Here is a 47,449-nt window from a genome sequence, read left to right on the forward strand (position 1 = left end):
AATAACACTTGTCAAAACCAGTCTTTTCAGATATAATGGTATGGTTAGTACAAGAAAGGGTGGAGGTGAAACCATTGGCAAACATTAAGTCAGCTATCAAACGCGCTGAATTGAACGTTAAACAAAACGCTAAAAACTCAGCACAAAAATCAGCTATGCGTACTGCAATCAAAGCATTTGAAGCTAACCCATCTGAAGAGCTTTACCGCGCTGCTAGCTCAGCAATCGATAAGGCAGAAACTAAAGGTTTGATTCACAAAAACAAAGCAAGCCGCGACAAAGCACGTCTTGCAGCAAAACTTGCGTAATAAAATCGAAGTCGTCAAGACTTCTTTTTTTATTTTAAAAATAGGACTGGCGCTGCCAATCCTATCTCGGTATCTTGATTTCAAAAATAGTTCCTGTTGGCTGGTTATCACGAATTGAAATTTCCCCCTTCAAGGAATCACTAATCTGTTTAGCCAAGGACAAGCCGAGTCCAAAACCACCTTTTTGTCGCGTTCTAGCCTTATCTACCCGATAAAAACGATCGAAGACCTTGGTCTTATCATCCTGACTAATTCCTATTCCATTGTCCGCAACTGTAAAGTACGCAAATTTATCCTTTACTCTTGCCTGAATGCTAATTTGTCCATTGTCTCCTGTATATTTCAAGGCATTATCAAAAATAATAGTCAGGAGTTGTTTTAGCAGGGCCTTATCTGTCCGAATAGGCTGCTTAATATGATTCGTAACAAGTAAATCCTTGCCACTCTCTTCAGCGATAATGTTAAAATTGTCAAAGATTTCCTCGAGATATTGTGGATCCAAATCATCCATCACAATCTGGAAACCATCATCTCGCCGAGCCAGACTCAGCAAATTACTGGTTAAAATCCGCATGTTCCGCACTTCATCAAGACTGGAGGCAATGCTTTCACTGGATTCAATGATGGTCGCATTGGGATGACGGAAGAGCCCCTCTAGGCGATTCTGTAGGACAGTCAATGGTGTCCTGAGCTCATGACTAGCATTCTCCACAAAATCCTTCTGCTTTTGATAGCTCAGCAAAATTGGCCGCATACTGAGTTGAGCTAAATAAAGACTGGCAAACAGCGAAATAAACCAGAAGGAGACCATGACAATCGCCACTGTTCGCTCATAGGTCTGAATAGACATTTTAATCTGACTGACATTGACACAGATAGTCGCGTATTTCAAGTCTAGCGTCGAATATTTTTCCGTTACCTCACTCGGCAACTCCAGGGTGGTATAACGGAAATCATCGTCACCAAATGGCCCTTCGACGCTGACTTCCTTTACATTTTTCAAACTTTCCTTATCAAAAGCCAATTCAGACAAACCACTGAAGACATCAGAATTGACTAGCTCACCCGCAGAATTATACAAGAGTACGTGGAAATTGGTTCCCAAACGAATGGGCTCACCGGGACCACCATCAGTATCATCTGGGAGAGTATTTGCACTCGCATTACCTTGATTGCTCTCGTGCTGAAGAATAATTTCCGAATCTGGATTCAGCATCCTAGCTGCCGCAAAATTCAAAACCAAGTCAGGATGTTGCTTGATTTTGTCAAACTGGATATCTGTACTACGATACATGGTAGACCGCATCAGTTGAAAAATAATGGCCGTCATGGATATGAAAATCAGCGTAAATACGGCAAAATAGCGGATAAAGTAGGAAAAATTGTCCGACTTGGTGAGCTTGCTCATCTTATTGATCATTTTTCAAAATATACCCTACACTTCTCAAGGTCTGTAAGCGGTCTGCGAAAACCGTTCCCTTTAATTTCTTTCGGACTTTTGAAACATAGACCTCTACTACTGAGATGGTCGTATCGCTGTCAAAGCCCCAAATACGGTCAAAAATTTGAGTTTTAGGAAGAATAACGTTCTGGTTTTGCAAGAAATAAACCAGTAAATCAAATTCTTTTCCTAGTAACTCAATTTCACTGCCGTCCACATAGGTCATATTGGTAGACAAATCAACAGTCACATTGCCAAATTCTAGCTGATTATCATTGAATTTACCAGCTCGCTTCAAAAGCGCCTGAATACGCATCTTCAACTCCTCTAGATAAAATGGCTTGGTCAGGTAATCATCCGCCCCCAATTCAAAACCGTGGCCCTTATCATCCAAGCTTTCTTTAGCCGTCGTAATCAGGACCGGAGTAGAAATTCCTTTTTCGCGGATTTCTTTTAAGACCTGAAATCCATCCTTCTCTGGCAACATCAGATCCAAGAGAATCAGATCATAGACACCTGATTCCGCCTCATAGAGGCCCTCATCGCCATCAAAAACCTGCATAACATCAGCAAAATCATCTAGAAAGTCGAACACCGAATTAGATAGGCTTACATCGTCTTCAACAAGCAATATTTTAATCATATCTGTCTCCTTTTTTACTCATTATAACATCTTCACATTCATATTTCTATTTAGAAAAAGCCAAACTAGCAGCAATTCCTACTATTAAATGCAGCAGGTGCACGAATAGATGTTAGAACCTGTAGTCACAAGTGCGATACATTTCGATAAGGAATAGTTTCTTGCTAATCAAGGCCGCTTGAGATGGAATACTGACTGTATTTCGAGAAAAACTAGAACCTATAGTCGCAAAGATGAGAATTTAACCTGTGACTGTAGGTTCTACCAATGAGTGGCAGAAAAATTCCTTAGCTCAGGTTCTGAGCTGTGAAGGCAGGTTCTTATACTCCTAGCTTGACCTCTCTAGTATAAGCGATATAACTTAAAAGAAACTAAAACACAAAAAGACTTCCAAAAGGAAGCCTCCTGATAATTACTTACCAAGTTTTGCTTTTGCAGCGTCTGCAAGAGCTGTGAAACCTGCTGCATCGTTTACTGCGATATCTGCAAGCATTTTACGGTTCACTTCGATTTCAGCCAATTTCAAACCGTGCATCAATTGTGAGTATGATAAACCGTTCATACGAGCTGCCGCGTTGATACGAGTGATCCACAATTTACGGAAATCACGTTTTTTCTGACGGCGGTCACGGTATGCATAGTAGTAAGAGTTCATTACTTGTTCTTTCGCAGTGCGGAACAAGAGGTGCTTAGCACCGTAGTAACCTTTAGCTAATTTTAAAATACGTTTACGGCGTTTACGAGAAACAACGCCACCTTTAACACGTGCCATTTAATTTTCCTCCAAATAATTCAAATAGTAATTGTGCAATACTGATGCGAGATTAGCGCATTTGTGTAAGCATTGACTTGATACGCTTAAAGTCACCAGCATGTACCATACCTGCTTTACGAAGGTGACGACGTTGTTTTTTAGTTTTACCGTGGAAACGGTGTGAAGTATAAGCGCGGAAGCGTTTCAATCCACCAGAACCTGTACGTTTAAAACGTTTAGCTGATGCGCGGTGAGTTTTTTGTTTTGGCATTTTAATTCTCCTTTTAGCGTAAAAAGCTTATTTTTTATCTGAAGCTGGGGCCAACTGCATAAACATTTGACGACCGTCCATCTTAGCGCGTTGTTCGATAATGGCAATATCTTGGGTTGCTTCGGCGAACTCAGCTAATACTTTCGCGCCAACTTCTTTGTGGGTAATCATACGACCCTTGAAACGGATCGAAACCTTGACCTTATTTCCTTTTTCAAGGAATTTACGGGCATTACGAAGTTTCGTCTCGAAATCCCCTTTGTCAATAACTGGACTTAGACGCACTTCTTTGACAGTGACAACACTTTGTTTCTTGCGTTGTTCTTTCTGTTTTTTCTGATATTCAAATTTGAACTTACCGTAGTCCATAATTTTTGCAACGGGTGGTTTTGCTTGTGGTTGAATCAAGACTAAATCCACGTTTGCACTATCAGCAATGGCCTGAGCCTCATTGAGCGGTTTGATTCCCAACTGTTCACCCTCAAGACCGATAAGACGAACTTCACGCACTCGAATTTCATCATTGATGAACAAATCTTGCTTTGCTATGGCTTTTCACCTCATTTTATTTTTTTCGAGAAAAACGAAACGGACTTGCTACACAAGTCCGCACTACACCATTATTCTTTCCGAAGAAATCTTAATCCGTAGGGCCAGACAACGTTAGTCGCAAGGCGAGAAGCTCTCACTTCTGCTTTTCTCAATACGACCATTCTATCATGTCCTACACTACTTGTCAAGGATTTCTTTCGCTTTTTCTGAAATAAATTGCACAACACCTTCAATAGAAACACCAGTTGTATCAAAGGTAATGGCATCTTCTGCTGCTTTGAGTGGTGAAACTGCTCGTGTACTATCTTTCAAGTCACGGGCCGCAATCTCCTCTTTCAAGGTTTCCAAATCCGTCTCAATGCCACGCGCCTTATTTTCCTTAAAACGGCGAAGGGCCCGCTCTTCAACAGAGGCAATCAGGAAAATTTTCAACTCTGCCTGAGGCAAAACAACTGTGCCAATATCACGACCATCCATGACAATGCCACCTGCCTGGGCAATTTCTTGCTGGAGTTCGACCAGTCTTTCACGAATAGGAGCCAATGCTGCCACCCAAGAAACATTGTTGGTCACGTCGTTATCACGAATGGCAAGACTGACATCCCGTTGACCGAGGAACACCAGTTGCTGGCCATCTTCCGAACGGCCGAATGAAATCGGATACTGAGCCAAGAGAGCTAAAATATCGTCAACCATATCAGCTGTCAGTTTATTTTCCAGAGCTAACAGTGTAACAGCACGATACATAGCTCCAGTGTCCAAATAGGTATAGCCAAAATTTTTCGCAATAATTTTTGCCACAGTCGACTTTCCGCTCGAAGCAGGTCCGTCGATGGCGATTTGAATTGAATTCATAAATCCTCTTATCTAATACGTACTACATCTCCTGGGTTGGCCCACCAAGTACCACCAGGTCCCACCATTTTTTCTGGATTCAAGCGTTCCAACTCAGCCATAGAAATCCCTGCTCGGTTGGCAATACTTGCAAGACCTTCGCCAGGTTGGACAGTTGTGGTTGTACCATCTCCACGATCTACCAAATCGGCTGCGGAGCTTGCCTCTGTTGATGATTCCTCAGTGGCTGCTTCTGTAGTCTCAGTCGTTTCAGTTGCGTTTGAATCTTGCTCAGATGAACTCGAAGCTGCAACCTGGGCATTTTCAGCATTATAAAAACCTTCTGTCGAGTCAGTATTACTGCCACCTGTAGACAGGTAAATAGCCAAAATGATAATGGCCAAAAGGAAGAAAACAAAGATTGAAGCTAAAATAGTAAACAAGCGACTACTCGCCATCATACCTACTTTTCGATTTCTACGACTTACTGACACTTGCTCATCCTCAACTTCTTCCAATTCTTCTTCAAAAAGTTCATCATTCCATGGTTCTTGTGACATTGATAGCTTCTCCTTGTATTTTTTTCCTATTATGTTTACAATTATTCTATGAATATTAGACTGATTCCTGAAAAATGTATCGCCTGTGGTCTATGTCAGACCTACTCGCCCTTGTTTGACTATGATGATGACGGTATCGTTATTTTTAGCCATACTGAGGCTTTAGAAACAAGCATTCCAGCTGATAATCAGGCTCTCCTGGCTGCAAAATCATGCCCCACCAAGGCTATTCTTGCGGAGTGATTTCGCTTCATCTGAATAGTAGACTTCAAAATAATCCTGCTTGACCAAATGGTCGACAAGCTCTATTTCGCCTTGAAATTTGGGATGAAGGGCTAAGGCATTGATGAAGTATTTCTTAGGCCACTTCCTCATGCAGAATGTTAGCTCCTCGGCTTCATTTCTCCTACAGATACTGATAGATAAATAATTGACCTTGACCTTGCTGATGGAAGCAATGTCAATTTTTTTATTCTTAAATAGATTTGCTGATGCGATATATAGATTTTCATCTTCAATGAGAAAGTACCGATGACTGCCTAAAATCGCTAAGACAATCGTCGCAAACAGCAAGAGAAAAATAATAAATACCTGGCGACTTCTCTCCAAAATGAGGGATAGCCCTAGAAAGAGAGGAACCAAGGACAGGGACCAATAGATCATCGAGGTCGCAAAATCCGGTTGCCAATGGTATCTTAATTTTCCAAATAGTCGGATCATTTTATACCTCCTTTTTCTATTTTAGCACAAAAAATAGGATTTTCCTATGGAAAATCCTTAAATTGTGTGAAATTATTACAAAGAGATTGCGATTGTGTTACAGAACGGATGACGTTGTCTAGAGAAACACACCTGGCCAGCTCAGATTAACTGTGACTCGTCGCCAAGTTCAAAATATCGGCAACGGACAGACCTGTTCCTTGAGACATCTGGTCAACTGGGACTCCCATAGATAAAAGGTTTTGTTCAATCTCCATATTACGGATGATAACCCCCTGTTCGATTCCTTGCTCAATCCCCTCCTGCAAAGCCTTTTCACGCACGGCCTCCTCATGGCGGGTGATACCTGAATGAATTTCCCAAAAATGGTTGGATGCGTTGCGGCTCCACTGGTCTATCATGTCTACTTCCTCCTTGGTCATGGTAATCTCAAGACAGCTGTTGAGTAAGTTTTTGAACCAAACTCAAGTCCAAACCAACGAAGTCAGCTATCTGCATAGGACTACGACCTTGCTGTAACATACGACCGATCATACTCAATTGCCCTTGTTCGATTCCTTGTTCAATTCCTTGTTCAATTCCTTGCTCAATACCAAGTTCAATCCCCTCTTTCAAGGCTTTCTCACGAACAGCCTCTTCATGGCGGGTAATACCGGAATGAATTTCCCAAAAATGGTTAGATGCATTGCGATTCCATTGGTCTATCATGTCTATTTCCTCCTTGGTCATTGCATTTCTGTCGAGCAACTGCTCGGCCTTATCAATAATAGGTGTCGGTCGTTGGCTAAAGCCTCGGTTGGAGAAAAACTCCAGCCAGAGTCGTTGTTTGTCGTCCAGCATGCTGTCACGGAACTTTTTCAGCTCGATAATCACCATTTCAAACGGTTTCTTGTACTGTCCAGTTTCACCGAAGGGCTGTTCCAGTACTTCATGCAGAATGTTAGCTCCTCGGCTTCATCTCTCCTACAGATACTGATAGATAAATAATTGACCTTGACCTTGCTGATGGAAGCAATGTCAATTTTTTTATTCTTAAATAGATTTGCTGATGCGATATATAGATTTTCATCTTCAATGAGAAAGTACCGATGACTGCCTAGAATCGCTAAGACAATCGTCGCAAACAGCAAGAGAAAAATGATAAATACCTGGCGGCTTCTCTCCAAAATAAGGGATAGCCCTAGAAAGAGAGGAACAAAGGACAGGGACCAATAGATCATCGAAGTCGCAAAATCCGGTTGCCAATGGTATCTTAATTTTCCAAATAGTCGGATCATTTTATACCTCCTTTTTCTATTTTAGCACAAAAATGAGGATTTTCCTATGGAAAATCCTTAAATTGTGTGAAATTATTACAAAGAGATTGCGATTGTGTTACAGAACGGATGACGTTATTAATAGAAACACACCTGGCCAGCTCAGATTGACTAGGCTTTTTATCCAAGTGATTTCTCACTAATTCCATAAGTTAATTCTCCTAAATAATGTCATATCCCTAATTCTCTACCAACTTAATTTTAAAATTCAGCAATCCTTATTCAATCGTAAAAAATTGTTTATATTTTTCCAAATAAAACTTTCCAGAAATTAAATCATATTCGACCATTTTTAAATCATCCGCGATAATTTGTTGCTCATCTGTCAAGTTTTTTTTATCTACACTAGCATGTTCCAAAACATCCGTCAGCAAAGCATAATAAGGCGAAACCTTCGAGTTTGTATGTGCCAACACAGCCGCCGGAAAATCACTCGAATTGATGAGAGGTAAATTTAATTTCTTGTTTCCATGATTCGACCAAATAAAATAGTCTGTCAAATATTGACTATCTGGCTTGTCTGCAAAAATTGATTTGGGATAAAAGCTTGGAAGGTGATCTCCGTAAAATACAACTGTTATCTTCTTGTCCAAGCTTGATAATTTTTTCAGAAATTCCTCTGTGTCCTCATCAGTTTTCTTAAGAAGTCTTGCAAAATTTGAAAGTGAATTATTTTCACCTTCTGTAAATCCTTCGCCTGTTCCAGTAATATTTGCGGGTTCAGACATTGCCCAAGGCATATGATTTTGAAATGTAATAACTGAGAAAAACTGATTCTTATCGACATCAAGCTTATCTAAAACATTTTGATAAGTGGATTCATCGCTCGGAAATTGACCATATTTTTCATTTTTTGTAGGAGCAGTGGCATCCTCATCATCTGCTATCATTTCTGTGAAATTCATTTTATTATATACAGCTGCACGAGAATAAAGTTTTATATTTCCAAGATGTATCATCATCCTATCTTGTTCAGAAAATAAATCACTTATAGAAGGAACAATGGCCATATTTGGTATTACTTCAACATTATATATAGAAACAGAAGGCGATAAGTTATACATCGGTAAACCTGTCAAGGCCTGACTTTCCATATTTGCAGTTCCACCGCCAAAATTATTGGATTTCATCAATCCACTAGTTGTTTTTTCCGATATACTGTTAATGTTGTTTAAAACATTCTCCGACAGAGTCACTTCTTCTATTCGCGAGGGATCTCCAAAACTTTCGCTTAAAATGAATATAAGGGTTTCATCTGAAATATCTTGAGTTCGTGTTTTGTTAATTTCTAACGCGCGATTTTGATACTTTTCAACGATTTTCTCTATAGTCTCGCGACTATATCCTTCTGGTTCCAATATAATTGGCTTTGTTATTTGTTTCATCCAAACATACATTAACGAGTTATATCTTGCATTTCTTGCATGGCCTTCAAAAGCTATGTTCATTCCACTAGTGAGTCGAGTCAAAACTGGTACATTTTTTATTACGACTCCTCGTTCACGCTGATAAAAAAAAGTAAATATACTTCCTAACATAGCAAGCGTTGATACAGTTAGTAACAGTCTTTTCCAAAAATTGTCAAAGATTTTTCCTTTTAAATATCTCTTTCGTAAATAGAGGTAACCAGCTACGGAGACTATTAGAAGTCCCATTGCTGCTATGAATACTTTAACATCCAAGAAACTAAATACTAAATCTAACTGGCTAAGCATAGAAAAATCTGTCACAAGAAGTGGCTCACTTCTCGAAATAAATTTTAAACTATTTGCAATTGAAAGAGCAACTCCTGAAAACAAGATGAAAGAGGTCGCTAACCAATATCGATTCGTTATGAAATAAAGTACAAGAAAGAACAGAGCCAGTAAAACGATTTGAAACAAAGTTGCTCCTGGGAAAATATATTTTCCCAAAAATGGCTCTTTAATGCGAATACCAAATTGTATCGTGAAATTAAATAATAATGCAAATACAAAACTACTAGTAATTGCTAGTGAAACTGTAGAATTATTCTCCCTAATCCCCTCAACTGACTTCCAAAAAGTATAAACTAACACAGATGTTGTAATGATAATCAGTGGCAATTTATAAGAAAGATTGATGAGAAAATTTGGAAAATCTACGATATCTGTCAAAAATAAAAATTGTTTTAAATTATCCAAAAGTTTACTATCTCGGATAACAATTAAAGAAACTAGAAGAGCCAGTATCAGCGATGTTTCTCCTTTTAATTGAAACAATGAATTGATATTCTCTTTAATTGCTAGTCTTTTGAAGATGATACGAATAATACCCGCAGCTATTATCAGAACAACAACATATATTAAACCGGATAATTCCATCAGTCTATTTTCTTGAAAAGCGAAAATATAAAAATTTTCATTGTTGATATTCTGTGTAGATAATAAACTATAGGACACGCATAAATAAAGCAGATAAGAAACAACTAATTTTAGTATAAAGTTCTTATCTATGTAGGAGTGTATCAATGTCGAAATAACAATTGTAGATAAGAACACCCCTATTTGCAGAATTTGTTTATATTGAACAATCTGGTATTCAACCAAACTACTATCAATTAAATAATTACTAGTAAAATAGAAACTTACTGCTACGGTAGCCAGAATATATAGTAACCATTTTACCAAATTCTCCAATTTCAAATCTTGAAAATATTTTTTCAACATGATAATACATCACCCCTTTCTTACCTTAAAAAGATTATAGTTTTTAAATCAAAAATCCATATGTACGTATTAAAAAAATAGTCGAATAACTTAAAAATAAAAAGATACCAACTATTGTAATGAACTTAAATATAGAATGCTTCAATACAGGCTTACTAGGCACTAGCGTCAATAAGGCAAACGGACCTGATGAAATAAAGTATCTACCTTGCAGTCCCAGCACCTCTTTAAATCCTAAAGGAGTCCAAATTTGATATAGGGCAAAGAAATTTAAAAAGACAAACAGAGCCAAAAAAGCAAATGACACGATTCTAAAATAAGGTTTTATCCTACTATATTCTTGACTATTTTCATCTGGCACAAATAGTGAAAATAATACTAGAGCATAGTACATTAGCACGGCCATATAACTGATATTTCTATTCAGCAAACCAAATTTACCAGAATAAGAATGCAACAAATGGACTGTTTGATTCTTGATAGTATTACTGATAACTTCTACAAAATACCAGGGATTTTCCTTCACAAACTCCAATTGTTGATTCGGTTGTCCCCAGTCCATATACATCCTATCTTGAGATGGAAACAATTTCCCCCAAACAATGTAGCATCCAACAGAGACGATGAAGACAGCTGTTCCATAAGCTATCTTCTTTTGAACACTAAATTTTTTATTTGAAATCAAGAAGTACATTAGACCAAATAGGATTAATGTCGGCTTCATTTGGACCATTGCGATAAGTAGCAAGAAAGAAAAATATAGTTTATCCATTCTTAGTTGCTCTTCAAATATCAAAGATGAGAGTACTGCTGTAAATAAAAAAGTTACTGCATTAGTAAAACCATCACCACTAGTTGAAGTTGCTAACTCTAATGACATTGGATTTAAGGCTAATAAAACCATTGCCCACTGTCCAAATTTGACTACTTTGATTGCAAAGTACATCAACAGAACATAGGCGAAAAAATTAAATAATTTAGCCAAATAATAGGTTGGCAGCACTGACAACCCCACTAATTTTCCTAAAAAAGTCGCTATGGTTTGTGGTATATATTGAAAGAAAGAATAGTTCAATTGCCCGCCCAATGGAGTAAACGTTGATGAATAATCATCATAGTTTTCTATTTTCAATTGGCTATAATCATAAGTAAGATTTGTATCAAAATCAACTCCTAATGCGTTGGTATTCATATCCTTTATTGATTTTGGTAAATCAAAGCCATAATTTCCCCAAGTTTCAAAATCATTGGTTGGGTCATCTTCAAAATAAGGAACTATTTTTCCTTCACTAAACGCATAGGCTTTAGCGTAATGTCCTAGCTCATCTGGGGCAGTCATAGGTGGAAAAATAAAAAGTATCATTGTCCCAAACACTAGTGACAACAACAAAAAAGTGCGCTCAGGATTAAACCAGCTTAAAATTTTATTTTTGTTTATCATAATAATGGTAAACTCCCAATTCATATTGCATCCTATGCTGACGAACAATTGTATCCAGGATAAAACCAGCAACAAATGCTAAGAATCCTAAAATCATAAAGCCAGTTGCTAATACTGCAGATGGTAACTTAGAAATCAGGCCTGTTCGAGTAAATTCTACAATCACAGGGACACCTACTAATAAAGAGAAAGAAACCAATATTGCACTCACAATAGAAAAGAAAAGTAAAGGCTTATAATCTTTAAATAGATTAAAAATCATTCGTAAGACTTTGAAGCCATCAGAAAATGTATTCAACTTAGATTCCGAACCTTCCGGACGATCCTGGTATGTAATTGGCACTTCTACTAATTTAAAACGTTTATCCAGTGCATGTATGGATAATTCTGTTTCAATTTCAAATCCTGGAGAGAGGACTGGGAAGTTTTTAACAAATAACTTATTAAATCCCCTATATCCAGTCATAATGTCTTCATAGTTCCCCTTATAAATTAAATTTATAAGATTTTTAACAAGGTTGTTACCAAATCCATGAAAACCACGTTTATTTTCTTTTGCATAGGTACCATTTGATAATCTATCCCCAATTGTCATATCCGCTTGACCAGATCTAAGTGGCTCCAATAATTTTTCAACTTCAAATGCAGGATAGGTATCATCAGCATCAACCATAATATAGTAGTCCGCATCTATTTCACGAAACATTGAGCGAACAACATTTCCTTTACCTTGACGTGGTTCAAAACGAACGATGGCTCCTGCTTGCTTAGCCAATTCACTCGTCCTGTCCTTTGAATTATTATCATAAACATAAATATCAGCAGTTGGTAACGCACGTTTAAAATCAGTTACTACCTTTTCAATAGTAACCTCCTCATTATATGCTGGTAATAATACTGCCAGTTTTTCACTCATACTTTTAATCCCCTTTTTCCAACGAATAGTTCTTGATATCCGTCCCTAATTCGATTTTATTTGCCAGTCGAATCCCTCTCCATTTTTCAATATGAAAGAGTGGGTTGATGGCTAGCCAATATAGCTTTCTCTTCCAATTATAATCCCTATCACTTACTATTCTTAGACTATCTTTAATACTGGCTTTTAAACTGTTTTTCACTAGGGACAAGATAGACACTTTAGTAGTAATGCCACTATTTATACGAACATTATAGGTTTCGTCAAAGATGCGCTTTCTGTATTCTGATAGTCGAACATCGTTAGAGTGTTCAACCACAGCTCGACCATTGTAGGCCTTGAAATAACCTGCATCAAGGACATCTTTGCCATACTCGTAATCTTCCGAATAGGCAACATCCCGATAACCGATTGTTTCAACCAAAAATTTTCTTGGAGCAGCAGAACAAACATCGCTATAGAAGGATTCTTTTGTGTACTGACCCTGATGTGCTGGGTCCTTCCGTTGCCATATGGTGATTGCATCTTCTGCACCTTGTTCACCAAAGACTGCATTGATATCATACTTCATGGCAGGGAAACAATAATGCCGCGGTTTTTGTCTCCCAAGCACCGCAACAATCTTGTCAGTAATTTCAAATGGTGCAACCATTTCTGAGAGCCAATGTTCATTGTGAGGCACAGCATCTTGACTGAGATAAACCATGTACTCTCCCTGGGCCATTTCAGCAGCCATTTGGCGAGTGCCGCCGTGAGAATAATCTTCTTTTTTTAGATGAATAAGCCGTAAATTTCCGTATTGTTCCGCAAATCGCTCTATAATCGCTACCGAATTATCTGAGGAACCTGAGTCAGTCATCAACACATCCCACTCAAAATTCGTTTGTTGTCTATATAAAGCTGATAGGGTTTCTTCCAGGTGATCATTTTCACCATTATAAACAGGAATAAATACTGTAGCTTTTAACCCATTAGTCATTTAGTACCTCTCGACGGATAATCGCTTCTACTTTTTTATAACTTTCATCCCATGACAAGCCAGTATATTTCTCACTCATTTCGTTAGCATGTTCATCAATATTACTTCTCTCAACCGCTTGACATAATTTTTCTGCCAAAGCAACTGGATAAGCTTCCGTATAGAGGATATCCTCAATATCTCCCAGAACCATGCGATTATTATCGCCATCATTCATAACGGGCACACATCCCGCAACCAGAAGTTCCAATGGCAAGAGGGAGACGTTGGTCAAGGACAATACCAAGCAGGCTACACTTTCGTGATAAATTTCTGCTAATTGATTTTTATTTAAAATGCCACGATCTATGAATTCAAATGGAATATCATAATTTGACATATCTTGACCAAAAAACTCAATGTCATACTCTGGATGACGCTCTTTAAAAATCTTCAGTGCCATAACACCAAGCTCAAATCCACGACGCTCGGTATGAGCACGCGCATAAAAGGCAATCTTCTTTTTCTTGGAAATTGGTACTTTTGGTTTATAGATATCGATATCTGCACCGAAGTCAAAATAGTCCGCCTGCATTCCATACTGACCAACCTTTTCGACCAACCATTTACCTGCTGTCACTCCGTAAAAACCGAATTTATAGGTTGCTTCTGCCAGCATATACCGTGAACCAACACCAAAGAATATGGGTTCAAAGTCTTGTACAAAATAAAATTTATGAAGATTTTCAGATTGGAGATTAAATACTGCGTAAGCGGTCTCCCAACTAGTCGCGAAAACCACATCTTGATTAGAGAAATCAGCTAAATCTTCCACATCTACATCAATTCCATACGAACGCGAAAAAATATCCTTGGCTTCTTTGGAGGATTGTGGAATCGTATTATTGTGGTAAATGTAGAAAGTGATGTGATGCCCTTGACTTTGTAAATACTTTACAAATCGAGCAATCGTCGTATGACCTCCACCACCGGGACCAACTGGTGGCGATACCCATGCAATATTTAAAGTATCTTTTGATAATTTAGCAGGTTTCTGGTAGGGATTATTCAAATAATCCGCCTTCGCTAAATCCTCAAATTGTGGCATTTGAGGTAGTTGGTTCATGTTGATTTTATTAGACTGATTCGTGACGGCAGTAGGCTGACCTATTCCTACTAGTCGCTGTTTAACTTTTCTGGCCGTTGCTCGCCACCCCTCTTGCTTATAACTTCTTACTATTTTATCTAACATTTTAGTTCTCGCTCATCCTTTTAAGTATTGCTTGATTAGTGCCGAGAATTTTCGCAAAGGTTTTGTGATTCTCCAACTTGTGGAAGTGAGAAGCTCTTCAACATAATTATTTGTCGATGCAATCTCTAATACTAATTTTTCGTTTTCTACCACTAATTGCTGTTTCTTCAACTCTAGCTGCTCATTTACTATTTCAAGCTCTTTTCGTCTATCATCTATTGCAAAAATTTGAGACTCCAAGTTCGATTTAATCCCACTCATTTTTACAATATAATTTTGAATTGGGCTATTTGCAATTGAGTCTCTATAAAATTGGACACTATGATTTAGATCAACCAGTGCAAAATTTTCATGCGAACCAATTCGCATATCTTCTGGCCAATCTTTTGTATAAAAACCATACTGTTGTTTCAAATGCGCATCATAAAAGCGTGAAACAGGTATTTCAGTGCTTTCAAATGGCATATGTATCACATCCAAGAATTCTTTTCTAGAAAATGATTCTGCGCTAGGATTGGCTACATTTATTACAATCTCTGATTCATCAAAAGGATAACGTACTATTACCTCTTTTAATTTTTCCACCAAAGAGAGATTTTCTTCAATAGAATCTCCAAACAAACGTTTTTTGAACAATTCATCTCGAATAGTATTGATTTCAGCAATGAAGTCTTCATTGGTATTTGGACTTCCAACCATTGGAAAAATATCAACAAATACTCCTGTAAAGGCCTCTGGTCGATTCAAAAGATTGTGAGATGTAAACATGGTTCTCTTGTCAAAAACCTTTACTCCAACAATATCCGAATAAGGCGCATTGATTCCATCAAAAACACCTATATTTTCAAAGGTATCATTTGATAGAATCTTAACTAACTGGTTTAGATCTTCAAGTGGCATGACTAAATCAATATCATCATCCCATGGAATTATCCCATTCCATAATACTGCCCCTATTTTTGTACCGCCAGCGGCAAAAAATCTCAGGTTATTCGCTTCACAAATGTATTTCACTTGCTCATAAACCTGGAGCATACTTTCTTGAATCTTGTTCATATATCAATCCCATGTCCCCTTTAGCTTCAGTAATCCATTATCATGTTTTTCACCACGAATAGCGAAATGGATAATATCTTCTTTTTCAATAAATGCGTATGGGGTGAATTCCTTACGTTCTTCATCATATTTAAATAACGATGCTGTTACTTCAAAATCTCTGTTGTTAAATGACGTCAGGTCTAACTCATAATTGAAAGTATGGACTCCTTCTGTACTAGAAGTAATTTTCCATTTTTTATCACTGTCATAGATGCCATCATTTATAACAGAAGCTGTTTTATCTGTATGTTCATCAATTAATGAAATTCCAAAACTAACAGGGATACTCTCAGGTTGGTAATAAGATAATTCCAACATTAACTTATCGTTGCTGGAAATAACTTGCTTACTTTTTAATTTTAACTTTATCCACGGCTTGTTATGATCTTCTGGCGCAGAATTTTTCTTGGTTTGCAAACTTTCCAAGTTACTCATAGTATAGTAGTTGGCAACTTCATCAGGAGTCGAATTTAACACGATTTTCCCATTCTCAAGCATAATTGCCTTATTACAGAATTTCTTCGCAGAGTCCATTGAGTGAGTTACTAGAATAACTGTTTTCTTTTCTTCTTTTAGCTTTCTGAAATAGTCAAAGCACTTTCTCTGAAACGCTTCATCTCCCACTGCTAATACTTCATCTAGAACCAATATATCACCTTGTGCTTTAATAGCAATAGAAAACGCTAGGCGAACTTGCATACCGCTCGAATAATTCTTTAATTTCTGATCCATGAATTCTTCAAGTTCAGCAAACTCTACGATGTCATCGTACATTTCGTCAATCTTTGGACGGGAAAATCCTAGAAGTGCGCCATTTAAATAAATATTTTCGCGACCAGTAAGTTCAGGGTTAAAACCAACGCCAAGCTCAATAAAAGGAATCAAGGTTCCATTGACACTCACATTGCCCTTTTCAGGTGTATAAATTTGTGAAATAATTTTGAGCAGGGTTGACTTTCCAGATCCATTCCGACCAACAATACCAAAGAAATCTCCTTTTTCTACTTCAAAAGAAATATCTTTTAAGACATGTTGCTCCTTATAACCCTTTATCCCTCTAAAATAATTGACCAAGGTTGTTCTTAAACTTTGAGTCGCTTCTGTAGGTAATTTAAAGCTCTTGCTGACTGATTCGACTTTCAGCGCAATCTCTTTGTTAGACATTATAATATCTCCGCAAATTTCTTAGAATTCTTTTTAAAAATGCTATAACCAATGATAAACACAATCACTGATAACACATATGGAATAGCTACCATCCATTTATCCTCATAAATATCCCAAGAAATTGTTGCCCCATCATAAACAATATGGTGGCGCAAATCTTGGATAATCTGGGCAACTGGATTCATCATCATCAACTTGGCTACACCAATATGTCCACGCTGAAGAATGTAGGTTATCGAATAAATAATCGGAGTAGAATACATTCCAGCTTGTAACACAACTTCCCAAATTGGTCCCATGTCTCGGTATTTGACAAACAAACTCGAAAGAATAAAGGCAATTCCTGAAGTCAAAATAACCAACTCTAGGAAGGATGGAATGAGAATGAGAACACCCGCATCCAATTGCACGCCATTGATTAACGCAAAAATCAGAACAACGGCCAAATTGATACCGTAATTTATCGCAGCACCAATAATGGATGAGATGACAATAATTTCTTTAGGAAAATTTATTTTTCTCAACAAATCCCCACGCGCTGCAATGGACAACATCCCCATATTAGTGGCTTCTGTAAAGAAATTCCAAGTTACCATACCGAGCAACAAGCTTACCGCATAGTGTGGCGTTCCGTCATCAAATTTCAAAAATCTAACAAAAACCAGATACATGATAGTAAACATTAAAAAGGGCTTCAATATCGACCACAAATGCCCAATCAAAGAACCTTGGTATCTTAATTTAAAGTCTGTCTTGACCATTTCCCGCAGGAGAATTTGGTTTTCTTTGTTGAATAAATTCATTTTATTTCCTTATAAGCAAATTTAGTTAGGATGAGGCTGGTAAATACCAGTGTGTGAAAAGCTTTGTTTTTCCTCAATCCATATGTTTTTAATATTCGGTAGCGTTCTGGCATAGACTTATCCATTATAGTCACAAAGGCCTCGACCAGATTTCTATCGGTTGGCGCCAAAGGCAGAGCCAGCAGATGACTTGCTTGCTTTTGACTATTGCGAATCAAGTCCCAGTAAACGGAGAAAAGTACATGGGGCCGAATCCATTTTTTGAATCGCTTGGACAAGGTTCTAGCTCCCAAGACATTTTCAGCATGCTGGCGGTACAATTCCGTCGGCTGGTCAACGTAGACCAATTGCCCAAATGCTGTGGCCAGCAAGGCCAGATACCAGTCGTGCATGAGAATATCGTCTGTCACCGTCCACAGTTCAGCCAGAGCGTGGTTAATCATGCTAGTTCCGCCTGTCACTGTATTTTCAGTCAATTCTTGAACCAGCTCGATATTGGCATGATGAGACTGGCTGCGAATCATACTTTCATTCATGACCTGCAAGTCTTGGTTAACCACCTTTAAGTCTGTGTAAACCATGAGTGGCTGGTCTGCTGGATAGGCTTGAGCCGTCTCCAAAGTCACCTGTAGTTTATCTGGTAACCAGACATCATCCTGATCACTGAAAAAATACACATCAGCCCTCTGGTATTGCACCAAGGCGTGAAAACTTTTGATGACACCTAGATTTTCGGTGCTGTCGGGATTGATTAAGTGAATCCGGCTATCCTGCTGGGCAAAATCAGCGATGATTTCACGTGTCCTGTCCCTAGAGCCATCGTCTCGTATCAAGAGCACCCAGTCCGTAAAGGTCTGCGCCTGAATAGAACGGATTTGCTCTGCTAAAAACTCCTGACCATTGTAGGTCGACATGAGTATGTTAACGTTCATGTAAAAATAATTCCTCATATTGTTGGACAATCTTCTCCCAAGTATAGTCCATTCGCATGTGTTCTTTGGCAATCTGCCCTAGCTCCACTGCTTCTTCTTGTCCATCAATTTGGTTGATTAGTTGGGTCAGATTTCCACTTTCCTTGGTCCAATAGCGAGCGCCATTTTGTGCGACTTTGCGATTGAAATCCACACCTAAAACAAGATTTTCATTAGTTTGAGCTAGCGCCTCTAAAAGACTTGGATTGGTTCCACCCACTTCATGCCCATGAATATAAGCGCGACATTCCTGCCTCAGATACTTGAGTAAATCCTGATCATAGACCGTCCCGATGAACTTGATTCGCGCATCTCTCTCAAAGCCCGTTTCTTCCTTTAGCTTTTGGAAATAGGCAGAGCCTTCATGATTGGCTACGATAACCAAATCACGCTGAGTGCTCGACTTCATGAACTCCTTGATAGCTGTCGCGTAATTATTTTCAGGAACAAAACGCCCAATAATCAAATAATAATCCTTTTCGCGGATGGACCAGTTTGCAAAAGCCTGCCGTACTTGCTCTGATTGGCTAGTCAGACTGGTCTGACTCAAATCAGTCCCGTAAGCGATAAATATGGTCTTAGTACCCGGATAGGCTGATTGAATATAGTCCTTAATCCCCTCATTATCTGCAATGATGAGATTGGCCTGCTTAGCCATCGCTTTCTCAGCATGTTTCAGATAAGCTTGCACAGGCTTAGGCCATTTGGAACGTTTCCATTCTAAACCGTCAGGATTGACAAATAAAACACCGCCAACATCTTTAATTTTCTTGGCAAATGGAGCTATGAAACCACCTATGGTATTTCCCAAAATGTAAAAAATCGGAGACTGCATCTGCTGGTCCTTGACCAGGCGCAAAGCGTAGGAAATGGCCATCATGTCATAGGCGATAACGCGGGCCGGACCTAATTTAGGAGGATTGATGGTAAAGCAATCCGCCCCCAAATAAGCCGAATGCTCCTGATGACTGGTGTCTGACAGGCTGGCCACATGGTAGTGAATATTTTTTGATTTTTGGTGACTGACCAGTTGCTGGACGAAGGTCTCAAAGCCACCATACTTTGCAGGCAAGCCACGGCTGCCTATAATAAAAACGTGTTGCATAAACCTCTCCATTTAACTGCAGTTCTTTGTATTATAGCATTTTTTCAGGTAATCCGCTATTTTGACATTAGGCAACACAGAAAAAGCCATCAAAAACGATGACTTATCCTACGGGTAAAATCCTTAGTTATCAAACTTGTTCAATCCATATCTTTGAATCAAGGACAGCAATTTTTCTCCATATTTTGGGTCTGTTGCATAGCCTGATTTTTGCAAAGCAGCAATTGCCGTTTGATAATCTTTAGCCTGGGTATAGGCTCTGTAATTTTGTGTTCTCCAAGGTGATGACGTAAAGAATTTACTGTAATCTTGGATACTTTCTGATACGGTGTTATAGGCTCTAAAATGTGCCGTTTCTTGGACTGCTTTTCCATTACGGAACTCTGTCGTTTGTTTTGATACCGTCTTACCTTTCCAAGAGGCGTCTGCCTTGATTCCAAAAAGGTTGTTCCCTTGGGTAGCCAATTGAGATGTACCCCATGCTGACTCAAGAATAGCCTGGGCCATTACCACACTCGGAACTAGACCCGTGGTTTTAGCAGCTGATACAAGACTATTGATAAATAATTGTTGATTTTTTGATGTCTGAACAAGAGTGTCATTAGATGACTGACGGAGATTTGCGCCTTGTTCAGAAACAACTACTTTCCCCCAACTGCACCATACCATTCATTGATTCCTTGCGCTAAAGCTTTTGCCAATCGAACATGATAAGAATCTTGTTTGATTTTTTGAAGCTCCGTTGGATTATCCATGAAGCCCATCTCAACAAGAACAGCAGGAATTGCTGTCTCGCGAAGTACAGCAAATGTATTCCGTTTTACACCTCGGTTTACTGCACCAGTCTCGCGAACCAGGTTGGCTTGAACCTTATTAGCAAGAACCTGACTCTCTGCTAATCGTGTTGGATCGTTATGCTTGGCTTGATTGATTTTTGGTTGGTACTCAGGATAAGCTTGATACCAGTAGGTCTCAATACCACTTGCATTAGTAATTCCCGCACCAGTGGCATTGAAGTGCAAGCTAACAAACAAGTCCGCATTACTTTGATTTGCACGACGAGAACGTTCTGTAACAAAGTCAACATAAGCATCACCTGTACGCGACATCAAAACGTTGTATCCCATTTGCAATAGATTATTTTTCAACTTGTTTGCAACTGACATAACAAGATTTTTCTCATATACTCCGCCATAAGACGCCCCTGAATCTCGACCACCATGACCTGGATCAATAAAGATTGTCTTTGAACGAGCAGTCGTTGTCGTTTGAGGAGTTGTTATTACAGGTGTCGTTGCAGGCGTAGAAGGTTGAGACGGTTTGGCTGGTTGCGATGCTTGCGAGGTCGTTGATTTGACATCATGTTTGGTAGTTAGAAGTGTGTCTAGCTTCCTAGTCTGAACATTTTGTCCGTAAACAATCATATTGTAAGTGCCAGTGTCGTTTTTATGATCCTTAGTCGCCACTGCAAAAGTGTATTGACCGTTTGACTGACGGTTAGCACGGTAGACCTTCATATCATCCTGACCACCATTAGCTGACCAAACTGGAACTACAACACTGGAAATTGTTGATGGAACATTAGAAAGTGCCACGCTGAAACCTGTTGCTGTATTGGTAACACTAGCCGACACCTTACCTGCGATAACAGTTGCTTTTGGCGTTTCGGCTGGCTTGGCTACTGCAGGTGTAGTTGCTGGTTTAGAAGCTTCGGCTGGTTTGGCTACTGTTGGTGTAGAGACCGGTTTAGAAGCTTCGGCTGGTTTAGATACGGCTGGAGCAGTCGATGATTGACTGGTAGCTGAATAGTTATGACTGCCACTGAGGAGTGTATCCAGCTTCCTAGTCTGAACATTTTGTCCGTAAACAATCATATTGTAAGTGCCAGTGTCGTTTTTATGGTCCTTAGTCGCTACTGCAAAAGTGTATTGACCGTTTGACTGACGGTTAGCACGGTAGACCTTCATATCATCCTGACCACCATTAGCTGACCAAACTGGAACTACAACACTGGAAACTGTTGATGGAACATTAGAAAGTGCCACGTTGAAACCTGTTGCTGTATTGGTAACACTAGCTGATACCTTACCTGCGATAACAGTTGCTTTTGGCGTTTCGGCTGGCTTGGCTACTGCCGGTGTAGTTGCTGGTTTAGAAGCTTCGGCTGGTTTGGCTACTGTTGGTGTAGAGACCGGTTTAGAAGCTTCGGCTGGTTTAGATGCGGCTGGAGCAGTCGATGATTGACTGGTAGCTGAATAGTTATGACTGCCACTGAGGAGGGTATCCAGCTTCCTAGTCTGAACATTTTGTCCGTAAACAATCATATTGTAAGTGCCAGTGTCGTTTTTATGGTCCTTAGTCGCTACTGCAAAAGTGTATTGACCGTTTGACTGACGGTTAGCACGGTAGACCTTCATATCATCCTGACCACCATTAGCTGACCAAACTGGAACTACAACACTGGAAACTGTTGATGGAACATTAGAAAGTGCCACGTTGAAACCTGTTGCTGTATTGGTAACACTAGCCGATACCTTACCTGCGATAACAGTTGCTTTTGGCGTTTCGGCTGGCTTGGCTACTGCCGGTGTAGTTGCTGGTTTAGAAGCTTCGGCTGGTTTTGGCGCTGGGGTTGTTGCTGGCAGACCTGCATGTTTCTTATAATAGTCAGAAATTCCTTTGACAATTCCATCAACCAATTTTTCCTGATAAGCTGCGGACGAGATTTTTGCTGACTCTGCACTATTGGACATATAGCCCAACTCTAGTAAGACCGCGGGAGCAGTCGTCTCACGCAAGACCTGGAAAGTTCTCCGCATCACTCCACCGTTTCGAGCACCAGTATTGGTAATTAGATTAGATTGGATGCTGTTTGCCAAACTTGCACTCAAATTTATGCGCTGAGCATCATTGTGATACTGGCTATTGATTCGCGCAGGATACTCTGGAAAATACTGATAATAGTAAGTCTCAATCCCATTAGCAGAAGGAGACGTCGAAGCATTAAAATGAATACTTACAAAAATATCTGAAGAAGTTCGATTGGCTTTTTCAGAACGCGGCAATAAACCAACAGAGCTATCTGCCGTTCGAGTCAATTCCACTCGGAAACCTTGCGCTTCAAGCTTTGATTTTACACGATTCTGAATCTGTAGGTTCAAATCCTTTTCATTTTTACCAAAATAAACGGCACCGGGATCACTACCACCATGTCCTGCATCTAAGTAGACAACTTTATTGAAGACATTGTACTGCCCTTGAGATGCTGAACCACCGGATACTGATGTCGTAGATGCGGATGGCTGAACAGGGGTATTTACGGGTGTTGTCGGCGCAACCGTTCCTACAGAAACATAGCGTCGATTTCCACCATAAGAAATGTAGCTTAACCATTTATGTTGGTCCGCAGTTACCACACTGTCATAATTAACCGTTTGCCCCTTTTCATAGCGTGCCAAATCTGGACTTGAAATCTTTGGCTCACTCTTAACACCTGTAGCCTGAGTAAAGACATAACTACCTGAAGGTGCTACATTTGGGGCTACTGGTTCTGTTGATGCTACAGTTGGCGTCGTTTGGCTTGCTTGATTTGAAACAGCTTGGGTGCTCCCTGACTGTGGCATCGATCTCAAAGAGGTCGTTCCTGTCGTGTCAGTTGGTTGAGTCACTGCTTCCGCTGTCGCTTCTGTGGTTACCGTAGTTTCTGTCGCAGCAATAGGATCAACTGAAGGAGCTGTCGCTTCCGTTGATGTTGAAGGAGTAATCACTGGACTAACATCCGACGAAACCGGCACTTCCTCAGCAGATGCTGTTTGAGCGGCCATAAAGGACACGCTTGCCAATAAAACAGAAGCAGCACCAAATGAATACTTCCGAATCGAAAAACGTTGTTTTTGATCAAATTTCATATAAATCTCCTATGTGTACAAACATATCTATCAACAATCACAAGCTAAATCTGGTCCCAAAACGTCCATATCAATTCGACACCACATTTTGTTGTGAGCACAAAAACTTCTGCCAACATTCTACCATATATAGGAAAAACTTGCAATGATAAACAACTATTCTGTAACTATTATTTCGTTTAAACATTCTACTACAAAATTTGCTGCCTACAGAACCTCTTTTTTTAAAAATCAACGAGAACCTCAGTTTAGTAAAGGGCTAATTTTTACATAAAAAATAGCCTGAATACAGGCTATCCACTCCCTACAATTCCTCAGCTATCTTATTAATTTTCCGCAGGCGGTGATTGACACCACTCTTGGTAATAGGGTTGGTCAAGCTATCCGCCAATTGCTGGATAGAATAGTCAGGATGCTGGATGCGGAGCTGGGCCACTTCCTGCAAATCTCCAGGCAACTGGTCCAGTCCAATGGTCTCCATAATCTTACTGATATTGTTAATGGTTTTCATGCTAGCAGTGACTGTCTTGGCAATATTGGCCGCCTCGGCATTGGTCGCACGATTGAGATCGTTTCTGGCCTCGCGCAGGAGCTTGACATTTTCAAACTCGGTCTTTGCCTCTTCTGCCCCAATGACCAGGAGGAAATCCATGATATCCTCGGCTCGTTGCAGATAGGTAATGGTCCCTTTTTTTCGTTCAATCACCTTGGCATCCAGCAGAAATTTCTGCATCAAGTCCGCCAAGTCATGGGCATGGTCGCTGTAGACCGAGGCAATTTCCAGCTGGTACTTGCCTTTTTCAGGGTCCTTGACAGAGCCCGCCGCCAAAAAGGCACCACGCAGATAGGCCTGGCTCCAGGAATCATTTTCCAATACCAGCGGTGAAATCCCCGTCTCCAAGCCGAAAAAGCTATCTGCCAGATAGAGGTCGTTGAGAATATCATTGACCCCGTCCTCGATATGAACAGAATAAATCCTATTCTTTCTAAGGTTTTGCCGTTGGTGGTGACGGATTTCCGCCTTAATCTGGTAAAAGGTCTGGAGCATTTCATAGACATGCCGAGCAATCTTGGCATTTTCAGTCGTAATGGACAGGGTCAAGCCTGATGATGCCAGACCCAGACTGCCTGCCAGCTTGATCATGGCCGACAACTCCGACTTATTTTGACTGGACTGAATCAGCAATTCTTCCTTGACTTGTATCGTAAAACTCATGACCGCACCTGCAAGATACTGAGTAATTCTTCTACTACAAGGTCCCCATCGTGAAAAGCTCCGCCATTTTCCAAACGAAGAAAATTCGACGAAATCACGCGCCGCGCCTGCTCCTGAAGCCCTGCAAAATCGTGCTTGACCTGGACTAGATACTCATCAAACTGGTGGGTATCCATGTAGTCCTGTGGCACAGGCTCGATGTTTACCAGGACGGTGTCTATAAACCGGCAGGCCAGATGTGCATTGAGGACCGCAGCGTGGTCAGCATCTGAGAAGAACTCCGTCTCCCCGCGCTGGGTCATGATGTTGCAGACATAGACCACCTCCGCCTTGGTCTCCTTGAGAGCTTGTCCAATCTCGGGAATCATAAGGTTGGGTAGAATAGAGGTGTAGAGTGAGCCAGGTCCCAGCACCACCAAATCGCTGTCCATAATGGCATCCACTACCTGCGGGCTAGCTGTTGGGGTTTGATCATTGTAGGTATTGGTGACAAATACATGCCCAATCATGCCTGGATGCTTGGAAATTTTACTTTCACCGACCACCTCAGTCCCGTCAGTAAAGACGGCATGGAGGGTCAGCGGATGCTCACTGGAAGGGTAGATTTTCCCTGTCGTATGGAAAAAGCGGGTCAAGAGCCGCATGGCATTGTAGGTCGATCCCTGCATCTCAGAAATCCCAGCGATAATGAGATTGCCCAGCGGATGCCCTGCCAAGGGACCGTCGCTGGCATCAAATCGGTACTGGAAAATCTGCTCATAGAGCTTGGGCATATCCGACATAGCCAGGAGGACATTGCGCAAATCACCCGGCGGTGTAACCTGGAGGGCATGGCGAATCTCACCAGACGAGCCTCCGTCATCTGCCACCGTCACGATAGCTGTAATGTCCGCATCCTTGTTGCGCAGGCTTTTGAGAATCACAGGAATCCCCGTTCCTCCTCCGATAACCGTAATCTTTGGCTTTCTCATGACCGATTGACCGTCTCTTTCCGCTTGTCTTTGTCCCGATGACTCAGATTGACAAGCCAGTTTTTCTCTAGGTCTTCTGCTAGGCGTTTGGCAAAGGCTACGCTGCGGTGTTGACCGCCCGTGCATCCGACTGCTATGGTCAGAACTGATTTACCTTCCTTCTGGTAACCTGGCAGAATTGGCTCGATCAAGCTTATCAAATGGCCGTAGAACTCTTCTGATTCCTGGTGGTCCATAACGTAATCGTAAACCGGCTGGTCCATCCCTGTCAGATTGCGCAGTTCGGGCTTGTAATATGGATTTGGCAAGAAACGCACGTCAAAGACCAGGTCCGCATCTAGAGGTAGGCCGTACTTAAATCCGAAGGATAGGACTTCCACCCTGAAAGACGGCTGATTGTCCTGGCTAGCGAATTGCTCAGAGATGGCCATACGTAGGTTTCTCGGTGTCAAATCCGAGGTATCAATCACATTCTGACTCATATTTTTCAAGGGAGCTAGAAGTTCGCGCTCTAGATTGATACCGTCGAGAACTCGGCCGTCTGCAGCCAGAGGGTGAGAACGGCGGGTCTCCTTATAGCGGGCCACCAATTCACTATCCGTGGCATCCAGGAAGAGAATCTTGAAGTCCAGGTCTTCTGCGGTTTCCAGGTCATCTAGAACTTCACGGATTTCCGCAAAGAAGGACCGGCTCCGCATGTCGACAACCAGGGCAATCTTGTTATTGTCCTTGCTGGCATGGATCAGCTCGATAAATTTCGGCAATAGGGTCGGTGGCATATTGTCAATGGTAAAGTAGCCCAGGTCCTCAAAGGACTGGATAGCGACTGTCTTACCGGCTCCCGACATCCCTGTCACGATAACTAGTTGGAGTTTGTCTGCCATGGCTAGACCTCCTTTTTCTGATTTATTCAACAACGGCGATGACTTCGATTTCAACCTTCACATCGCGTGGCAGGCGAGCAACTTCTACAGCTGAGCGGGCTGGAAAATCGGATGAGAAGGCTGTTTTATAGACCTCATTAAAGTCTACAAAATCATTCATATCCTTGAGGAAACAAGTCGTTTTGACAACGTGGTCAAAGTCTGTTCCAGCTTCTGCTAGGATGGCTGCAATATTTTTCAAGACTTGATCGGTCTGTTCTTGAATGGTCTCACCAACCACTTCACCCGTTTCTGGTGATAGGGGTACTTGGCCTGATGCGAAGAGCAGATTGCCTACAACCTTACCCTGAACGTACGGGCCGATAGCTGCTGGTGCTTTGTCTGTGTGAATAGTTTTCATAGTATATCTCCTTTTGTTTTCTAAATCTATTATAGCATAGGTTGCTAGGATTGAGGTAGTTTTGGGAATTCTTTCCATGGACAATCCCTGAAATTTTATGTAACAAAAAAGGCTGGACATGGATTCCAACCTTATCTAGAGCTTCTCATTTTTTCTATTAACATCTCAATACAGCATGATATCATATTTCCAGTGGCTTGATAAAATACAGAGAGGTTATCGTCGTTGTAGGCAGAAGTTCCAATTGCCAGAGGGCTGTCCTCATACCAAACACAAGTCCCATCCGGAATAAAACCGTTTTGCACATAAAGTTTCTGAGCCTTGCCACAATGAGCATTCAGACCAACACCTATCCCTATCTGGGATGTAAAATCAGATACAAGTTGGCAGATAGCATCCAATAATCTGTAGCCAATTCCCTGACCCTGAAAATGTTCAAAGACATTAAAATCGACAATTTCAGGAATACCTGTCTGAAAAAATCGCCCCTTCTTGGGACATTTGACAAGGGTAATATAACCCAGACAGGCCTGCTCATTTTCAGCTACCAAGACCTGGCGCTCGCCTTCTTCCTGCTCTGTCAAATAACTTTCCAGGATTGCCTTCCGCGACAGCCAGCCCTGCTCTAAAAAGCCTGATCTAGCTTCTCAATATGACAAGACTCTAAATGAACCATTCTAATCATGTCACGCTCCTCTGTATAGATAATCACAAGACATCTTTAGGTAAAATGATAGGTGTAACTAAATCTCTCTAGAAAAATCACTGTCTAGTTCCCGATAGGGTTGGATATTTTGAACATATTCTAAGACACCTTGAAATTGGTCTTCTTGGTCACGAACCGCCTTATATACGACATAAACAAAGGTTTCTTCATCCTTTTTGAACCACATAGTCACTTCATTTTTCTGTCCACTGCGCAGGAGTTCAAAGATTTTTTTGACCTTGTCAACAATTTTCGGTGGATGACAGAGTTCGACATTGCGTCCGATTTGACTAGGTGTCCGCTTGAAAATCATTTCCTCAACTGGATGGCTATCATTGTAATATTGGAAAATGTCATCCTTGTTCACGAAGGTTAATTCCAATGGTAAATGATTAAGGATGAGATTCGCTTGTTCAAGAGTCAAATAACCATTGCCAAAAGGCTGTGGACTAGCAGGGTCCAGAACTGATGTGGTCGGTTCTTTTGGTGTGAAGGAGATAGTAAACTGTCCCTCTGGCGTATCAATCACCCGCACATTGGGATCGCTTGCCTGCGGTACAGATGATGCGTCCTTCTGCTCTGCTATTTCTCCATAAGAAACCCGATGGGGAACCCATTTTGCTGTAGGTTTCACAATTGCGTAGCCATAAGCATCACTTTCAGCGGCAATCTGCAACCAATCATCTTGTGTAAAAGTCTCCAGCAAAATCATTAGCAAGATCGCTTCTTCCTTGAAAATCATCTCTTCAAACTCAGTGGCGAAACTTTCAAAAGTTCGACGAACAGTTTCTATATCTCCATCTGGCAAGGTATCTAAAGCCTTGCGGGCTTCCTTAAAGAGCAGACGAATATCATCATCTACGCCCCACATTACCTTGGGTGGCGCATCATGACCATAGCGCTCCATGATTGGAAAGAAGAGTTTTTCCTTGCGCGTATAATGATGGTCAAACTGACCTAACAATTTATATTGACGTTGCAAACCTTGGAGAAGTTGGTCGCGCACTTCTTCCTCCTCCACTTGCTCATACTGCTCTAAAATCCGACGAATGCGCAATAAAGCTCCACGAAGTGCAAGATTTTCTTGTTTAAAGACATAAACAGGATGACCTTCTTGATCCATGTCTGCCACTTGGACATCCGATATAGCTCCCTTGAAAAGATTGGCATGAACATTACATAAGCCCATAACATCTTCGAAGGTAATCCCCGTATCGCTGGACATGAGTTCGTGTTCCATCATCGAAATCTCCAGCGCTGACACACCTGTAAAATGCTGATTAAATTGTTCCTGAACGGACTCCGCGCTAGCTCCGTTATGCAGGTCCAAGAGGATATTTTTTAAAATATCAATTCGCTGTTCACTCATCATTGCCTCCTACTACCTGATACCCATTCCACTCTAAGGTTTGTTGGATTTGTTTCAACGAAATCTTGGTCATTTTAGAACCCATTTTCAGACTGGTCACCTTTCCAACTGTGTGAAGCATGGCAGGATTGGCCAGTGGGGAAAAACCAAGCTCAATCAGCAAATCTTTAACCTCCGGATATGCTTTAATCACTTCCGCTACAGGTGCATTTAAATCAATTAAATTATCCATTCTTATCTCCCTCTATTAGTCTATAGGTAAAGCCAGCTGTCTGCATGGAAAAGCCATATTGCTTATAGAATTGGTGCGCTCCAGAACGTTGGTCAGTCAAACCAGAATTCAAGGCTAAGGCCCGACAGCCTTCTGCCCTAGCAAAATCTGAAACCGCATCTAATAACTTGGTCGCAAGTCCCTTTCGACGATGCTCAGACGATACAACCAAGGCAAGGATGCGAAAATAAGCGCCGTCTGTTTCAAAGAAATACATTTTGTGAAAGCCAACAAATCCAAGGACTTGATGATTTTCCTCAACTACCAATAAATGGTAATCTGCTTGTTGCAGCAAATGCCTCCATCTAGTCTGCAAACTCTGCTCGTCTGTCGGATAACCCAAATCTGCCATTAGCTGTATACAAGGAGTAATATCCTTGTCTTTAAAGGCTCTAATCACGCTCTATACCTCCGATGCGCCTAGGCAAAAAGCTTAGGTTCGTTTTCTTTAGTTTGTGTCAACACCACAGCGCAGTGGTGGATTGACGGTTTCGTTCGCGTTTTACGCTCCAAACCAGGTGGGCAGACGAACTCTTTATAAATTTGTCAAGTTCTTGTCCACTCCCCTTATTTCTAATTTATCAAAAACGTTTTGAAGCAATCAAAGTTCGCTCTATCCAACCCCAAAAAGAGCTATCCCCAGCTCTTTGAGCCATACAGGCTCGGGTGGCGAATTGTTTCATTCCCGAGCCCCGCTCAAAGCCTCAAACTTGGCTTTCATGGTTGGGTTATTGCGAGTGAGTTTTTTGACAGAAACATCTTCCAGCTTGTTATTAGCCAGTCGTAGCTGGTTTTCGCTGGTAGTCAGGGCTGCCTTGACCGCCTCCATCCGCTTGATGGCCTTGTCAATCTCATCAATAGCCTTTTGGAAATTGGTGCTGGCTGACTGGTAGTTCTTGGCAAAGGCTGTTTTGAAGGTTGCCAAATCTTCTTCAAAATGGGTAATATCGATATGCTGTTCTCTGACCAAGGCCAGCTCCTGTTTGTATTTCAAGCTGTTGAGCGCAGCATTTCTCAAAAGCCCAATCAGCTGAATAAAGAACTGGGGACGGACCACGTACATCTTCTCGTACTTGTGGCTGACGTCCACGATGCCCGTATTGTAGTAGTCGTTGTCCGCCTCCAACATGGTCACCAAAACCGCATACTCACAGTCCTTCTCCCGCCGGTCCTTGTCCAACTCCTTGAAAAAGTCCTCGTTCTTGTGCTTCTTGACCGTATCGTCCGCCTCGTTCTTCATCTCAAACATAATGGAGAGGATTTCCACCCCATTCTCGTCCAGCTCCCGATAGATGTAGTCACCCTTGGAGCCCCGCGCCGACACCTGATTGTCCTTCTCAAAGTAGGCATTTGGAAAGGCTAACTGCCGCACCTTGTTGAACTCCGCCTCGGCGTAAAGTTCCAAACTCTCACCGATTGCCTTGGTAGACTGCTGGGCCTTAAAGTTTTTATAGAACTCCACCTGCTCGCTTGCTGCCTTGAGCTGGACCTCATACTCCTGTCGCGTGGTCGCCAGCGCCAATTCCTGCTTTTGCTCCTGCAAAACCAAGGCATTCTGGGCCGCATCCCGCTCCTTCTCAACCTGAGCCACTGCCTGCTGCAACTCCAAATCCTTGGACAGACCCACTTGCTCCAATTTTGCCTTTAGCTCTAGGATTTCTTGGTCTTTTTGGGAAATAGCAGAGCTAATTTCATGTTCCGTCTGACTAGTCAGTTTGTCCAGCTGAGCCTGAAGTGCCATCAACTCCTTATCCTTTTGAGCAATAGCAGAGCTGACCTCATGTTCCGTCTGACTAGACACCTGCTCAACCTTAGCTGTCAGTTCTAAAATAGCCTTATCCTTGTCAGCCAATTTAGCCTGCAAGTCATTTTCAGCCTTCTGAGCCAGCAACTCTGTCTCACGCGCCAAACGATCATGAACTTCCTTATCAAACTCCACACCACGAACCTGAGCCAAAAGCTGGCTGTATTCTGTTTCATTAACTTGAAAAGCCGTTCCACAATGCGGGCAAGTAATATTGTGCATGATTTTCTCCTAAATCTGTTCTTGAACAAAGTGCGACCACTTTTCTTGTAAGGGGTTCTGTTCTGTCACTTCAGCCCCCTCAAGCAAGGCTTGAATACATTCATGCTGGACCAGCCAACCGGTCATATCTTTTTCAGCCGTCGCAAATTCATTGCCAAAATCCTTAGGAATGATTTCCTCAAAGGCAATGTGACTCCCACCTTCTTGCTCTGTCAGAATAAAACCAACCCGAGCAGTATCCCAAGTATAGACAATCTCATGCGGTTCGCGATAGGCCAACAAGTCCATCTCCTCACGGAAATCCTCCATTTCAAAGACCAACTTTTGTCCTTCAATATGGAGTTCTGGAAACCATTTGGCAAAACCAGCGTCTGTAGCCAGTAAATCCCATGTTTCTGTCAAAGATGCAGAAACGGAGTATACCACATTTAAGTGATAGTGTGTAGAGGTTGTAGTAATTGAAATTTTCATATGTCTAGTATAGCAAAAAATCTCTAAAAAATGAAAAAACACCAGCAAAGCCAGTGTCTATCTGTTCCTTTCCCTCACTGAGACTAGGATACGTCTCGCAAGAGGATTGACAATAAAATAACTCAAGGGAAGTGACAGAATAATATTTCTCAAAAAGCGAAAACCATAAATCGGTAGATGAAAGGGAAGGTGACTCATATACATGCCAAATACTCCCATAATTAACCCCATTGCAACAGACCGAAAACTAATCATAGCAAAGGAAATATGCTTTTCAGAAGGTAATTTTGGTCCGATGAAATTGATCCATCTGATGGCTAAAGGATTGACAAATTGCGATGCTATAAAAGAGACAACCACTCCCAAAAAATAAGATGGCAACAAAATAGTTAATTGTAAGCGACCTGCCCACCATAAGTTATAAACGGTCATCACAAATCCCATCATCGCTGACATTAAAATCCCAAAAAATAAACGTTCCTTTCGATTTTGAGGCATAAACTACTCCTCCTATACAGCTTCGTTAGTTATAGTATAACATAAATCACTAATTATTGGTATTTATTGATAAGAAAAGCCTGAATCGCTCCAGACTTATTACTCAAAGAATTTATAGTAATCTTCCAATTGCATATCCGCTTTTTGCTGGCGATTGAGGTCTTGGATAATTTGACCATCCTTCATGACAATCAAGCGATTGCCAAAGTTAAGAGCATCCTCCATCTGGTGAGTGACCATAAGGGCAGTCAGCTCCTGGTCGGCAATCAGGCTATCCGTCAAATTCATGAGGGACTGGCTGGTCTTTGGATCAAGGGCCGCCGTGTGTTCATCCAAGAGCAACAGCTCTGGCTTGACGATAGAGGCCATTAAGAGGCTGAGAGCCTGACGCTGGCCACCCGATAAGGAACCAGCTGGAGTAGCGATATGCTTTTCTAGACCATTGCCAATTTTTGCTAGAGTCGCCTCAAACTCTTCCAAATGCTGGGGAAGTTGCCGAGGAGCCAACCCACGACCTTGGCCACGGTACTTGGCAATCAAAAGATTTTCCGCCACAGTCATCCGAGGTGCCGTTCCCATCTTGGGATCCTGAAAGACCCGGGACAGGTACTTGGCCCGCTTTTCCGCTGGCCACTTGGTCACATCCTCGCCCAAGATAGACACTGTTCCACTGGTCAAGGGCAGGGTACCTGCTATGACATTGAAGAGGGTGGACTTACCAGCACCATTGCCACCGAGAATAGTGATAAAATCCCCTTGGTAGATAGTCAGATTGACATCCTTTAGAATCACTCGCTCCTGGTCCAGGCCATTGTTGACCACCACACGCGCATTTTTTAGTTCAACGATTGCATTCATTTGGTCAAGCTGGCTCCTTTCAGGATGTTATTTTTGATTTCAGGGACCATGAGGCAGACTGCCAAGATGAGGGCCGAGAAAATGCGGAGGTAGCTGGTATTGATTCCCAGGGAAATCACACCCAAAATCAAGAACTGGTAGAAAATCGCTCCCACCACAATGGTGATAAAACGCTCCGCCATTGTCACATTATCAAACAAAACCTCACCGATGATGAGACTGGCCATGCCGACCACGATGACACCGATACCGCGCGAAACGTCCGCGTAACCCTCCTGCTGGGCGATGAGGGCACCAGCAAGGGCGATGACCCCATTGGAGAGGATCAGACCCATAAGCTCCATACGGCTGGTATGAATGCCAAAACTGCGTGCCATGTCGGGATTGTCACCCGTAGCGATAAAGGCCTGACCCAAGCGGGTATTTAGGAAGAATAGCAGAGCAGAGATGACAGCCACAACTGCCATCAGGCCTAGTATCAATCCATTTGTCTCCCTATCAAAAGGCAGGAGGTCCTGCAAACTCTTGATATTGAGCAAGCCCAGATTGGCTCGCCCCATAATGAAGAGCATAATGGAATGGCAGGAAGACATAACCAGAATCCCCGACAAGAGGGTTGGAATTTTCCCCTTGGTATACAGGAGACCGGTCACAAGCCCTGCCAAACAGCCTGCCAAAACAGCAGCTAAGGTCGCCAGAATCGGGTGGACACCCTGAGTAAGTAAGGTCACAACCACTGCTCCGCCCAAGGGAAAGGAACCCTCTGTCGTCATATCTGGAAAGTTCAAAATACGGAAGGTCATGAAGATACCAAGACCAAGAATGGCCCAAAGCAGGGCCTGGGAAATGGTGGAAAGGATCATAATTCTCTCTAAAATTTCGTTTATTTAATCACGCGGCTTGCTTTTTCAACAATCTCCGCTGGAAGGGTAAGGCCAAGTTCATCAGCTACTTTTTGGTTGACGACAACGGTACCTTGGTTAAAGACTTCAACTGGTGTGTCAGCTGTTTTGGCACCGTCAAGAACCTTGGCAGCCATTTTACCAGTAGCAACACCTAGGTCAAATTGGCTGAGGGTTACAGATGCGATACCGCCACCTTCGACCATATCCTCTACAGAAGTATAGATTGGTTTTTTAGACTTGTTGGCTGCAGAAACGACTGTTGAGAAAGCCGATGCAATGGTATTGTCAACTGGTGTGAAGAAGGCGTCTACCTTGGTTGAGGCAACTTCTACTGTTGAGGCAATTTCGTTTGAAGAAGGAACTGCATACTCGATAACTTCATAGCCTGCTGCCTCAGCTGCCGCCTTAAATTCAGCAACTTGGGCCTTTGAGTTGTCCTCGTTTGATGAGAAGAGAGCACCGATTGTTTTTGCCTCTGGGGTGATTTGTTTAATCAAGTCAATAGTATCTGCTACTGGTGTTTGGTCAGAAACGCCAGTGATATTGCCACCAGGATTTTTCAAATCAGCAACCAAGTTGGCACCGACCGGATCTGTTACAGCTCCCATGATGATTGGCAGATCGCTAGTCGCATTAGCCAAGCCTTGGGCTGCTGGTGTCGCAATACCAATCAGCAATTCGTTGCCATTATCGACCAATTTTTTACTCATGGTTTGCACTTGAGATTGGTCACCTTCAGCGTTCATAAAGTCGATTTGCAGGTTGACATCCTTATCGTAGCCGCCTTCTTTGAGACCAGCTTCGATCCCTTTGTAAATTTCGTCCAAGGAAGCGTGGGTCACATATTGGAGAACTCCGATTTTAACAGTTTGAGATTCCGTCCCTGTCTCTGTTGTGGTCTCTTGTTTATTCTGATTTGAAATCACTACAGCCACAATAATCGCAAAAAATGCAATCAACACACCCATCAATTTTTTATTTTTCATCATAAACCTCTTTCTTATTAAAACAATTGTATCTATTTCGTCAATTCAAGATCTGTAAGCTACGCCATCGTTTCATCATAATGTAATCTCCTTTGTATAGAAAAAGCCCACGCATACTAAAATCGTATGCGAGGGCGTCAATGACACGGTGCCACCTCACTTATGGGAATGTCTAGAATCCTCCCATATCTCATCTCCTCAAACAAGGAGTTGCACTGTAAGGTGTGCCAACCGAACTATCATTGTTTTAAGTTCATTTACGTGACTGTTTTGACTGAGTACTTTGTTAGCTCTCCTTGCTATACCGCCAGTATAAGCTGCGTCGACCTGCCTCGTGCTCAGCCAAAACAGTCTACGCAAAGTATTTATGCCAAACAATCTCATCAGCCCATTTCATAAGACTCCGCCGCCCGTTTCCACCAACCACAGGCTCCCTAAAGACTTCTGTCCTACTACTTCTTCTGATTAAATACGATTATAGATGGTCTTGGAGGATTTGTCAAGGATTTTGAACAAATTTTCTGAAAATTCCTTAACATGTTGTCAGCCCCCAAAATATGCTATACTAGAAAAAGCTAGATTCTAGGAAGAGAAAGAGGTCTACCATGTCTTTTGACGGATTTTTTTTACATCACATGACGGCTGAGTTAAGGGCTAACTTAGAAGGTGGGCGGATTCAGAAAATCAACCAGCCCTTTGAACAGGAGATTGTCCTCAACATCCGCAGCAACCGTCAGAGCCATAAGCTGCTCCTGTCTGCCCATTCGGTTTTCGGACGAGTTCAGCTGACCCAGTCGGACTTTACCAATCCAAAAGTGCCTAATACCTTTACCATGATTCTGCGAAAATACTTGCAGGGTGCCATTATCGAGGAGATTCGTCAGTTGGACAATGACCGCATTTTAGAATTTTCGGTGTCCAACAAGGACGAGATTGGCGACCATATCCAAGCTACCTTGATGGTGGAAATCATGGGCAAGCACAGCAATATCATCTTGGTAGACAAGTCTGAACAGAAAATTATTGAGGCTATCAAGCACGTTGGTTTCTCGCAAAATTCCTACCGAACCATCTTGCCAGGTTCCACCTACATTCTTCCACCGGAGACGCATTCTCTCAATCCTTATACAGTGTCTGACGAGAAATTGTTTGAAATCTTATCGACTCAGGAACTGAGTCCGAAAAATCTCCAACAGACCTTTCAAGGTTTGGGTCGGGATACAGCTTCTGAACTGGCCAAACATTTGCAGACAGACCGCCTCAAGAACTTCCATGCCTTTTTTGACCAAGCTACACAGCCTACCCTAACGGACAAGTCCTATGCTGCTCTGCCATTTGCCAATAGCCCTGAAAACCAGCCACACTTTGAAAGCCTGAGCAGTCTGCTGGACTTCTACTATCAGGACAAGGCGGAGCGGGACCGGGTGGCCCAGCAGGCCAATGAGCTGATCAAGCGGGTGGCCAGTGAGTTGGAGAAAAATCGCAAAAAGTTGGTCAAACAGGAGCAGGAATTGGCGGATACAGAAGGTGCGGAGTTGGTGCGGCAAAAGGGTGAGCTCTTGACCACCTATCTGCATCAAGTGCCAAATGACCAGGCTAGTGTGACCTTAGACAACTACTATACGGGCGAGGAACTGGAGATTGAGTTGGACGTGGCTTTGACTCCTAGCCAGAATGCCCAGCGGTACTTCAAGAAGTACCAGAAACTCAAGGAGGCGGTCAAGCACCTGACCAACTTGATTGAGGAGACCAAGGCGACCATTGCCTATCTGGAATCCGTTGACACCATGCTGGGACAGGCTAGTCTGGCAGAAATCGATGAAATCCGTGAGGAATTGATTGAAACAGGCTACCTCAAACGTCGCCACCGTGAGAAAATCCATAAGCGTCAGAAACCTGAACGCTACCTTGCGACGGACGGGAAGACTATCATTCTGGTTGGGAAAAATAACTTGCAAAATGATGAGTTGACCTTCAAAATGGCCAAAAAAGGCGAACTCTGGTTCCATGCCAAAGACATTCCAGGCAGTCATGTGGTTATCACAGATAACTTGGACCCAAGCGACGAGGTCAAGACCGATGCGGCGGAGTTGGCTGCCTACTTCTCCAAGGCTAGACATTCTAACTTGGTCCAAGTCGATATGATTGAAGCCAAGAAACTGCATAAGCCGACAGGTGGTAAGCCTGGTTTTGTGACATACCGCGGTCAGAAGACCCTGCGCGTGACACCGACAGAAGAGAAAATAAAAAGCATGAAAATCTGATGATTTTCATGCTTTTTAAAACCTGTGTTCACAAGCAAAGTATATTTAGAAAAGAGATAGTTTTTACAAATCAAGCTGTTTTTTGATGCAATACTGACTGTATTTCGAGAAAAACGAACGCTGAGTGGCAGAAAACTAGCCTTAGCTAAAGATGTTGAGCTGTGAATACAGGTTTTATTTTATTTCGGAAACTTCACCTTCATCACAGTTCCCTGACCTAACTGGCTTTGGACGTGGATGGTAGCGCCGTGGACTTGAAGGGCGTGTTTGACAATGGAGAGACCGAGGCCTGTCCCCCCCACTTGTTTGGAACGGCTCTTGTCGGCCCGATAAAAGCGCTCAAACATGCGTTCCTGATCTATCGGTGAGATGCCCAGACCAGTATCTTCTACGACCAGGCTAATGGCCTCATCTGTCTGACTGAGACTAACATGGACCTGTCCATGCTCGGTATTGTATTTAATGGCATTGTCACACAGATTAAAAATAATAGACTGGAGCAGGACAGGATTTCCATGATAGGAAATCTGGGGACCCGTAAAGCTCAAAGCGATATTCTTCTGCACCGCCTTGTCTTCCAGACCAGCCAAAACCTGCTGGACCAGGTCAGTCAATTGCACATCCTCCATTCGGATATGTCTACCTTCATCCAACTGTGCCAATTGGAGAATATCCTCTACCAGTTGAATCATGCGCTGGGATTCCTGGTGAATCTTCTCGGCAAAGACGACAACATCATCTGGCGAGGCAATGCGCGACTGCAGGATTTCAGAATAGCCAGATAGAATGTGGAGCGGTGTCCGCAATTCGTGGGAAACCGTCGCTGTAAACTCCCTCCGCAATTTTTCCAGATAATACTGCTCGGTCACATCGAAAAAGAGAAGAACGGCCCCTGATTGCTGCTGCTCCGACCAAATCGGACGTCCGATGACCTTGTATTGGTGGTCCTGCAATTCGACAATGGTCTCTGTTTTCTGACCATCCAGTAACTCCGTCAGCAAGTCCTTCAAGGCCGATTGGCGCTGAAAAATAGCAATGGGTCTGGAGAGGGCTGACTCTTCCAATTCTAAAAGATTACGAGCCGCCTCATTGTAGATGACTAACCCCTCCTTCATCTTGGAAATGATAGTATCAAATTCATCCTGTTTCTGCCGCAGGAGACTCACTTTTTCAGCCAATTGAGACTGGTGAAAATCCAGTCGCTTGAGCAGGGGATGCAATTCCTTATAAACATCATTTTTCAAGGGTCGCTCTAAGTCAATGGTTTCCAAGGGCCGGAGTAATTTTTGAGCCGTGTATTTGGCAAGGACGTAGGAAGTCAGAAGCGACACAAACCCCAAGACGGCAAACCAGGGAAACATCTGCTGCATCAAATCAAAGACCGTACTGTGGGAAACTGAAAGACGGACGATACTGCCGTCTTGCAAGAGCCGTGCCGAGTAAACGAGGGTTTCAGACAGGGTACTAGAATACCTGACCCGCTGGCCGATTCCATTTTTTTTAGCCTGAATGACTTCTTCACGCTGGCTGTGATTGTCCATTTGCGAGGCATCATTTTCGGAGTCATAGATGACACTGCCGTCAGGAGCTATCCAAGTAAAACGGTATTCTCCAGGAGCAATGTGCTGCAGATAGTCTATGCCTTCATTTTCAACCGCCTCTGCCACCAACTGGGTTTCTTGAACCAAATGATCGACCAATTGACCGTTAAAATAATTATAAAGGTAGACCTGGACAGTGAGGATAGTCAGTAAAAAGACCCCCATAGCTGTCATAAATACTGCTTGAAAAATCCGTTTAGTCATGGTCTTGCTCCAAGAGATAGCCTACTCCACGTACTGTTTTGACCAGGTGACCGGCTTGGCCCAATTTCTGGCGCAGGGTTCCCACATGGACATCGACCGTCCGCGTCTCGCCCATAAAATCTTGTCCCCAGACCTTGTCCAAGAGTTCCTGACGGGTAAAGACTTTTTGAGGCAACCGCATGAAGAGGTGCAGTAATTCAAATTCTTTCAAGGTCAATTCAACCTTGCTGTCTTGGACATAGACCTTGTGACTGGCTAGATTGATACGAATCGTGGCAAAGGCAAGCTCTTGCTCCTCCTGCTTTTGAGTCCTGCGCAAAACAGCCTTAATACGGGAAATCATTTCCATCATACCAAAGGGCTTGACCAGGTAATCATCAGCCCCCATGTCCAAACTCTGAACCTTGTCAATCTCAGTCCCCTTGGCCGTTGCCATAATGACGGGTATAGCCAGCCACCTGGTCTGCCTACGCAGGTCCTGGAGGACGGAAATTCCGTCCTGGCCTGGCATCATAACATCCAAGACCACTAAATCAGGACTTGCTTCCTCCAATCCTTCCCAAAAACTAGCAGCCTCTGGAAAACCCTTAGCCTCAAAACCAGCAGTCTTGAGGCTATAGATCATCAATTCACGAATGGCATCATCATCTTCTACACAGTAGATCATTTTCTTACCCTTCTAATTGACCCGTGATAGAAAATTGTACCCACTTGGCAATATTGACGGCGTGATCACCGATGCGCTCCAGGTACTTGGCAATCATCAAGAGGTCAATGGCCTGGTCACCATTTGCAGAGTGGATCCCGATATATGTAGCCAGTTTTTCTTTTATTGTACCAAAATATTGGTCAACTGTATCGTCTTTTGCAACGACTTGGCTGGCCAAATCGTGACTTTCTTTGATAAAGGCATCCAGGGCACCCACCACCATCTGACTGACCTGCTCTGCCATTTTCTTAACCAAAGGAATCTCTTCCACCAGGTCAATGGGATTGTTGCGAATCAGGTCCGCCACTTCAGAGGATTGGGCGCCGATGCGCTTCATGTCATAGACCATTTTAAGGGCGGATGAAATGGTGCGCAGGTCCCGAGCAACTGGTTGCTGGCGCAGGAGCAATTTGAGGCAACGGGCTTCGATATCCCGCTCTAGCTCCTCAATCTGCTGGTAGGTCTGCTGAATTTTTTCGTAGTTCAACTGCTCTGGCCCATTGAGACCGTCGGCAGAGCCTGCGATAATCTCCTCACAGAGACCACCCATGTAGACCATGTCCTTTTGCAATTCTTCTAATTGGCTTTCAAAACGTGAACGCATTAACCAAACCTCCCTGTGATATAGTCTTCCGTCCGTGGATCTTTTGGCATACTAAAGAGACTGCTTGTCTTGTCAAATTCAACGACCTCACCCAAGAGGAAAAAGGCAGTCTGGTCAGACACCCGCAAGGCCTGTTGCATATTGTGGGTGACCATGACAATAGTATAGTCCTTCTTCAATTCCAGCACCAATTCTTCTATCTTGGCGGTTGAAATCGGGTCGAGGGCTGACGTCGGCTCGTCCATCAAGAGAACTTCCGGCTCGATAGCCAGGGCACGGGCAATACAGAGACGCTGCTGCTGACCGCCCGACAAGCCCAGGGCAGACTTATTGAGGCGGTCCTTGACCTCATCCCAGATAGCTGCCTGACGAAGAGAACGCTCGACAATCTTATCCAGTTCCAGCTTATTATGAATGCCGTGGGTACGAGGTCCGTAGGCCACATTATCATAAATGCTTATTGGAAAAGGGTTTGGTTTTTGAAAAACCATTCCGACCTTCTTACGGAGGACTGTCGTCTTCATCTCCGCATAAATATCTTCTTGGTCCAGTAGAACTTTGCCCGTTAAACGGCAGTTCTTGACCAAATCATTCATACGGTTCAGACTTTTTAAGAGGGTTGATTTCCCGCAACCAGAAGGCCCGATAAAGGCTGTAATCTGATTGCCTGGAATTTCTAAATTGATATTCTTCAAAGCCTGAAAATCCCCGTAGAAGAGATCCAGACCCTGGATACTTAGTTTACTCATTTCTATTTCTTCCTAATTTTACTGCAATCCATTCAGACAAGAGGTTCATGACAATGACCAGAATCAAGAGAATGACAGCTGTTGCGTAGGTCTGATTGACATAAATGCCTTCACCCGAAATCAAATACATGTGGACAGCCAGGGTCCTACCTGAGCTGGTGAGATTGGTCGCCACTTCTGCTACTGTCCCTGCTGTGAAGATCAAGGCTGCTGACTCACCGATAACCCGGCCCAGGGCCAATACGACACCTGAAAAAATTCCCGGTAAGGCAGAGGGCAAAACCACCTGAAATATGGTCCGCAATTTACCAGCACCAAGGGCAAAACTTCCTTCCCGATAGCCATCTTCAACGGACAAGAGAGCCTCCTCGGTTGTCCGCATAATCAAGGGCAGAATCATGATACTAAGGGTCATAGCCCCTGCAATGATTGACAGGCCCAAGCCAAGGAATTTGACAAAGAAGAGGGCGCCAAACAAACCATAGATGATAGACGGAATCCCTGATAGTGTCTCCGTTGCCAAGCGAACAATGGTTACTAGGGGATTGTCCGGCTGGGCATACTCTGTTAGGTAGATAGAGGCACCAATCCCGATTGGCAAGGCAATCAAGAGGGCCAGAAGAGCCATCAAAACAGTGTTGAGAAGGGCTGGTAGCATGGACACGTTGGTTGAATTGTAGGTCCATGAAAAGAGCTCCAGATTGAGATAGGGCAAGCCCTTGATCAAAATATAGAGAACGATAAAGCTGGTTACAAGGCCTGCCAGACCAGCCGCTAGAAATACCAGCCACCTCAAGATAAGAGAGGTCCGGTCAGTCGAAGCTTGGTGTTTTACTAATGACATCCTAGGCCTCCTTCTTATTCATGCTATAGAAGAGCAAGTTAATGAGTAATATAAAGACAAAGAGCACAACTGCAGTTCCAATCAGGGCCTCACGGTGGAGATCCGTTGAATAACCCATTTCCATAACAATGTTGGTCGTCAGCGTCCGTACTCCCGAAGTCAAGGAACTTGGTATCAGGGCCTGGTTACCAGCCACCATGATAACTGCCATGGTTTCTCCCATTGCACGACCAAGACCCAGAATAACACTGGCCATAATCCCCCGCCTTGCTGCTGGTAGGATAATAAAGAAGATAGACCGTTCATGGGAGGCTCCCAGGGCCAAGCCACCCTGATAATAGGTTTCTGGAACCGCACGTAGGGCTGCCTCAGAGACACTGATAATAGTCGGCAAAATCATGATTCCCAACAAAATAGATGCTGTCAAAACCCCCATCCCGTGACCACCGACATTGCTACGGATAAAAGGCACCAAGACCACTAAACCAAAGAAACCATAAACAACTGAGGGAATTCCCGCCATGAGGCTGACCGCACGCTTGAAAATTGGATACCATTTTTCTGGACAGAAGAAGGCCAGAAAGACAGCTGTCAGAATACCAATTGGTACACCGAGCACCAGGGCACCAAAGGTCACGTAGACGGAGCCCACAATCATCGGCAAGACACCGAAAAGTTGATTAGACGGTCGCCAATCTAAGCCAAACAGGAAATTTCCCCAACCGATTTCTTGGATGGCTGGCAAACCAGCTGAAAATAGAAAGATACAAATAAATACTACGGATAAAACGGAAATGCAGGCAGCCAGAAAAAAGACTGCTTGCATGCCGGTTTCTCGGAACTGACGCATAGACTCCCCTTATTTAGAAATGTAGGTTGACCACTCGGCTTCTTTACCAGTGTAAATATCCTGCACTTCTTGTACTGTCAAACCTGACAATGGATTTTCCTTATTGACAATTACTGCAATACCATCGATGGCAATTGGTGTAGCTGATACACCAGCTGAACTTTCTGAATCCTTCAATTCACGCGATGCCATACCAATATCAGCAGAGCCCTCAATGGCGCTTGTCACACCTGTTGAGGAATCACTTTGCTGGATTTCCACAGTTACATCTGGATTGACTGCTTGATAAGCTTCTTTTAATTTTTCCATAACTGGGTTAACAGAGCTTGAACCTGCTACCACGACCTTCCCTGATTTTGTCTTAGCCTGGTACGCTGCTTTGGCATCGACTGGGATATAGCCGGATTTTTCAACTACTGCTTGACCATCAGAACTCATAATAAAGCTGATGAAGTCTTGAGCAGCTTCGCTAATAGAATCCTTTGTAACGATATTAAATGGACGGGCAATCTTGTATTCACCAGATTTGATAGTATCAATACTTGGAGCGACACCATCGATTTCCAATGGTTTGCTGTTGCCGTCAAGCGCACCAAGTGAGGCATAGCCGATAGCCGCGGTATCTCCGGTTACTGTCTGTAACATAACCGCTGTAGAGTTGGTTACAATAGCTTGGTTAGTTGTATTGTCCACCTTTTCGCCATTGGCATCCTTAGACTCAATTCCCACCAACTCAATAAAGGCACCACGGGTTCCTGACCCTTCCTCACGGGAAACCACTGTAATAGGCTGGTCTGCTGTGTCCTTAGCAGCCTGACCACAGGCAGTCAGAAGGCCGACACTGGCCAAACCAAGAACAGCAAATTTTGTAAGACGATTCGTTAAAGACATAATCAATTCTCCTTTTTGTTATGACTCTATCTTACACCGTCAATATCAAATCTATTAGAGGGCTTTTGTAAAGTTTGTGTAAAATTAGGAGAATCATCACTAGCTCCTCTCACACCACTGTACCTATCGCACGAAAAAAGAATTCCACCTGTAAGTCGAATTCTTTCCTTCTTATTCTCATTTAGAAACGTCACTCCGCCTTCTCTATATCCTCTCGCACTTCCTTGGCATTAAATTTCGCAAAGAGGTACTGGCGGTCTTGGATTGGGAAGCGTTGGTCCAGCTGATCGACTGCCCCCACTTCCACATTGCCCTGGGCGATAACATAGTCCATAACGTGGCCGCCAAAGGTCAAATCATCTGAGATAAAATGCAGGTGGTAACCCGCTACGCTGACGCCGTGGAAAATTTCCGGTGTCCAGATACCTACAATGGTGCCCGAAATATCCTCAGCCGTGTATTCAGGCTGGTGGCTGGCCACCTCCGCAAACCGAACGCTGGAGGCTGACTTGGGAATCATGCGGACGTGCATGCGAGAAAAGGTCCCCTTAATCTTAATCGAACGGAAAAGATTCTCTCCGTCATAATAGGACTCAATTCTTGCCTGCAGCTCCTCACTGGTCATCTCAAAGCGTTGCTTGAAAATGACCTCAGCTTCGTGGAAAATAACCGCTGCATAGGGTACCTTCATATCAGCAGGAACCTCCACCACTTCCGGCTTATCCCCTGCTCCCTTGGCCTGATAGGCCTTGCCATCTAGAACAATCAATTCTCCGTCGATAGAGTCCAAGGTCCCCAGCCCCAAATCACCGTGTTCCAAGAGCTCACCGACCGTCAAGGAACCACCGTAAAGACCAGCCATGAGAGCCCCTAAGGTATTGTATTGAAATAATCGATTTACTTGCATATCCTACTCTTCATTCAAAAATTCTTGCATGACCAAATCATCTGGCACCAGGCTCAAATACCGACCAGCCTGGACACGCGCATCCTCAGCCCGCCCCATAAGCCGTAAAGCCTCCACATAATCCGCCAAAAATTCTGGATTGTCTGCCAAATCTGCAACCAAGTCATCAAAGATAGCCAAAGCCTGCTCCACTTCTTCCAAAGACATATTGGCCTTGGCAATATTCCAACGGGCCAGGACATTGTCCAAGTCATCGGTCAAGAATAGCAATACTTCCTCATAGCGCTCCTGCTCCAAATAAAGATTGGTCAAGCGCAAGGCCACTTCATTCTCATCATCAATGACCTCCCGGGCCCGCAGCAGGAAGTCCTCTGCCACCGCCTCATCATGCAATTCATAGGCATACTGGGAAGCCTGCAGGAGCAGATTGGCATCAAAGTCATTTTTGGCCAGGCCTTGCTGGGTCATGGCCAGAGCCGCCTCCAACTGGTGTTCCGCATGGAGAGACTGCCCATAGGCGTACTCATAGCCCTCAAAGTCAGGATTGATGGTATCTAGCTGCTTAAAGTAGAGATTAGCCTTCTGGTATTCTTCTTGTTCAAATAGCAGAGCTGCCAACTCAAAAACCGTCTGGTCATCATATTCCAGCTCCACAGCCTTTTCCAGAAATTCGACAGCCGCCTCGAACTTGCCCAGACTAGCATAGGCTAGACCAATCCGCTGATAGGTCGACACCCCAGTCAATTCGTAGATTTCCCGATTGTCCAGCTGGGCGTAGAGGGAAACAGCTTCCTTGAAATTTTCCAATTCCATGTCCAACTCAGCTAGTCCAAAAGTGATAATGGGCTCATCCGACAGGTGACTAGCCTCCAGCAATTTTTCACGGGCTACATCCGATAGGCCCTCTGCCTGGTACAAATCTGCCTTGACCAAGAGTGCCTCTAAGTAGGCAGGGTGGCGCTCAGAAATGGCCTCCAGATAACCAAAAGCCTCTTCGACCAAGCCATCTTCAAAGGCAATCTGAGCCAAATTGATAGCCACTTCTGGGTATTGACTCTGCAATTTCCCATAAATCTCCGCCGCCTGGGGGAGAAATCCAATGGACTCCAGGTAGGCAGCCAGGGCCAAGAGCGTCTCTTCATCGTCCCGGACCAAGGCCCGCTTGAAATATTTATTGGCTTTATCCAAATCCTGCTGGTCCAAACAAGCCAGCATCTTTTCACTATTGTTCATTATTCGCTTCTAAACTCTCTATTGTATCTTCTTCGTATAATTCGCTATAAACCTTGTACCATTCAAAGGCTGCCTTGACCAAGACCTTGATAGAGGCATAGATAGGAATTCCCAAAAGAACGCCCAGCACCCCAAACATCTGCCCTGAAGTCAAAAGGACAAAGAGAATGGTAATAGGGTGGATGTTCAAGGAAGAACCGATGATCAAAGGCGTCACAAATCGACCTTCAATGGTTTGCTCGATCATAAAGACAATCAAGACCTTGACCAGCATGAAGGGACCTGCAATCAAGCCCAAAATGACAGCCGGAATCATAGCCAAGAAGGAACCCAGATAAGGGATTAGATTGAGAAAACCAGCCAAAATCCCCAGGGTTACAGGATAGCTGAGACCAATGATGGAGAACATGATGGAAAACATGAGAGCCACAATCATGGCCACCGTCACCTGACCGCGCACATAGTTGGACAGCTGGCTATTGACATCCGACAAAACGGTTCCAATGGGCGCCCGCCACTTGGTCGGCAAGTATTGGGTGATATAAGCATTGAGCCCCTTACCATCTCGCAGGAGATAGAAGAGGATAAAGGGCATAATCAAGACCGCCACAATAATCTGCGATGCCGTTGAAATCAAATGACTAGCCCAGTTGACCGCGCTGGATGAAAATCGCTGAGCAAAGGAAATAATCTGATCATTGACCTGATTGATCGCCTGAAGGGCCGTCGGTCGGAATTGTTCAAACCGCTTATCCTGCAACAAGGAGGTCAACTGTAGCTCTAGCTTTTGAATGTTTGCAGGCAGATTTTGCACAAATGAAACTACCTGTTCCTGGATATTTGGAATTGCTACTGCCAAGCCCCAAACTAAAAGCAGTCCAATCAGAACAAAAACAATGGAAATACCAATCGTTCTGGAAACCTTCCTCTTCTCCAACCAATCCACAATGGGATTTAGGAGATAATAAAGCAAGCCTGTCAACAGCATAGGCAAGAGAATAATCTCCACAAAACTACCTATCGGTTTTAACAAAAAACTAATCTTAGAAAATACAAGAATGGTCAGACTAATCAGCAGGGTCACTAGGAAAAAAGTCACCGCCTGATTGTTAATAAACCATCTAAAAAACCAGGTCACACTAAACTTTTGATCTTTCTCGTCCATCTCATTTCTACCTTTCCTTTTTCTACTATTGTACCATGTAAATGCCGAAAATTTATGCTGGAAATCATGTCCAAGAAATTTTTTCTGTAGCGTTACAATAGATGTGAGACTTCTAGAAGTCAAAAAGAAGATTCCCTGATATGATAAGAGTACCACCACTCA

At 42.9% G+C, this 47,449-nt stretch carries 51 protein-coding genes and 1 other annotated feature (1 of these 52 only partly in view); of the genes, 4 read left to right on the top strand and 47 right to left on the bottom strand.

All coding sequences use genetic code 11. The features are described from left to right. On the top strand, position 1 holds a 1-nt sliver of the coding sequence (gene coaA, locus ACHBIF_RS01090; RefSeq protein WP_394718066.1) for a type I pantothenate kinase. 920 nt of this gene lie to the left of the window's left edge; only 1 of the gene's 921 nt is visible here; its start codon lies off the left edge, out of view; its stop codon straddles the left edge of the window (only 1 of its three bases is visible, at position 1). A gap of 58 nt (positions 2–59) precedes the next feature. After that, the gene (gene rpsT, locus ACHBIF_RS01095; protein ID WP_170239180.1) at positions 60–308 is read left to right on the top strand and encodes a 30S ribosomal protein S20; all 249 of its coding nucleotides are present in this window, start codon (positions 60–62) and stop codon (positions 306–308) included. Between the two features lie 61 nt (positions 309–369). Here the strand turns inward: rpsT and ACHBIF_RS01100 are convergent, their stop codons facing one another. The 7 genes from ACHBIF_RS01100 to ACHBIF_RS01130 all read right to left on the bottom strand — a co-directional run bounded on the left by ACHBIF_RS01100 (position 370) and on the right by ACHBIF_RS01130 (position 5,363). After that, positions 370–1,728 (bottom strand): cell wall metabolism sensor histidine kinase WalK, encoded by a 1,359-nt coding sequence (locus ACHBIF_RS01100; RefSeq protein ID WP_105122581.1) that lies wholly within the window; start codon positions 1,726–1,728, stop codon positions 370–372. Then, positions 1,718–2,392, bottom strand: coding sequence for a response regulator transcription factor (locus ACHBIF_RS01105; protein WP_105110909.1), 675 nt, complete (start codon positions 2,390–2,392; stop codon positions 1,718–1,720). Before ACHBIF_RS01105 ends, ACHBIF_RS01100 begins: the two co-directional genes overlap by 11 nt. Before the next feature lie 412 nt (positions 2,393–2,804). After that, on the bottom strand, positions 2,805–3,164 hold the full coding sequence (gene rplT / locus ACHBIF_RS01110; RefSeq protein ID WP_105110910.1) for a 50S ribosomal protein L20: 360 nt from the start codon (positions 3,162–3,164) through the stop codon (positions 2,805–2,807). Between the two features lie 52 nt (positions 3,165–3,216). Continuing rightward, positions 3,217–3,417: a 50S ribosomal protein L35 gene (rpmI, locus tag ACHBIF_RS01115; protein WP_024375714.1), complete on the bottom strand. Its 201-nt coding sequence runs from the start codon at positions 3,415–3,417 to the stop codon at positions 3,217–3,219. A 27-nt stretch (positions 3,418–3,444) separates the two neighbouring features. Beyond that, positions 3,445–3,951, bottom strand: a complete 507-nt coding sequence (gene infC, locus ACHBIF_RS01120) for a translation initiation factor IF-3 (RefSeq protein WP_394718070.1) — start codon at positions 3,949–3,951, stop codon at positions 3,445–3,447. Between the two features lie 40 nt (positions 3,952–3,991). Continuing rightward, positions 3,992–4,120 (bottom strand) — a sequence feature (ribosomal protein L20 leader region). Positions 4,121–4,146: 26 nt separating this feature from the next. After that, positions 4,147–4,824, bottom strand: coding sequence for a (d)CMP kinase (gene cmk / locus ACHBIF_RS01125; protein WP_172010007.1), 678 nt, complete (start codon positions 4,822–4,824; stop codon positions 4,147–4,149). Between the two features lie 8 nt (positions 4,825–4,832). After that, positions 4,833–5,363 carry an SAG1386/EF1546 family surface-associated protein gene (locus ACHBIF_RS01130; RefSeq protein ID WP_172021670.1) on the bottom strand — a complete coding sequence of 177 codons (531 nt, stop codon included), beginning with the start codon at positions 5,361–5,363 and terminating at the stop codon, positions 4,833–4,835. Positions 5,364–5,411: 48 nt separating this feature from the next. Between ACHBIF_RS01130 and ACHBIF_RS01135 the strand changes: the two genes are divergently transcribed. Continuing rightward, on the top strand, positions 5,412–5,606 hold the full coding sequence (locus tag ACHBIF_RS01135; RefSeq protein ID WP_105110914.1) for a ferredoxin: 195 nt from the start codon (positions 5,412–5,414) through the stop codon (positions 5,604–5,606). On the opposite strand, the gene ACHBIF_RS01140 is transcribed toward ACHBIF_RS01135, so the two are convergent. The 30 genes from ACHBIF_RS01140 to trpX form a co-directional block, all read right to left on the bottom strand. Continuing rightward, entirely contained in the window at positions 5,574–6,083 is a 510-nt protein-coding gene (locus ACHBIF_RS01140) for an EbsA family protein (protein WP_125265819.1), read from the bottom strand. The genes ACHBIF_RS01135 and ACHBIF_RS01140 overlap by 33 nt on opposite strands. A gap of 146 nt (positions 6,084–6,229) precedes the next feature. Next, positions 6,230–6,484, bottom strand: a complete 255-nt coding sequence (locus tag ACHBIF_RS01145; RefSeq protein ID WP_170239173.1) for a hypothetical protein — start codon at positions 6,482–6,484, stop codon at positions 6,230–6,232. 28 nt (positions 6,485–6,512) lie between these two features. Beyond that, a complete protein-coding gene (locus ACHBIF_RS01150) occupies positions 6,513–6,959 on the bottom strand; it encodes a hypothetical protein (RefSeq protein ID WP_394718074.1) in 447 nt (148 codons plus the stop codon). Next, positions 6,953–7,360 (bottom strand): EbsA family protein, encoded by a 408-nt coding sequence (locus ACHBIF_RS01155; RefSeq protein WP_394718076.1) that lies wholly within the window; start codon positions 7,358–7,360, stop codon positions 6,953–6,955. The genes ACHBIF_RS01150 and ACHBIF_RS01155 overlap by 7 nt, the downstream gene beginning before the upstream one ends. Positions 7,361–7,617: 257 nt before the next feature. Beyond that, entirely contained in the window at positions 7,618–10,086 is a 2,469-nt protein-coding gene (locus tag ACHBIF_RS01160; RefSeq protein WP_394718077.1) for an LTA synthase family protein, read from the bottom strand. A 43-nt stretch (positions 10,087–10,129) separates the two neighbouring features. After that, on the bottom strand, positions 10,130–11,551 hold the full coding sequence (locus tag ACHBIF_RS01165) for a DUF2142 domain-containing protein (protein ID WP_125265817.1): 1,422 nt from the start codon (positions 11,549–11,551) through the stop codon (positions 10,130–10,132). After that, positions 11,511–12,443, bottom strand: a complete 933-nt coding sequence (locus ACHBIF_RS01170) for a glycosyltransferase family 2 protein (RefSeq protein ID WP_125265816.1) — start codon at positions 12,441–12,443, stop codon at positions 11,511–11,513. The genes ACHBIF_RS01165 and ACHBIF_RS01170 overlap by 41 nt, the downstream gene beginning before the upstream one ends. A 4-nt stretch (positions 12,444–12,447) precedes the next feature. Continuing rightward, on the bottom strand, positions 12,448–13,422 hold the full coding sequence (locus tag ACHBIF_RS01175; protein ID WP_394718079.1) for a glycosyltransferase family 2 protein: 975 nt from the start codon (positions 13,420–13,422) through the stop codon (positions 12,448–12,450). Next, on the bottom strand, positions 13,415–14,653 hold the full coding sequence (locus tag ACHBIF_RS01180) for a glycosyltransferase family 1 protein (protein WP_394718081.1): 1,239 nt from the start codon (positions 14,651–14,653) through the stop codon (positions 13,415–13,417). Before ACHBIF_RS01180 ends, ACHBIF_RS01175 begins: the two co-directional genes overlap by 8 nt. A gap of 12 nt (positions 14,654–14,665) precedes the next feature. Beyond that, the gene (locus ACHBIF_RS01185; protein ID WP_394718083.1) at positions 14,666–15,709 is read right to left on the bottom strand and encodes a phosphorylcholine transferase LicD; all 1,044 of its coding nucleotides are present in this window, start codon (positions 15,707–15,709) and stop codon (positions 14,666–14,668) included. 3 nt (positions 15,710–15,712) lie between these two features. Continuing rightward, positions 15,713–16,915 carry an ABC transporter ATP-binding protein gene (locus ACHBIF_RS01190; RefSeq protein ID WP_394718085.1) on the bottom strand — a complete coding sequence of 401 codons (1,203 nt, stop codon included), beginning with the start codon at positions 16,913–16,915 and terminating at the stop codon, positions 15,713–15,715. Continuing rightward, positions 16,915–17,721 (bottom strand): ABC transporter permease, encoded by an 807-nt coding sequence (locus tag ACHBIF_RS01195; protein ID WP_105122571.1) that lies wholly within the window; start codon positions 17,719–17,721, stop codon positions 16,915–16,917. The genes ACHBIF_RS01190 and ACHBIF_RS01195 overlap by 1 nt, the downstream gene beginning before the upstream one ends. After that, on the bottom strand, positions 17,718–18,653 hold the full coding sequence (locus tag ACHBIF_RS01200; RefSeq protein WP_394718087.1) for a glycosyltransferase family 2 protein: 936 nt from the start codon (positions 18,651–18,653) through the stop codon (positions 17,718–17,720). Before ACHBIF_RS01200 ends, ACHBIF_RS01195 begins: the two co-directional genes overlap by 4 nt. Beyond that, positions 18,643–19,797: a beta 1-4 rhamnosyltransferase Cps2T gene (cps2T, locus tag ACHBIF_RS01205; RefSeq protein ID WP_394718089.1), complete on the bottom strand. Its 1,155-nt coding sequence runs from the start codon at positions 19,795–19,797 to the stop codon at positions 18,643–18,645. The genes ACHBIF_RS01200 and cps2T overlap by 11 nt, the downstream gene beginning before the upstream one ends. 123 nt (positions 19,798–19,920) lie before the next feature. Then, positions 19,921–20,466, bottom strand: a complete 546-nt coding sequence (locus tag ACHBIF_RS01210) for a glycoside hydrolase family 73 protein (protein WP_105161113.1) — start codon at positions 20,464–20,466, stop codon at positions 19,921–19,923. Beyond that, positions 20,439–23,705 (bottom strand): N-acetylmuramoyl-L-alanine amidase, encoded by a 3,267-nt coding sequence (locus tag ACHBIF_RS01215; protein WP_394718091.1) that lies wholly within the window; start codon positions 23,703–23,705, stop codon positions 20,439–20,441. The genes ACHBIF_RS01210 and ACHBIF_RS01215 overlap by 28 nt, the downstream gene beginning before the upstream one ends. A gap of 304 nt (positions 23,706–24,009) precedes the next feature. After that, positions 24,010–24,921 (bottom strand): DNA-binding protein WhiA, encoded by a 912-nt coding sequence (whiA, locus tag ACHBIF_RS01220; RefSeq protein ID WP_172096592.1) that lies wholly within the window; start codon positions 24,919–24,921, stop codon positions 24,010–24,012. Next, positions 24,918–25,892 (bottom strand): YvcK family protein, encoded by a 975-nt coding sequence (locus tag ACHBIF_RS01225; RefSeq protein WP_105122565.1) that lies wholly within the window; start codon positions 25,890–25,892, stop codon positions 24,918–24,920. Before ACHBIF_RS01225 ends, whiA begins: the two co-directional genes overlap by 4 nt. Then, positions 25,889–26,776 carry an RNase adapter RapZ gene (rapZ, locus tag ACHBIF_RS01230; protein WP_105110929.1) on the bottom strand — a complete coding sequence of 296 codons (888 nt, stop codon included), beginning with the start codon at positions 26,774–26,776 and terminating at the stop codon, positions 25,889–25,891. Before rapZ ends, ACHBIF_RS01225 begins: the two co-directional genes overlap by 4 nt. Before the next feature lie 22 nt (positions 26,777–26,798). Beyond that, entirely contained in the window at positions 26,799–27,176 is a 378-nt protein-coding gene (locus ACHBIF_RS01235) for a Rid family detoxifying hydrolase (protein ID WP_172059597.1), read from the bottom strand. A gap of 131 nt (positions 27,177–27,307) precedes the next feature. Next, entirely contained in the window at positions 27,308–27,760 is a 453-nt protein-coding gene (locus tag ACHBIF_RS01240) for a GNAT family N-acetyltransferase (RefSeq protein ID WP_394718095.1), read from the bottom strand. Between the two features lie 159 nt (positions 27,761–27,919). Then, positions 27,920–29,251: a DUF438 domain-containing protein gene (locus tag ACHBIF_RS01245; RefSeq protein ID WP_394718097.1), complete on the bottom strand. Its 1,332-nt coding sequence runs from the start codon at positions 29,249–29,251 to the stop codon at positions 27,920–27,922. Beyond that, positions 29,244–29,483 carry a DUF1858 domain-containing protein gene (locus ACHBIF_RS01250; protein WP_105138247.1) on the bottom strand — a complete coding sequence of 80 codons (240 nt, stop codon included), beginning with the start codon at positions 29,481–29,483 and terminating at the stop codon, positions 29,244–29,246. The genes ACHBIF_RS01245 and ACHBIF_RS01250 overlap by 8 nt, the downstream gene beginning before the upstream one ends. After that, positions 29,476–29,922: a GNAT family N-acetyltransferase gene (locus ACHBIF_RS01255; protein WP_394718099.1), complete on the bottom strand. Its 447-nt coding sequence runs from the start codon at positions 29,920–29,922 to the stop codon at positions 29,476–29,478. The genes ACHBIF_RS01250 and ACHBIF_RS01255 overlap by 8 nt, the downstream gene beginning before the upstream one ends. A gap of 279 nt (positions 29,923–30,201) precedes the next feature. Next, the gene (locus ACHBIF_RS01260) at positions 30,202–31,548 is read right to left on the bottom strand and encodes a DUF2130 domain-containing protein (protein WP_394718101.1); all 1,347 of its coding nucleotides are present in this window, start codon (positions 31,546–31,548) and stop codon (positions 30,202–30,204) included. A gap of 9 nt (positions 31,549–31,557) precedes the next feature. Further along, a complete protein-coding gene (locus ACHBIF_RS01265; protein WP_394718103.1) occupies positions 31,558–32,019 on the bottom strand; it encodes an ATPase in 462 nt (153 codons plus the stop codon). 57 nt (positions 32,020–32,076) lie between these two features. Next, positions 32,077–32,517 (bottom strand): hypothetical protein, encoded by a 441-nt coding sequence (locus ACHBIF_RS01270; RefSeq protein WP_394718105.1) that lies wholly within the window; start codon positions 32,515–32,517, stop codon positions 32,077–32,079. Positions 32,518–32,616: 99 nt separating this feature from the next. Next, the gene (locus ACHBIF_RS01275) at positions 32,617–33,375 is read right to left on the bottom strand and encodes an ABC transporter ATP-binding protein (protein WP_105110934.1); all 759 of its coding nucleotides are present in this window, start codon (positions 33,373–33,375) and stop codon (positions 32,617–32,619) included. Further along, on the bottom strand, positions 33,372–34,238 hold the full coding sequence (locus tag ACHBIF_RS01280) for an ABC transporter permease (protein ID WP_105110935.1): 867 nt from the start codon (positions 34,236–34,238) through the stop codon (positions 33,372–33,374). Before ACHBIF_RS01280 ends, ACHBIF_RS01275 begins: the two co-directional genes overlap by 4 nt. Positions 34,239–34,258: 20 nt before the next feature. Beyond that, on the bottom strand, positions 34,259–35,266 hold the full coding sequence (gene trpX / locus ACHBIF_RS01285) for a tryptophan ABC transporter substrate-binding protein (RefSeq protein ID WP_161943040.1): 1,008 nt from the start codon (positions 35,264–35,266) through the stop codon (positions 34,259–34,261). 605 nt (positions 35,267–35,871) lie between these two features. Between trpX and ACHBIF_RS01290 the strand changes: the two genes are divergently transcribed. Beyond that, entirely contained in the window at positions 35,872–37,530 is a 1,659-nt protein-coding gene (locus ACHBIF_RS01290; RefSeq protein WP_394718108.1) for an NFACT family protein, read from the top strand. A gap of 179 nt (positions 37,531–37,709) precedes the next feature. On the opposite strand, the gene ACHBIF_RS01295 is transcribed toward ACHBIF_RS01290, so the two are convergent. The 10 genes from ACHBIF_RS01295 to ACHBIF_RS01340 form a co-directional block, all read right to left on the bottom strand. After that, positions 37,710–39,335: an ATP-binding protein gene (locus tag ACHBIF_RS01295; RefSeq protein WP_394718110.1), complete on the bottom strand. Its 1,626-nt coding sequence runs from the start codon at positions 39,333–39,335 to the stop codon at positions 37,710–37,712. Further along, positions 39,328–40,002, bottom strand: a complete 675-nt coding sequence (locus ACHBIF_RS01300; protein ID WP_172062107.1) for a winged helix-turn-helix domain-containing protein — start codon at positions 40,000–40,002, stop codon at positions 39,328–39,330. Before ACHBIF_RS01300 ends, ACHBIF_RS01295 begins: the two co-directional genes overlap by 8 nt. A 4-nt stretch (positions 40,003–40,006) precedes the next feature. Then, positions 40,007–40,648 (bottom strand): phosphate signaling complex protein PhoU, encoded by a 642-nt coding sequence (gene phoU, locus ACHBIF_RS01305; protein ID WP_172062104.1) that lies wholly within the window; start codon positions 40,646–40,648, stop codon positions 40,007–40,009. Then, the gene (gene pstB, locus ACHBIF_RS01310) at positions 40,648–41,397 is read right to left on the bottom strand and encodes a phosphate ABC transporter ATP-binding protein PstB (protein WP_394718112.1); all 750 of its coding nucleotides are present in this window, start codon (positions 41,395–41,397) and stop codon (positions 40,648–40,650) included. Before pstB ends, phoU begins: the two co-directional genes overlap by 1 nt. Continuing rightward, on the bottom strand, positions 41,390–42,241 hold the full coding sequence (pstA, locus tag ACHBIF_RS01315) for a phosphate ABC transporter permease PstA (protein ID WP_394718114.1): 852 nt from the start codon (positions 42,239–42,241) through the stop codon (positions 41,390–41,392). Before pstA ends, pstB begins: the two co-directional genes overlap by 8 nt. 1 nt (position 42,242) lies before the next feature. Continuing rightward, positions 42,243–43,091 carry a phosphate ABC transporter permease subunit PstC gene (gene pstC, locus ACHBIF_RS01320; protein WP_105161098.1) on the bottom strand — a complete coding sequence of 283 codons (849 nt, stop codon included), beginning with the start codon at positions 43,089–43,091 and terminating at the stop codon, positions 42,243–42,245. A gap of 9 nt (positions 43,092–43,100) precedes the next feature. Continuing rightward, entirely contained in the window at positions 43,101–43,982 is an 882-nt protein-coding gene (locus ACHBIF_RS01325; RefSeq protein ID WP_105110944.1) for an extracellular solute-binding protein, read from the bottom strand. A gap of 190 nt (positions 43,983–44,172) precedes the next feature. Then, positions 44,173–44,889, bottom strand: a complete 717-nt coding sequence (gene budA / locus ACHBIF_RS01330; RefSeq protein WP_105110945.1) for an acetolactate decarboxylase — start codon at positions 44,887–44,889, stop codon at positions 44,173–44,175. A gap of 3 nt (positions 44,890–44,892) precedes the next feature. Beyond that, positions 44,893–46,122: a hypothetical protein gene (locus tag ACHBIF_RS01335; RefSeq protein ID WP_394718117.1), complete on the bottom strand. Its 1,230-nt coding sequence runs from the start codon at positions 46,120–46,122 to the stop codon at positions 44,893–44,895. Then, entirely contained in the window at positions 46,112–47,287 is a 1,176-nt protein-coding gene (locus ACHBIF_RS01340; protein ID WP_105110947.1) for an AI-2E family transporter, read from the bottom strand. The genes ACHBIF_RS01335 and ACHBIF_RS01340 overlap by 11 nt, the downstream gene beginning before the upstream one ends. Positions 47,288–47,449 lie beyond the last annotated feature (162 nt).

The sequence above is a fragment of the Streptococcus sp. A11 genome (genome assembly GCF_043674225.1).
Classification (GTDB): domain Bacteria; phylum Bacillota; class Bacilli; order Lactobacillales; family Streptococcaceae; genus Streptococcus; species Streptococcus suis_V.

Coding starts and splice junctions, on each gene's coding strand:
- ACHBIF_RS01135 (WP_105110914.1), top strand. CDS start 5,412: ATGAATATTAGACTGATTCCTGAAAAATGTATCGCCTGTGGTCTATGT.
- whiA (WP_172096592.1), bottom strand. CDS start 24,921: ATGAGTTTTACGATACAAGTCAAGGAAGAATTGCTGATTCAGTCCAGT.
- ACHBIF_RS01155 (WP_394718076.1), bottom strand. CDS start 7,360: ATGATCCGACTATTTGGAAAATTAAGATACCATTGGCAACCGGATTTT.
- ACHBIF_RS01265 (WP_394718103.1), bottom strand. CDS start 32,019: ATGAAAATTTCAATTACTACAACCTCTACACACTATCACTTAAATGTG.
- ACHBIF_RS01200 (WP_394718087.1), bottom strand. CDS start 18,653: ATGAACGTTAACATACTCATGTCGACCTACAATGGTCAGGAGTTTTTA.
- budA (WP_105110945.1), bottom strand. CDS start 44,889: ATGCAAGTAAATCGATTATTTCAATACAATACCTTAGGGGCTCTCATG.
- ACHBIF_RS01210 (WP_105161113.1), bottom strand. CDS start 20,466: ATGGTATGGTGCAGTTGGGGGAAAGTAGTTGTTTCTGAACAAGGCGCA.
- ACHBIF_RS01105 (WP_105110909.1), bottom strand. CDS start 2,392: ATGATTAAAATATTGCTTGTTGAAGACGATGTAAGCCTATCTAATTCG.
- ACHBIF_RS01190 (WP_394718085.1), bottom strand. CDS start 16,915: ATGTCTAACAAAGAGATTGCGCTGAAAGTCGAATCAGTCAGCAAGAGC.
- ACHBIF_RS01165 (WP_125265817.1), bottom strand. CDS start 11,551: ATGAATTGGGAGTTTACCATTATTATGATAAACAAAAATAAAATTTTA.
- ACHBIF_RS01245 (WP_394718097.1), bottom strand. CDS start 29,251: ATGAGTGAACAGCGAATTGATATTTTAAAAAATATCCTCTTGGACCTG.
- ACHBIF_RS01300 (WP_172062107.1), bottom strand. CDS start 40,002: ATGATCTACTGTGTAGAAGATGATGATGCCATTCGTGAATTGATGATC.
- rapZ (WP_105110929.1), bottom strand. CDS start 26,776: ATGGCAGACAAACTCCAACTAGTTATCGTGACAGGGATGTCGGGAGCC.
- ACHBIF_RS01195 (WP_105122571.1), bottom strand. CDS start 17,721: ATGAATTTATTCAACAAAGAAAACCAAATTCTCCTGCGGGAAATGGTC.
- ACHBIF_RS01260 (WP_394718101.1), bottom strand. CDS start 31,548: ATGCACAATATTACTTGCCCGCATTGTGGAACGGCTTTTCAAGTTAAT.
- ACHBIF_RS01275 (WP_105110934.1), bottom strand. CDS start 33,375: ATGAATGCAATCGTTGAACTAAAAAATGCGCGTGTGGTGGTCAACAAT.
- ACHBIF_RS01250 (WP_105138247.1), bottom strand. CDS start 29,483: ATGGATAATTTAATTGATTTAAATGCACCTGTAGCGGAAGTGATTAAA.
- pstA (WP_394718114.1), bottom strand. CDS start 42,241: ATGTCATTAGTAAAACACCAAGCTTCGACTGACCGGACCTCTCTTATC.
- ACHBIF_RS01150 (WP_394718074.1), bottom strand. CDS start 6,959: ATGGTGATTATCGAGCTGAAAAAGTTCCGTGACAGCATGCTGGACGAC.
- ACHBIF_RS01225 (WP_105122565.1), bottom strand. CDS start 25,892: ATGAGAAAGCCAAAGATTACGGTTATCGGAGGAGGAACGGGGATTCCT.
- ACHBIF_RS01170 (WP_125265816.1), bottom strand. CDS start 12,443: ATGAGTGAAAAACTGGCAGTATTATTACCAGCATATAATGAGGAGGTT.
- ACHBIF_RS01235 (WP_172059597.1), bottom strand. CDS start 27,176: ATGAAAACTATTCACACAGACAAAGCACCAGCAGCTATCGGCCCGTAC.
- ACHBIF_RS01145 (WP_170239173.1), bottom strand. CDS start 6,484: ATGATAGACCAGTGGAGCCGCAACGCATCCAACCATTTTTGGGAAATT.
- ACHBIF_RS01100 (WP_105122581.1), bottom strand. CDS start 1,728: ATGATCAATAAGATGAGCAAGCTCACCAAGTCGGACAATTTTTCCTAC.
- ACHBIF_RS01185 (WP_394718083.1), bottom strand. CDS start 15,709: ATGAACAAGATTCAAGAAAGTATGCTCCAGGTTTATGAGCAAGTGAAA.
- ACHBIF_RS01175 (WP_394718079.1), bottom strand. CDS start 13,422: ATGACTAATGGGTTAAAAGCTACAGTATTTATTCCTGTTTATAATGGT.
- pstB (WP_394718112.1), bottom strand. CDS start 41,397: ATGAGTAAACTAAGTATCCAGGGTCTGGATCTCTTCTACGGGGATTTT.
- trpX (WP_161943040.1), bottom strand. CDS start 35,266: ATGAAAAATAAAAAATTGATGGGTGTGTTGATTGCATTTTTTGCGATT.
- ACHBIF_RS01295 (WP_394718110.1), bottom strand. CDS start 39,335: ATGACTAAACGGATTTTTCAAGCAGTATTTATGACAGCTATGGGGGTC.
- ACHBIF_RS01280 (WP_105110935.1), bottom strand. CDS start 34,238: ATGATCCTTTCCACCATTTCCCAGGCCCTGCTTTGGGCCATTCTTGGT.
- ACHBIF_RS01140 (WP_125265819.1), bottom strand. CDS start 6,083: ATGATCCGACTATTTGGAAAATTAAGATACCATTGGCAACCGGATTTT.
- pstC (WP_105161098.1), bottom strand. CDS start 43,091: ATGCGTCAGTTCCGAGAAACCGGCATGCAAGCAGTCTTTTTTCTGGCT.
- ACHBIF_RS01290 (WP_394718108.1), top strand. CDS start 35,872: ATGTCTTTTGACGGATTTTTTTTACATCACATGACGGCTGAGTTAAGG.
- cps2T (WP_394718089.1), bottom strand. CDS start 19,797: ATGCAACACGTTTTTATTATAGGCAGCCGTGGCTTGCCTGCAAAGTAT.
- ACHBIF_RS01160 (WP_394718077.1), bottom strand. CDS start 10,086: ATGTTGAAAAAATATTTTCAAGATTTGAAATTGGAGAATTTGGTAAAA.
- phoU (WP_172062104.1), bottom strand. CDS start 40,648: ATGCGTTCACGTTTTGAAAGCCAATTAGAAGAATTGCAAAAGGACATG.
- rplT (WP_105110910.1), bottom strand. CDS start 3,164: ATGGCACGTGTTAAAGGTGGCGTTGTTTCTCGTAAACGCCGTAAACGT.
- ACHBIF_RS01180 (WP_394718081.1), bottom strand. CDS start 14,653: ATGTTAGATAAAATAGTAAGAAGTTATAAGCAAGAGGGGTGGCGAGCA.
- ACHBIF_RS01215 (WP_394718091.1), bottom strand. CDS start 23,705: ATGAAATTTGATCAAAAACAACGTTTTTCGATTCGGAAGTATTCATTT.
- ACHBIF_RS01270 (WP_394718105.1), bottom strand. CDS start 32,517: ATGCCTCAAAATCGAAAGGAACGTTTATTTTTTGGGATTTTAATGTCA.
- ACHBIF_RS01130 (WP_172021670.1), bottom strand. CDS start 5,363: ATGTCACAAGAACCATGGAATGATGAACTTTTTGAAGAAGAATTGGAA.
- rpmI (WP_024375714.1), bottom strand. CDS start 3,417: ATGCCAAAACAAAAAACTCACCGCGCATCAGCTAAACGTTTTAAACGT.
- ACHBIF_RS01340 (WP_105110947.1), bottom strand. CDS start 47,287: ATGGACGAGAAAGATCAAAAGTTTAGTGTGACCTGGTTTTTTAGATGG.
- ACHBIF_RS01325 (WP_105110944.1), bottom strand. CDS start 43,982: ATGTCTTTAACGAATCGTCTTACAAAATTTGCTGTTCTTGGTTTGGCC.
- ACHBIF_RS01335 (WP_394718117.1), bottom strand. CDS start 46,122: ATGAACAATAGTGAAAAGATGCTGGCTTGTTTGGACCAGCAGGATTTG.
- cmk (WP_172010007.1), bottom strand. CDS start 4,824: ATGAATTCAATTCAAATCGCCATCGACGGACCTGCTTCGAGCGGAAAG.